We start from the raw sequence: 57671 nt of genomic DNA, 5'->3' as shown, positions 1-57671 counted from the left end.
AGGTTGTTTTTGTCGATCAGCTTTTGTGCCACCGGGCTACCGATGATACCGCCAACGATCAAACCAAAGGTTGCCGAAGCCATCGCGATTTCTAACGTGTTGGCAATGCCATAAGTATCAGCAAAGGTTTGCGACCAAGCTGCACCTGTACCGTGACCACCAGACAGCGTAATAGAACCTGCAATCAAGCCCATTAGCGGCTCAAGACCAAGCGCGGTAGCTAACGTCACACCCACACCATTTTGGATGATGATGTATACCGAAGCGACGCCCAAGAACAAGAATACCTTCGCACCGCCTTTCATTAACTGTGTGTAATTAGCAGCAAGACCTACAGTCGCAAAGAACATCAACATAAAGGTGTTCTGCAAGGGCAAAGAAAACTCTAGATCAAGGCCGTTAAAGTGCAGGGCTGTAATAGCAAAAGCGACAATCAAGCCGCCGACAATGGGCTCTGGAATGTTGTACTTTTTGAGAACAGGAAGCTTTGCATTGACGAAATGACCTAGAAACAAAACACTAATCGCGATTAGGAAGGATTCTAGTGGTCCAATTGAAATTAATTGATTCATATAACCTCTATTTTTTTACGTTCTCATCTTCCTTAATGAGTCTAGTTTTATCTGTAATTATCTGTGCTGCTCTACCTATATTTATGCAAACTGGAGAGAAATTGTAGATTCGAGAAGCGAACACATTACTGCGAACACTTAGTGCCATGTTAGTAGCTCGTTAACTTTTATAGGAGATAAAAGGATTTGTGACAACAATCACCTCCAAAAAGTTAAAAGCGGCGTGAGTAATTTTGCCGCTGACTCTGCTTTTTTAAGACCTAAAAAAGCAAAAAGGAGCTATTACTAGCTCCTCTTTCATTACCATCGCTGGTAATTAGAATTTTTTCGGTGCGTAACCAGTCATAACCTCAATGCGAAGTTCTTTACCGATCTTCGTCATTGGGTGAACAATTACGAGTCCTTTAACAGACTTTTTAAGTTTACCCATATCCGCTTGCTCAGCTTTTGTAATCTCACGGCTAAATGGCATATCAACCAAAGACTTACGCTCTTGGTTCACATCGTAGCTTTCTTTGTGTTTAAGCTGGGCAATTTTCTTAGTTAGCTTCTTAATCTCTTCCTCGAATTGACGAACAACAGGACGATCATTACGAGTTTTAGCAGCATCTAACTTGTGGCGACACTTGTCTAGACGGTTGTTAATTTGTTGAAGTTCGTTTTTAACACTCATAATAATTTCCTAAGATTTAACAAGCCAATTCGGATTGGGGCGCGGAGTATAGCACAAGGGTTCACTTGAACCGAAATTTATCTGTTAATTACCAACAGAAACGAATCACATCGATACCGTTCATTCAGGCTACCTATTCTTTGTGGCGAGCCTCTGAGCGGATTATTCATTGATAGGATAGCGTCTACCTCAAAAATTGCAGTCCTCGATACATCAAAATTCCGTCTAAACTTATACTCTAACGCAGTAACTAACTCAGGGTACACAGCTTGGGGTATCCACCCCTGCAACGACTCTGATTCGCAACGTAATCACAAGGATAACCGATGACATTATTGAAAAGAACATTGACCTACAGCCTAGCCCTGATTTCAATGTTTGCCGCAACTTATGCATCTAGTGAACAAACACCCCAAAATAACCTAATCGTCGAGTACTCTGCGCCGAAAAATGCCGAAGAAGAGCAACTCAAACGCGAGATTCAAATCAGTGGCGTTAATGACACAGTGGTCGACCTATCAAACCAACTCTTCATGTTTGAGAAGCCATTAACCATTCAATATGGCGGAGAAGACGGGCCGCTCTACGACCCACAAACCCATCAAGTGCTGATCCCTTACCGCTTTTACGCTGAATCACTTAACTACTTTGAGAAGAACCAATACGAAAAAGAGTATGGGAAATCTGCGCAAACTGGCGCTATCGATACCTTACTGCACACTCTGCTGCACGAAGCAGGGCATGCTTATATTGAAGACCAAAAGATTGCCATCTTGGGCAAAGAGGAAGATGCGGTCGACAACCTAGCGACCATCCTATTACTTAACTATGTGGAACATGGCGCCGATGCCGCGATCAGCGCAGCAGACATGTTCGCTTTCGAATCAGAAGACCGCCCAGAATATTACGACTTAAGGGAATACATCGACGAGCACAGTTTCGAGCTGCAGCGTTACTTCTCTACTTTATGCTTGGTGTATGGCAGCGACCCTGATGCCTATAAGAACTTGCTCGATGAAGTGGAAAATGACTATTTGAAAGATCGGAAAGAGTTCTGTGTGGAGCATTTTGATGTGATCAATGAAAATTGGCATCAGTATTTAAAAGAGAGTGACGATACTTAAAGGTGTGTCAAGAACGAGATAAAACGGCTTTGGCATCAAACTCCAAAGCCGCCACTCGATAGGTTGGCTTAAGTCTTATGTGTTAAGAGTTAAGAGTTTAAGCCCTAGACCTTCACTTTATATTTAAGATCTTGAGCTTCATCGCCTGTCATACCTCGAAATCCCCAGCAGTGCGATGGCTGTTCTTTGATGGTGATTTCAATATCAATCGGAGAGATAGCCAACTGCTTTTCTATTTCAGAAAATATCTTCTTGATTAGGCGTTTCTTGGTGTTCACCGCTCGACCTTCCATCATATTGATTTCAATGACGGTATAGGCTTCTGTTCTTCCTTCCGGGTAAAAGAAGTCATCCCGTTCCAATGGCACAAACCGATGTGCGCGCTTGTCATCAGGTAAACCCATTTCACTGTTTAAACACTGCTGCAACACGTTTGATAGTTGCAACTTAATTGGATTTAAGCACTCTTTGATACCATAAATAACAATCATGACCATTCCTTTGATGTGATGTTAGGTATAGAGGAACGTTAGATAGAAGCATCGTCTAGCGACCACCCATTCGCTTACTATTTGTACATATACTACCTAATGACACGTGTGAGAAAAGGTAAAAACAATGAATTTATGAACAGGTGCAACAAAATACTTATCCCTTTGCAAACATAAGTCGAAGCGAATTGATCGAACACCGCTATCCCGGCGTATATCTTCTGAAATCACATTTGAATTAAGGAGTACTATGTGCCGAATTCACCTAGTAAGGCCACACGGACAGACGCCGAACCAGAAACACCCGCAGAGTCTTCGCTAGAAGTCGCTGTGTTTCCGCTCCCCATCTTCCTGTTACCAAGAGGTCGTCAAAGGCTACGCATTTTCGAGCCCAAATACCTTGCGATGGTCGCACACGCAGCGCAGGGCGATGGCTTTATCATTGCTACTCAAGACAACGTAAACGCTGATCGCCTTAGCTCTTGGGGAACAAAAGTATCCATCGTAGACTTTAATATGGCTGATGATCAGATATTGGAAATCGATGTGGAAGGCCAGCAGCTAGTGCAGCTTCACTCCTCTCACAGAGACACTGCTGGCTTGATCAAAAGCAAATTCAGACCACTGCCCCATTGGCCGGTTCACGATTACGACGTGCCTAACGTGTTTACAGCGTTTTTGGTTCAGCTGTTTCGCGACCACGATTCGATAAGAACCCTTTACCCCACTCCTGATTTCGAAAGCCCGCAATGGATTTGCGCGCGACTACTCGAAATGATGCCTATCCCTTTGGAAAAGAAAACAGAGTTCACCGAGCCCGCTAGCTTTCCTTCTTTAGTTCCTTTTTTGAATCAAATCATTACGGGGCAATAAGCACTTTTCTTCACTATAATTTTGTATAGTGGAAAATAATTTAAATTAAAGTGATCCCGGCCTTCAACTTTCACGTAGTGCCACTCAAATTCGCATGATGGTTATTTACTATGCAAGTCGAAAGTAGAAGTTCAGGGAAAGGCAAGGAGCATGTCATTATCCCAGACAAAAAAACAACGACCGAATCCAAGGTTCCAACAGAGCTTTCAAGCTGGTTGATCTTAGTTGGTACAGTCCGAGACAAGCAGGCATTTACCTGTTTGTTCAAGTTCTTTGCTCCCAAGATAAAGCGTTTCGGAATCAGCAAGTTAGGCGGTGAAGCTGCTGCGAACGAGCTGGTTCAAGACACCATGACTAACGTTTGGAAGAAAGCCCACCTTTACAATGAAGATAAGGGCGCTGCGACGACTTGGGTCTACACCGTCATGCGAAATGCTGCGTTTGATATGTTACGCAAAGTAAAAGCCAAAGCGGAACAGACAATCGCAGACGACATCTGGCCTATTGACGCGATGGTTGCGGAATCTCAAAGTGATGAATTACCGTTTGGCGATCATTTGATGAGTCGACACGTAATGACACAAATAGAGAAGCTGCCTCTGGCTCAGAAAACCATTGTGAAAGGTGTTTACTTTCAAGAGCTCTCTCAAGAACAGCTTGCACAGCAACTTGGCGTCCCACTTGGAACCGTGAAATCACGTCTAAGACTCGCTTTAGCCAAACTTAAGGTTCACATGGGGGAACAAAGCCATGATTAAACATCACCCAAATGCTGAAATTTTGAAAGATTTTGTCGATGGCACGCTTGCAGACTCTGTTTCATTGATTGTTTCTAGTCACGTAGAACTGTGTGAACATTGCCAACAGCAGGTTAAGCAGCTTACCGCTGAGGCGGCGAACAATGCCTTTGATAAAGAACCTGCGTTCACGAACGAAGAGTCAGGCGGCTTTTCAATGGACGACATGGATTTCGACTTTGATGCAATTGAGCAGATTACTGCTGATTTATCTCAGTCAGTGGAAGTTGAGCCAAAGGTAGAGCAAGTTACCGTTGCAGATACCACATTCACTATTCCTCGCGCTCTGAACTCGGTGGCGAGAAAAGATTGGATGAACCTAGGCAAAATTTCACGCGCAAGACTCGATTTCGATGACGAAGCACATCACACAAGTTTGCTGCATATCGATAAAAACGGACAAGTGCCTTGCCACACCCACAAAGGTTTCGAAATTACACTTCTTTTAGAAGGCAGTTTCGAAGACGAAATGGGCGTCTACAACAAAGGCGACTTCATCTGGCTAGATGGCAGTCACACTCATCAACCTGCGACCAAAGAGGGTTGTGTGTGCTTGACCGTTTCAAGTGATGCCTTGTACTTCACTAAAGGTGTCAGCCAACTGTTCAACCCACTAGGTAAATACATTTACTAGTTAAGAAGGATTTACCGGGTAGATCACAAGATGCACAGCGTTGGCTAGGTGGAAAGGTAACAACCGGACTAAAGTAAACTGGAATAAGCAACAAGCCACATAATATAAAAACAATAATGAGCAATGAGCGTAAGGAATTGACCAATGGATAAGAAAATAAAAATAGGCATTAGTGCATGTGTCGCCGGTCATAAAGTTCGGTTCGATACTGGCCATAAACGTTCTCGCTTCTGCACAGACGACCTAGCAGACTACGTTGAGCTGGAACCCGTTTGTCCAGAGATGGGCGTTGGTCTGCCAACGCCTCGCCCAACTATTCGCCAGACTCGGATGTTAGACGATATCATTCACGTCTCCCGTCCAGACGGTTCTGGTGATGTGACCAATGAGTTAATCGAGTTCGGTCAAAACTACTCGAAGAACAATCAGCACATTGCTGGATTCATTGTTTGCCAAAAGAGCCCAACTTGCGGTATGGAGCGAGTGAAAGTGTACCACCACCACGGTCGTGGTTCTGAGTCGACTGGTATTGGCATGTTTACTAAGCAGATCATGGACGCTAACCCGTTACTTCCTGTTGAAGAAAACGGGCGACTTAACGACCCTATTTTGCGCGAGAACTTCATGACTCGAGTATTCACTTACCAAAAATGGCTCGACCTTGTGGATGAAGGTGTGACCAAACACAAGCTGATTCAGTTCCACAGCGCCCACAAGTATTTAGTCATGTGTCACCACGTTGAGGGATACAAAAGTTTAGGCAAACTGTTAGCGGGTAATGAGTTAGACATCGACGAATTGGCGGCTCAATATATCGAGGGCTTGATGAAGGCGTTATCTCATCACGCGAATCGAGGCAGCCACGCCAATACGCTGCATCATTTGCAGGGTTACTTTAAAAAACAACTGAGTAGCGCTCACAAACAAGAGCTGACCAACCAGATCGCATCATTCAGAGAGGGCGTAATTCCGTTACTAGTGCCGTTGACACTGATCAACCACTACCTAATGGAGTACCCAAACGAGTACTTAGAGTCACAGGTTTACCTAAACCCTCACCCACAAGAACTCAAACTGAGATACGGATATTGAGCAACATTCTATGGATACGACGAGACCTGCGGATTCACGATAACCCAGCGCTCGTCGCGGCAGTTGAAAACGGCGTGTCTATCGCCGTTTTTATTTCAACACCACAGCAATGGCAGCAACACCACCTTGCCCCCATCAAAGCCGATTTCATTTATCGTCACCTAAAACAGCTCGAATCCCAACTCGCTGAGTTTGGGATTTCATTGCTGCATCTCAAAGCCAGCGATTTTGATGACCAAGCCCGACAGCTCATCGAATTATACGAACAACTTGATGCTAAGTGCGTATACGCAAATTCAGAACCTGAGGTAGATGAACAAACCCGTGACCAGCAACTGATATCAAATGGGGTAAACCTTCAGATCAGCTCTTGTGACGTTATGCTGCCATTAGGTAGCGTTCTTAACAAACAAGGCGAGATGTTCAAAGTCTTTACGCCATTTAAGAACGCTTGGTTAAAAGAAGTTCAGGTGAAAGGTATCATCTGTAGCCCGGCTCCTATCGTGCCCGCTAAGCTTCAACAAACACAGCGTCCACAATCACAACTTCCTGACGACTTAAAAGCTTCAAGAATCTCCGCTGACTATGATTTTGACTTTCCGCGTGTTGATTCAAGCCGCTGGCCATTAAGCCAAGATGTATTGGGCAGCGTGATCCCCAATTTCTTAGGCAATAAAGTCAACGACTACGCGCGCCTGAGAGACATTCCCTCAGTTAAAGGAACATCAGGGCTATCGCCTTATTTAGCAATAGGCGCCGTGAGCCCACGTTGGTTAGCGATTCAATTGATTCAGCAACAACCCGATTTGTTGTTTGATACTCAGCTGCCGGCCTTTTCTTGGCTTAATGAATTGATTTGGCGTGATTTTTATAAGCATTTGATGTTCCACCATCCTAAACTGATTAAAGGAGCGAACTTTCAGCAAAAATACAATGGATTAGACTGGTATCAAGATCACCCTAGCTTCAAAGCATGGTGCGAAGGAAAAACCGGATATCCATTGGTTGATGCAGCCATGCGTCAACTGGTTGAAACGGGCTGGATGCACAACAGGCTAAGAATGGTGGTGGCAAGCTTCCTAACCAAGCACCTGCTTATTGACTGGCGCTGGGGCGAGCGTTTCTTTATGTCGCACCTTATCGACGGTGACTTTAGCGCCAACAACGGTGGCTGGCAGTGGGCTTCAAGTACTGGCTGCGATGCTCAACCTTACTTTCGAATTTTCAATCCAATCACCCAGAGTGAAAAGTTTGATCCAAAAGGAATTTTTATTCGTAAGTACATACCAGAGCTGCAAAACATCCCTGATAAGCATGTACATTTTCCACATGACTTTATCGCTAAAAACGGGATAGACAGCGAATACTGGCAACCCATCGTTGAGCACAAACAAGCACGATTGAGAGCCTTAGCCTTCTTCAAATAATTAGAGTGAATATTATGGATAACTCTCTATGGCTTGATAACTTTCTCAACATGTATCGAGAACTCGGAACAGACAATTTCGACGTGCTGAAGACGGTTTATCACCCTGATATTGAATTCCAAGATCCGCTGCACCATGTCAGCGGTATTTCTGCGCTTACTCACTACTTCGAGAACCTCTACACCCAAGTGACGAGCTGTTACTTCCACATTGAACACACTTTCGAAGTGAACGATGAAGCTTCGGTTTACTGGACGATGCAATTTGCTCACAAGCAACTAAATGGGCAAAAGCCGATCGAAGTACAAGGACACAGCCACCTCAAGATGTTCGACGGTCAGGTGATTTACCACAGAGACTACCTCGACGTCGGTTCTATGTTGTATGAACACATTCCAGTACTGGGTTGCGCGATTAAATCCATCAAAAAGAGAGCGAGCCGATAATGCGTATTATGATTACAGGCGCGACCTCAGGTATCGGCCAATCCCTCGCTAAAGATTACGCTCAGCAAGGGCATCAGGTGATTGCTTGTGGCCGCAACCCAGACAAACTGCAGGCCTTAGTTGATTCTCACGATACAGACATCGCACATTCATCCATTTCACCGCTCTGTTTCGATCTGACCGATTACCACAACTTCCCAGAACTCGACCAAGACAAGCCGCTCGATCTGCTGATTCTAAATGCGGGTGATTGTGAATACATCGACGACCCATTGAATTTTGATGCCGAACTTTTCGAGCGCGTCATCAACATAAACCTAATTTCAATTGGCTACGCCCTTAAAGCCTGGTTAAAAAACATCAAGCCCGGCGGCCGTTTGGTTATAGTCAGCTCCAGCGCCAGCTTTTTACCTTTACCTAGAGCCGAGGCTTATGGCGCTTCAAAGGCAGCCCTCACCTACTTAGGCAGAACACTTTCGGTTGATCTGGCAACGCACAACATTCATGTCTCAATTGTGCACCCTGGCTTTGTTGAAACGCCATTAACCGAGCGAAATACGTTCGCTATGCCTATGATTATTAGTAGTGAGGCCGCAACTCAAAGAATCGTAAATGGTATCGCTCAAGGAAAGAGTGAAATCGATTTCCCAAGACGATTCATCATGTTGATGAAGCTACTAAGAATGCTTCCAACTCCAGTTTGGCAAAAACTCGCTTCAAGGATGGTATAACAATGAAGAAAATCGCCATTATTGGTTCAGGCATCTCTGGACTCACTTGCGCGCACATATTAGATAAGCACCACGACGTAACGGTATTCGAAAAGAACGATTATGTTGGGGGTCACACCGCGACCGTTGATATTGAACATCAAGGCTCGGCGTTTTCGATAGATACAGGTTTCATCGTATTCAACGATCGAACCTACCCGAATTTCAATCAGCTCCTGGAACAACTCGGTGTCGAAAGGCAACCTACAGAGATGAGCTTCAGCGTCCACAACACCACTACTAAGTTTGAGTACAACGGCCATAGCATTAACTCGTTATTCGCACAAAGGAGTAACATCTTCAAACCTCAGTTCTGGTCTTTAGTGTCTGACATTCTCAAGTTCAACAAACTGTGTAAGGCTCAGTTTGAAAGTAATGAATTCACACCAGACGTTACCCTTGGCAGTTTCCTACGCGATAATCAATTTTCAGATTTTTTCAGTCAGCACTACATTCTGCCGATGGGCGCGGCTATTTGGTCGACAAGCTTAGAGGAAATGGAAGAGTTTGAGCTGAAATTCTTTATTCAGTTTTTCTACAACCACGGATTGCTCGATATCGCGAACCGCCCTCAGTGGTATGTGATTCCAAAAGGTTCACGCTCTTACGTTGAAATTATCCTTTCACGCTTGAGTAAGCCTGTTGCACTGAATACATCGATTAAACAAGTCACTCGCCAAGAACCGGGCGTCACTGTTGAATTTGAAGATGGCAGCACGCAAAACTTCGACGAAGTAATCTTTGCCTGTCACTCAGACCAAGCCTTACGTCTGCTTGGTGATGCGACAGAACAAGAGCAACAGGTACTGGGCGAGATCCCTTACAGCCGCAATGAAGTGGTTCTGCACACCGATACACGCTTATTACCAGACAGAAAGCTGGCTTGGGCAAGTTGGAACTACATGTTAGATGGCGACAGTAAACGACCAGCCTGTGTGACTTACAACATGAACATCCTGCAAGGCATCGAAAGCCAAGACACCTTCTGTGTCACCTTGAATCAAAGCGAAAGCATCAACCCAGAGAAAATCATTCGCAGCTTTGTTTATCATCACCCGGTACTTAATTCGAACACGGTCGAAGCTCAGCACAAACGAGAGCAGATTTGTGGCAAAAACCAGACTCACTTTGCTGGTGCTTATTGGTATAACGGGTTCCATGAAGACGGTGTCCACAGTGCACTCGATGTGACCAAACGCTTCGGTTTGGATTTGAGTACGAGTTCAGCGCAATGAGCAGCCAAACCTTGACACCCGAGATGGGGATCGCATCCGAAAAAAGTGAAGAACTTAGCGGTATCTATTGGGGTAACGTCAGACATCGTCGCTTTGGCAACATCACACATGAGTTCAGCTATCAGCTGTATATGATGGGGCTCGATCTTGACGAACTGCCCCAAACCACATCGCGCAGTGCGCTGTTCGGCACTCGATGGTATAACCCGATTCGCTTTGTAGAATCGGATTATCTCGCTGAAAAAAAAGAAAATGTCACTACGTATGAACCAAAATCACTTAAGCAACGTATAGCTTCCAAAGTGCAACAACTTGGTGGGGTTTGGTCTGATTCAAACCGTGTGACGATGCTGGCTCAGTGCCGTTGTTTAGGCATCTATTTCAGCCCAATCAACTGTTTCTTCTGCTATGACGAAACTGGAGATTGTAAATACATGTTGGCAGAAGTGAGTAACACGCCTTGGCGAGAAAGACACTACTATCTGATCGACATGCACCAAGAGTTGAAGGTAAAAAAAGAGTTTCACGTTTCGCCGTTCATGGATTTGAACATGACTTATTTTTGGAAGATTAAGCCACCAGCGAAACGCACGTTAGTTCACATCGAAAGCCGCCGAGACAACAAGCTTTTCGATGCGACACTGGCCCTGACCAAACAGTCAGTAACCAAGACAAACATTAGACGAACGGTATTCAAGATTCCGGCTATGACCATAAAAGTCGTGATGGGAATTTATTATCAGGCTCTCAAATTATTCCTGAAAAAAGTACCGTTTGTGGCGCATCCAGACTCAACATCTTAAGCGCTTAAAACAGAAATCAATTCTAGCTTAGGTTCGCTCCAATCAAGGAGCAAAACTCAGCTTAGTTGGCACAAAATATTAGAATGAGTTATCAGCGAGGTTTACATGGAACAGCTTGCCAAACAAAACAACAATATTGAACAACAAGCTAAAGCCGTTGCTGTTTCAAGCAACTGTAAATATCGAGCTTTAATTTTCAAGGTTTTAGAAAGCCTACAATTCGCGACGCTTGAGATCATTGAGCGCGACCAGCATTCAGTATTTGGTGATCGAGAAGCCGAACTGAAAGGTCGAATCGTGATTCATGATGCGACCTTTTTTAGAGATGTCGTTATCAACGGCAGCATTGGGGCATCTGAAGCCTATATCGATGGCAAATGGACCAGTCCAAATCTGACGCGTGTGATTCAAATCATGGCTCGTAACCAAGCCCAATTGGATGAACTTGATGACAAGACACAGTGGATTTCTCGCATCAAAAACCTCTTGCTGCGTCGTAAGAATGCCAACACCGAACAAGGCTCCAAGCGCAACATTCTCGCCCACTACGATATTGGCAACGAGCTGTATGAGCGCTTCTTAGATAGCTCGATGCAGTACTCTGCCGCTATCTACAGCGAAGATGCACAAACCCTATCCAAAGCTCAACAGAACAAAATGAAAACCATTTGTGAGCGATTAGAGTTGTCTGAGAAGGATAGCGTGGTTGAGATAGGCACTGGCTGGGGTGGCTTAGCCATCTTCATGGCGCAACACTACGGTTGTCATGTCACTACCACCACAATCTCAGATGCCCAACACGCACTTGCAGAACAGAGAGTCAAAGCACTTGGTTTAACCGACAAAATCACCCTGCTTAAAGAGGATTATCGCAACCTTACAGGAGAGTATGACAAGTTGGTCTCTATCGAGATGATAGAAGCGGTCGGCCATGAATATCTACAAACCTTCTTTGAAAAATGTTCGTCGCTACTTAAGCCCTCAGGCAAGATGCTGATTCAAGCAATTACGATTGCTGACAGCCGTTACGATAAATACCGTAAGGGCGTTGACTTTATTCAGAAGTACATATTCCCCGGCGGCTGTTTACCTTCGGTTTCAGTGATGACCCAACACCTTGCGACTAGTACAGATCTTGTGGTTCAAGAAATCGACGACATTGGTCTGCACTATGCTCGAACGCTTAACGACTGGAACATCGCCTTTGAAAATAGTTGGGAAGAACTAGAGTCTCTCGGCTATTCAGAAGAGTTTAAGCGCTTATGGATCTTCTACTTCTGTTACTGTGAAGGTGCATTCAAAGAGCGAGTGATCAGTACTCACCATTTAGTCGCAAGAAAACCTCGTTACTTTGGAGCAAAAGATGAAACGGTTTTGGATTATTAATCTCGTACTGTTTCAAGCGACCTGGGTTTGCAGTGCCTTCTTTACCGCGCAAGCCCCGTTCGTCACACCACTGATTGTAGTGGTTCATTTCCTCCTATCACCGACTCGCAGTAGCGATCTTAAGATACTCATCTTATTACCATTAGGGCTATTACTTGATAGCCTCTTCTTTCACTTCGGCGTGTTTGCCGTCGACTCTGCAATTGCTAATCAATCGTGGTTTCCAGTGTGGCTTGTTTGCCTATGGATCATGTTCTTAATCAGTTTTAACCACAGCCTAAATTGGCTTTTAAAATGCTCAAAAGTGATCTTGTTTGTCATAGGGTTCGTAGCAGGTACTAGTAGTTATTGGGGAGGCATCAAAGCAGGCGCCCTCCTGACTACTTGGCCAGATGCATCGGTAGTTGCTGCCCTTGCAATAAGTTGGGGGATTTTGTTGCCCTTACTGGTGGCCGCCTACTCCAACTTAGTACAACCTAAAATGGCAATATCGAGGTGACTTATGGCTTATCCACGCAAACCGACACAAACGTTCAAACCTGAGAGCGATATTGTTCGCGCTCATCAGCAAGCAAAAAACACACTTCTAAGCTTTATCACTCTCTCGTTAATTTTTGCTGCGCTGTTATTTTCCGGAAACACTAAAGCCTCTGCGGTCGATGACTTAAATAAACGTGGCCAAGGCGAAATGAGTTACCTATTTTGGACACTCTACTCTGCTGAATTTTATGCCACACCAACCAACTCAGAACGCGCACTGAAACTCGAGTATTACCGCGCTATCGACAGCAAAGACTTAGTCGATGCAACCGAAGATCAATGGAACAAGCTTGGTTACTCAAATAACAGTATTCAGCGTTGGTTGAAGCCGTTATACGCGATGTGGCCGAACGTAGAAGCAGGAAGCACTCTCACCATACGTGTCGCTGAAGATAATGTCAGCCGCTTCTACTTTGATGAGCAACCTATCGGAGTAATCCAAGACAAACAATTTGGCGAAGCATTTCTGGCGATTTGGTTATCTGAGAACACATCCGAACCCGGCCTACGTAAACAACTTTTAGGTTTAAACAAATGAATCCAAAAACAACAATAATAAAATTCGCTCTGGCACTTTTTTCACTCACTTGGCTGGCAGGTTGTGGTTCTGCAAGTTTAGAGGACCATGTCGACACTACGCCAGAGCTAAAGCTTGAAACCTTTTTTAATGGCAAGCTAATGGCCTACGGCATGGTGCTCGACCGCTCTGGTAACCTACTGCGACGCTTCGATGCCAAACTGGTCGCGACTTGGGACGGTGACAACGGAGAGATAAAAGAGTGGTTCTCTTTTGCTGATGGCGAGCGATCAACCCGCGTTTGGAACCTGATGAAAACTGGCGAAAACACCTACTCTGGGACTGCCAACGATGTCGTTGGAACCGCTTATGGGGAGACTCAAGGTTCTGCTCTATATTGGAAATACGACTTAGAGATTGAAGTAGACGGCAGCACCTATGAAGTGGTGCTAGATGACTGGATGTTCTTGATGGACGACAAACGCTTGTTCAACAAAACTGAGATGTCCAAGTTCGGCTTTAAAGTCGGAGAGGTCATCTTATACATAGAGAAGATTTGATATAATTGTCATTTCGGATTCTGGCCTTCGCCACTTCTGCACGCAGCCCACAATGAAAATTGTGGGCTGTTTTGTTTGTTCCCGCGAATTGCATACCTGCAAGCTCAAGCCTCTGTGCTAAGATGCGCCACCAGCACGCAAATGGGCTAGACTCACACTAAGCAGTCCCCATTTGTTTCGCTAAGCGTAGATTCCCTACCATGAATAATTGAAAAGGCTTTAAAGCATGAGCAAGTTGACCTCAGCGGAGCGTAAAGCTCGCGACAATGAACGTTTCTCACAACGCGTAAACGACCGCAGAGAAAAAGGTGAAGACGTAGTTGCTTACGCACTGACCAACAAAAAAGCTGTAAAATTCCTGACTAAGTCCGAGAAAAAACGTTTCAACGAAACGAGAGCGACTCTTCAAGAAGAGAAGCGAGTAAAAGAACAAGAAGAGCTTAACCGAATCGAAGACGCGTTCACGATCAAACAGTTCGACGACGAATAATCACGTTTGATTACTCAAAAGCGCTGGCTCTGCGTAGTAAAACCAAGCAAGCGTGATCTTAAATTATTATGTCAGGGTGAGCACAAAAATGTGCGACAATGCCCAGCGTAAATTCATATTCAAGGTTTATTATGAAACTTCTAGTTCGTAACCTATCGCGCTCTACTTCTGAGCAAGACATCCGTGTGCTATTTTCTGAGTTCGGTTCAGTAAAAGAGTGCAGCCTAGTTTTAGACCAAGAAACTGGCGACTCAAAAGGCTTTGCTTTTGTTGAAATGCCAGAGCACGAAGAAGCGAAAGCGGCACTAAACAAGCTGAACATGACTAAGCTTGGCAAAAACACGATTCGTGTAAAAGTGGCTAACTCTTAATCGAGTCACGCTTTATAAGCCGCATAGCTTAGCAGCACAGATGATAAAGCCCGTAACGATATTACGTTTTCCAGCGCAATATCGTTACGGGCTTTTTGCTGCTTGCAATTCTCTTTTCACACTATTCGAATACGCCTAGAGTCCTTCGTGTTCATCAATGGCACGTCTTGCTTCTGCCATTGAACATCCAGACTCCATCACCAGCTGAGCGACCGTCATCGAGGGTGTTGCCGCTAGCAGCGAAGCCAAACACACCACAGGTTTAGGCAATACTTTGTCTATCGCAATGACGATCCAACCATCTTTTTCGTGGGTTAACATCGTTTTAAATTCAACGAGTTGATCTTCTTGAGCGACCAGCAACCAATTACGTGAACGGCGAACTCGTTTCAACTGACATCCACATTCAGCTGCATTAGCCATGACTTGGCCTTTATCACTCACACGATGAACAAAACTATTTAAAGGGACGCTAAACATAACCTATATAAGAAACTCGACACTTGGGCTCAGTATTATACCAACCGCAGCAAATAATTGTTCACCCTAGCTTATACAACAAAGCGTAACGAAAGATTACCCTATGATTTCTGGCACGATCTCAGTTCTTATCACAATTTCTGTCTTGACCGAGTTCGCGATAAAACAGTTTTTGTGCGCAAAATGATGCAGTTTGTCGAGTTGTTTGGCGGTTGGCACCTTAGTGCCTGAGAACACAATGTCAGGTCGCAGAGTCACCTTAGTTACCGATGAGCGGCCTGATTCATCTTCCTCAAGTACACCTATCGCATCATCAACGTAAGACTCAATTACGTACTTTTGTTTAGCAGCAATGCCCAAAAAAGTCAGCATATGGCAGCTAGAAAGTGCTGCAATAAACGCTTCTTCTGGATCAACATTCTCTTCAACAGAGAGTGGCAATGGCACAACATGAGGCGATGACGACGCAGGTACAATAACGCCACCATCAAACTCCCATGTATGGCCCCGGCTATATTGATTGTCGCTAAAGGCTTCATCTTCTGATTTTTGCCAGCGAATGATCGCTCCATATTCAGACATAATCCTTTCCCTTTTTAATGCTCAATAAATTAACGATCAGCAGGATGATTGACACCATCATTGGTCACCACATCTCCAATATCAAAAGGGTTCACCCCTTCTAAACAACCAATATTGAACCCATATTCATTTGGGCTAGAGCGACGTTGATGATGGGTATAGATACCGCAGTTTGAGCAGAAGTAATGCTTCGCGGTGTTGGTATTGAATTGATAAAGCTTGAGATGCTCTGCACCTTTGAGGATCTTGATGCCATCAAGCGCAACAGAGCCAACAATCGCGCCTCTACGACGACAGATAGAACAATCACATCGACGCGGCTTTTCTATTCCGTTGGGTAGGCTGAGTTCTAGTTCAACTGCACCACAGTGGCAGGTGGCTTTGTGAAAAGGTTGGATAACCGTGTTACCGACGACTTTCATTTCTCTCTCCAATCACGTCCTTATGTTGCAGATATCATAACCAGATCGATGATCTCTGTCCGTAAGCGGGCGCTGAGTTCGAGAGATCCGTCATACGTAGGTAAGCGTCTACTTTTTGTCTGATCTCTCGACCAAACCACTAAAGTTCTCAAGAAGATAATCTAAGAAGAGTCGGATACGTTTCGGCTGATATTTCTTGCTGATGTACACCACATTCAAGTCTGCGCTTGATACAGAGGTCGAGGTGTTAAAGTTCTTCATGTAGCCATTAAGCAGGGTAACAAGGCGTTGGTTATTGATGTCATCTTGCACATCGAGTACCGACTTCAACGCAATCCCTTCTCCTTGCAATGCCCAGTATCGAATCACTTCACCATCGTCTGAAAATCGCTTCGGTACAACCGTCACAGCCTTCTTCATATCATGATCTTGAAAGTGCCATGTTTTAAGTTCTTCATTGCTGCGCAGCATAGCCAAACAGTCATGTTCAACCAAATCTTGTGGCTTGATCGGCGTGCCGTGTTTGGCGAGATATTCTGGGGACGCACATAGCACTCGTCGGCTTGGTGATAAGCGTCTAGAGATCAAACTACTATCAACCAATTCACCGTAGCGGATCACGATGTCCATGCCTGATTCGGCGATATTCGATAGGTTATCGTTCAAATACAGGTAGGGAATAACGTCTGGATACTGCTGACAAAATTCCGACAAAATAGGAAGGATGTACTGCTTTCCGATGTCTTTAGGTGCCGCAATCTTTAGTGGGCCTTTAACTTCTTTGACGCCATTTTGAATCAGGTTTTCAGCCTCGCTGACATTATCCAATATCTCCAGACACGCCTTGTGATACAGCTCCCCAGAGTCAGTTAAAGACACATGTCTTGTGCTTCGGTTCAGCAGTTTCACACCATATCGCTCTTCCAACGCCTGAAGCCTTGCTGTCATGGTCGCAGGAGAAAGCCCTAACTCTCGCCCCGCCGCAGCTAACCCGCGATGCTTAACAATGCTCACGAACATCGCCATATCTGAAAACTTGTCCATTCACCTCTCCTGCTATTCAGTTAATCCGAATAATGATTTCATATTTTAACCAATTATCAAATTTAGTCGAATAAATATAATGACAACCATCAGCAGAACACGCAGGAATTCAGAACATGAACAACGAACTTACAAACCAAGAAAAGCACACATTCGTCATCATTGGTGGAACATCAGGTATCGGCAAAGCATTAGCAATGCAATTGAGAAACGAAGACAACACAGTACACATTGCCAGCCGACACACCGGCGTTGATATCAGCAATGAGAAATCGGTTTGTGAATACTTCGAATCGATTGGTGCCTTTGATCACTTGGTGATAACCGCGGGGTCATACGCTCCCGCAGGAAAAGTGACAGACGTTGCTATCGCAGACGCAAAAGCAGCATTTGATACCAAGTTTTGGGGAAGCTTAAACGTAGCCAAGCACGCCGCACGTTACATGACTCCAAACGGCTCAATCACACTAACCACGGGCATGCTGTCACGCAAAGTGGTTGCTGGTACTTACGTAAAAACCGCGATTAATGCCGCGCTAGAGAGCGTAACTAAGGTGCTTGCCAAAGAACTATCACCGATTCGAGTCAACGCAGTCAGCCCCGGCCTTACCATGACCGAGGCTTACAAAAACATGGACGATTCAGCTCGCTCAACCATGTACGACAACGCGAAAAACAACCTACCTGCAGGCAAAGTCGGAGAGGCTAAAGATATCGCAATGGGCTATCTATTCGCGATCAACAACCCATACGTAACGGGGTCAGTCATCGACATCGATGGCGGTGCTCTACTCGGCTAACACTTCGCAAAGAAGCAAAGAAGCAAAGAACAATCGTTAGGGCGTGTATGTAAACGTCCTAACAAACAAGAATTAACACAGGTACTTCACTATGAAATCAGAAGCGATCCATAAAGAAAAGATCCCATTCCAAGTTTGGATACTGACACTCGCAGCTTTTGCCATCGGCACCGCTGAGTTTGTTATTGCAGGCATCCTTCCACAAATTGCCACATCCCTTTCGATCACCGAAGGTCAAGCCGGATACCTAATCAGTGCTTACGCATTGGCTATCGTTATTGGTGGCCCGATCTTAACCATCTACCTCGCACGTTTTAACAAGAAGATGGTACTGATTGGCTTAATGGCTTTGTTCATCATCGGCAATATCTTGTCAGCCTTAGCTCCTAGCTACCCACTTCTACTTGCAAGCCGCGTTATTGCAGGCTTAGTGCAAGGTCCTTTCTATGGCATAGGTGCAGTTGTCGCGACCAATTTAGTGTCTGAGAAAATGGCTGGTCGTGCTGTTGGTCAGATGTTCGCTGGCTTAACGCTCGCTAACGTTCTTGGGGTTCCCGCAGGTACTTGGGTAAGCTTGCAATTCGGTTGGCACACCACTTTCTTTACCGTGGCTGCACTTGGCACCATCGCCATGATTTCAATCTTAACGTCAATAAAATCTTCAGGTCACAGCGAAGCGAAAGACATCAAAACTCAGCTGTTGGCATTCAAAAATCCAATGCTTCTCATCAGCTTGGCGATCACCGCTTTTGCTTGGTCTGGCTTCATGACGCTTTACGGCTACCTTGCGCCTATCGCCATGCACATCACAGGTTACGGTCAAGAATCAGTCACTTGGATCTTAGTGATTGTTGGTGTCGGCTTAATCATCGGTAACACCTTGGGCGGACGCTCTTCTGACAAAGATTTAGGCAAAGCATCGATGTTTTGGGCTATCGCGATGATCGTTTCATTAGTAGTGGTTGGCCTTGTTGTCGACAACAAAATCCTATTCGTTGCAGCTTCATTTGTCTTTGGTATTGCATCATTTGCCAACGTTCCTGCTATGCAGCTTCGAGTAATGAACCACGGTGGCGAAGGGCAAGAGCTAGCAGCAACCGCGAATATCTCAGCCTTTAACTTGGCTAATGCCTTCGGTGGCTTCCTAGGCGGCATGGTACTCGACAGCCAACTAGGCGCAGGAATGATTCCATTCGCAGCCGTTGTTGTCCCTGTGATTGGTTTGTTGCTTATTGCAAAAGCCAACCGAGCTGAAAAGCCACAAAACGACTCTATCTTCAGCCCTGCGGAATCGAAATAGTGACCACCGCACGCTAAATCAATCAACACATGACCGACACAAGGTAAATACCATGAACAAGTTATTCGAAACATCAGAACTGAAAGGCCTAGAGCTGCAAAACCGTGTGGTTATGGCGCCCATGACACGCGCTCGCACTAGCCAACCTGGAAACGTGCCAAACGACATGATGGCGACTTATTACCAACAACGAGCAAGTGCAGGGCTTATCATCACTGAAGCCACACAAATTTCAGATGACTCTCAAGGTTACTCATTCACACCCGGCGTCTATACCGATGCGCAAATCGAAGGTTGGAAATCAGTAACAACAGCAGCAAAAGAGCAAGGTGCCGCGATATTCTGCCAACTATGGCACGTAGGCCGAGTATCACACCCTACCTTTCAAAAAGGCGAGTTGCCGATTGCACCTTCAGCACTGGCACCTATAGAAACGCAGGTTTGGATCTCTGATGAGAATGGTAACGGCAACATGGTGGATTGCATCCAACCAAGAGAGATGACCCAAGCCGATATTGATCGTGTGGTTCAAGATTTTGCGGAATCAGCAAAAAAAGCGGTCGAGGCAGGGTTCAACGGAGTGGAAATCCACGGTGGCAATGGTTACCTGATTGACCAGTTCCTAAGAACCAACTCAAACAAGCGCACCGACAACTATGGCGGCAGCCGCGAGAACCGACTTCGCTTTTTGATTGAAGTCGTGGATGCAGTCATTGAAGCGATTGGCGCGGACAAAGTGGGCGTACGTTTGGCTCCGTTCATCACCTTCAAAGACATGAACTGCCCAGACATCGTGCCAACGATTCTAGAAGCGTCAAAGGAACTGCAAGCTCGTAATATCGCTTATCTACACCTATCAGAAGCCGATTGGGATGACGCGCCTGTGATACCGGAAAGCTTCCGAATAGAGCTAAGAGAGTTATTTTCTAACACCATCATCGTCGCTGGCAGCTACACACCACAACGCGCTGAGGAAGTATTAAGCAAAGGCTACGCCGACCTCGTCGCATTTGGTCGCCCATTCGTAGCAAACCCAGACCTAGTTTCACGCCTACAAAACGGCAGCGAACTATCACAACTCGATGGCGCCACTCTGTTCGGCGGCAACGAAAAAGGCTATATCGATTATCCAGCTTTATAGTGAATCTTGAAGTGATAGTGATGCCTTGAGTTTTCCAACAGGCAAAAGAAAGGCTCGCATGACTAGTGCGAGCCTTATGCAGTTTAGGGGGTAAACCACAATCTGATATTAATTAGGGGTAATTATTTAACTTATGAGCCATTATGCACTTGTGCGCATTGATATTCTATTTTTAAATGATTCACTGCAATTAATCAATCGATAAAAGTTAGCGTTTGGTCAATTTAAACCACATAGATAACAGTGATTTAGTGAGTGACGTCTAGAAAATCATCATAAAACCCATAAAAATCAGATCTATAAGCTTCTCATTTGCCAATAGCCTTCACCATTAGTCGCGAGTTGGCTGTGTAAATAATCGAGCGTATCTGCGACCGTTCCCGCGATGCCTTGTGGCGGATTGAACAGCAACAAACCACTGCCGATCAGGCGATCATCACCCTTGGGATCTCGAAGACGAAGCTCCGACTTAATCGGACTTGGTAGCAAGCCATCTTTCACCGCTGTCACGCAGTGGTTCAGAATCAGTGAACTCTTATCATCCGTGTAAAGCGGATACCAAATCAGGGCCGATACCTTATCAGACTGCTGATACGCCTTAACTAAGGCATCAATTACTTCAAGGTATTCAGAATCGGTTTCATAGGGCGGGTCGATAACAATCAGGTGATGATTATCGTGTTTAGCTACATCATCAGGCAGCGCTTTGAGCCCATCGCCAGCGGTAATGGTGAGCTTACTTGAGACATCGAGATCGCGTTGCAACTTCTCAATGTTAGTTTGTAATAGGTCAGCTTCGTCTTGCTGAATGTCTGAAAAATAGAAGCTATCTTGGCTGCGGCCTTGTTGATAGGTGATGGCTGCAGAACCCGGATAAAGAGAGATATGTTGATTCGGATTGTAGTATTCCAGAACCGACATAAATGAAGCAAATGCCGGAGGAAGATAAGCCTTGTTTCGCCACAAGTACCCGACCCCTTCAGCAAACTCACCGGCATGATTACTGGGTGCGGTGGTGAGGTCATAACACCCTGTACCAGAGTGGGTGTCGATAACATTGAGGCGTGAATGCTGCTGCATTAATGACTGAACCAGTGCACTCAAGACTGGATGCTTCAGTGCATCACCATGGTCGCCTACATGACATTGATGTCGATATTCCATTCCCTTGCCTCATTTCTACGAACGTCATCTAAACATACTTCATATCATGAGGGCTTGCCTGCTCAATCCATCGTTTTTTGAAATAGGCTCTCTTTTCTGTAACTGTTTGACTCTTATAAAAAATAAAGCCCCTCGTTTTGTTATAAACGAAGGGCTTATTGACGTTACTGACTAAGTCGTACTGTTAACCAATAGATAACCTAAGGGTACTCGCCCTCAACTTCTACTGGCGCTTTCACTTGGTAGTGACAAGGCTGTAGGCCAAGTAGCTTAGGCAGTGTGATACCGACAGACACTGAAGACCACGTACCGCTGACAATACCTACGACTAAGGCAATCGCAAAACCTTGCAGCGCCGCACCACCAAGTAGCCAAAGCGCTGATACGGTGATTAGCGTTGTACCTGAAGTCACCATGGTGCGTGAGAAGGTCGCTTTAACCGATTCGTTAAGTAGGTTATCAGTGTCACCGTTTGGATTACCACGCAGCATTTCACGAACACGGTCGGCAATGATGATCGAGTCATTCAATGAGTAACCCAAAATCGCCAACACGGCAGCCAATACAGTCAGGTTGAACTCAAACTGAGTAAAAGCGAACAGGCCCAAGATAAGCGTCACGTCATAGATGATCGCGGCAAGCGCACCCAGTGCCAAGCGCCATTCAAAACGTACACTTAGGTACAGCATGATCATTAGGAAGCACACCAATACCGCCAAGCCGCCTTGGTCAACCATGTCTTGACCGACTTGAGGCCCAACCACGCTGCTGTTAAGCACTTGTACTTGGTCGCTCACCGATGACAAAGCATCCACTAAGTTAGGCTGTTGTGCATCCGTCAATTGGCTGTAACGCAGGGTCCAGCGATCTTGTTCTGCCATGCCAACAACTTGCACGTCTTGTTGGAAAGCCGCATCAAGTTTTGTTTTTAAACCATCTTTGGTTACTTGGTCAGAAAGCTGAACTTCGGCAACCACACCGCCAGTAAAGTCTAAGCCCCAGTTAAAACCTTTTACTGCCACCAGCATCACAGAGCTCATGAACAGCACGATAGAAATCACAGACATCACCTTACGAAGGCGAGTCATATTGCTGTCTGAAATATAGCGTTCTGAATTAGTCACTTTTGTTGAAGTTCTCATGCTTAAATCCTTACATCGTGGCGTTGGTCACGCCCCCAAGCCAAATTGATGATCGCGCGTGACGCAAAAATACCTGTAAACATACTGGTTAGAAGACCCAAACCTAGGGTCAATGCGAACCCTTGAATCGGTCCATTACCAATGGTGTACAGAGCCACGGCAACAATCATGGTAGTGACGTTGGCATCGAAAATTGAAGAGAACGCGCTATCAAAGCCACGGTCGATGGCACTCGCAAAGCTGCGCCCTTCTTTCATTTTGTCTCGAATACGCTCGAAGATAAGCACGTTAGTGTCTACCGCCATACCGACGGTCAGTACCAAGCCCGCAATACCCGGCAGAGTTAATACCGCACCCGGGAGCATCGCAATCAAACCGAATAGTGTGGTCATGTTGACGACCAATGCAGCGTTCGCAACCCAACCAAGGCGACGATACCATAGCGCCATAAACGTTAGAGTAAGACCAAGGCCAAGCGCCAAAGCAGCAAAGCCGTTAGTTACGTTTTCTGCACCCAGAGACGGGCCAATAGTACGCTCTTCAATGATGGTAACAGGCGCTGTTAATGAACCTGCGCGTAGCAGTAGAGCAAGCTCTTGTGCTTCTGCCATGCTGCCTGCACCTGTGATTCTGAAGCGGCTACCCAGTTGAGATTGGATGTTCGCCACACTGATCACTTCACTGGTTTTTTCGCTGTTACCCGCTCTGTCACGGCTGTATTCGCTGTAAACGGTCGCCATTGGCTTACCGATGTTATGGCGAGAAAACTCAGACATTTTCTTACCACCAGAAGAATCCAACGTGATGTTTACTTCTGCACTGCCCATCTCACCAATGCCACTGCGCGCATCGATAATATGTTCGCCGCTTAATACCGCTTTGCGAGCAACCACTACACGATTACCATCTGAATCTTTCAGAGTTTGAGTATTGCGCGTTGCGTTGTCGTACACAGAGTAGAACGCAAGCGAAGCCGTAGCACCAATCACGTCTTTCGCGGCTGCAGGGTCTTGGACACCCGGAAGTTCGATACGGATACGGCTTTCACCTTGGCGTTGAATCGATGCCTCAGTGATGCCGAGCTCTTCAATACGGCTGCGCATGATTTGCAGGTTTTGCTGAACCGTTAGGTTACGTAGCGTTCTTTGCTCTTCTTCAGACTGAGTTAACGTTAGCGATTTATCTGAACGGTCACGCTGCCATTGTGGGAACTCTTCACGAATCAGTTTTTGTGCTTTCTCGAAATCTGCATCAGTACGGAAGTTAAATTCAACTTGGTTGTTCACCACTTTACCGCGTGCATAACGTACTTGGCTGGTGATCTCATCGACCACAGATTGCGCTTGTGCGTGGTATACCGGTTCCATGTCCACTTCTAGCAGGAACTGCACACCACCACGTAAATCAAGGCCTAGCTGAATCGGCGCGAAGCCCATGTCAGTCAACCATTTTGGTGCTGCTGGCTCCATCGCTAGCGCAACAGTCGCGTTATCCAATAGGCGCTCATTCAGCACCTCTTTGGCTTTCGCCTGTTGTTCTGCATCTTCCAAGATCACGACCAAACGGTTGTCTTTTTGAAATGCAGATTTGGCTTGGATGCCTTCGCTTGCAAGGTATTGGGTAATTTGACTCGCGTCGATACTCTGTTCAGAACGATTGTTAATTTGTACCGATGCATTCTCGCCATACCAAGAAGGTAAAGCACTCAGAACCATGATGATGATAGTGGCGATAAGTACCACGTATTTCCACTTTGAGTAGTGGTTAATTTGTTTTCTTGGAATGCGTTTTTTCACAGTCAAGATCTCTTATTTCTACCAATCACCGTAAATACGTGCTCAAAAATAGCACCAGAAAAAAGCAGTGATCGTGCATTTTAACCAGCTAGGATGGCCAGTTATTTACTACGATTGGTATGGCTAATATTTTGCGAACACGAGCGATGGCTAATCACAACCAGAACAAGCTGATTGAAAGGTAGTGATGCTAAAACTGATGTCGCTATGTTTGTTTTGGTTAACTGGCGAGCTCAACGGGCACAAGTGACCATCGATACAACCAATTTAGGGTCAAACGATTAGCTAAGAAGTTCTCGGAAATGCGAGTATTGAATGTTGCCCTCTTTCCACCCAGCAAGCCGGGAGGACGGAGAACTCACAATGCTGGTCCAGTGCTGCTTGGAATCCAACAACGGTGTGTTGAAAAGCAGAGAAGCCAGTAATGAAGGGGGAGAGAAGTCGATCAGTAGATGATAAGCAGGTTCAAGATCGGCCACGCTTTCTTGCTCGTTACTGAGCATACGTCTGAAGTTTGCTGCTTGAAGGCTTGATTCAGTGTCGTGATAGTTAGAACTGTCACCAGAAGGCACAGTGCCAAACTGAGCCTTATCGCACTCTAAGTAGCTTGACGGATTATCCGTAGCGGCTTGTTTACAAAGATCGTTTTGTGAAGATTGCTCTTGAGCCGAGTATATTTGAAATGGCTTAGAAGGAAACGAATAGCCGTTAGAATTCACTAAGCCAAAGCTCAGTAAAAACAACATTAAGACTAATCGGGTACCCAGTTTAAGCAATCTAATATCCAAACAACATTCTCGTAGATCGTCAATCTACAATACAAATGAAACGCTGTCTTGATTTAAAATCATTTTTTTAGAAAATGATTCGATGCAACCGATTAAGCGTTCTCGAAATTTAGATTTACATAGATCTAAAACGGCTTAACAACAGGTGATGCATAGACGTTATGAATGGTGGAAAAACAAGAAAGCCAAGCGATACTCGCTTGGCTTTAAGTTGTCTCTTTCTGCTGGTTTCAAGCTTTAGGCTTTAGGCTTTAGGACGCATGATGTTCTTAACCTTACGGCTATTCTCGCCAAATAGGTGATGGAGCAGAGCATTCATGTCTTCAACCGATATTGATTTAACGACTCGGTCAACATCAGCCAAGGCTTCCAATCCATACCCATACAATAAATAACGAGACACAAACCACGCCTGATCGATAGAGCTTGCCTCTAGTGGCACGAAGTCAGCTTCAAACTGTTTCACTATCGAATGCAGTTCGTCTTCAGAAATACCTTGTAGGAGGTCTGAGATCACTCTATCAATCGCCATTTCAACAGTATCTACGTTCTCCGGCGCGATCATTGCGCCGATTACCCACTCATGAGTCGGTTCACCATCATTCGAAGCCGCATAAGCATAAGGTGAATAATCTAAACTCAACTCTTCACGAACATAAGAGTCTAAACGAGATGCGACTAAACGTTGCAATAAGTCTTCCATGAAGACATCTTTTGCAGTCCAGCCTCCACTTTCTATCGTCGTCGGCTCTGGAATCACTCGTAAGATATATTCCGCACTATTTACGTTGTTGATCGCGACATCAATACGTGGTTTCGCTGGTTGCTTGTACTCCACTTTGAAGTCTGGCACCGTCCCCGCTTGCAATGGAATTGAAGCTAAGTACTTACGAACTAGAGGTTTCAACTCACTTGGGTCGATATCACCAACGACCACCAACTGGTTGTGTCTTAGTTGACCAAATAATTGTTGATGAACAGCACGGACATCTTCAACAGAAACCGCTTTAACACGCTCTTTATTTACGAATAGATGGCGGCTTCCCGAGCGATAAATATTTTGATTGATCGCTTGTTCAAATTGACCAATAGGCGTACTTAGGAAGGACTCTTTATCTTGCACTAGCTCTTGCTTCACAGCTTCAAGCTGATCAGAATTCACTTTAGGAGACACCATGAAGGTATATAGCGCAGCAAACGCGTCACTCATCCCATCTTTTTCGATATTAAACTCAATGCCATGTCGCGTCGAAGAAATAAAAGAATCGACTAAAATCCCTTCACGATCAAAGTAGGCTTTCAGCTCAGATCCCGTAAAGTCACCAGCACCACTTCGAGCAATAACAGGTAATGTCACATTTGCAGCTGCGTATAAATCCGGATCCAACGCCGCTTTACCGCCAAGACTCACGTACATTATCCCAACATCGTCTTTCGCGTATGAATCACGTAGGTACCACATGTCGATACCATTGCTTAAAGTCCACTTTTGAATATTTGGATCGGCGTACATTTGCTCTACCAATACAACCTCGCCGGGTACGGCAGGCGAAGCAAATGCACTGGCTGTTGCCGTTACGAATGTCTGTGTACCCTGCGGACTATAAGAAGCTTTTAATCCATCTAGAGAAGCCAGAACCGCTGTGCGATCCTCATTGTCATCCATGCCGACAATCAAAAAGTAATCACTCGAAAGGACTTCTTTGATATTTTTATTAATCGCTTCAAGGCTTAAATTAGCAAGAAAGGCTTCCATGCTGGCCTGATAGTCTTTTTGAGATTGGACAATATCGCCAGACAGTGATGCGTTCACTTTATCGTTCACGTGATCCACACTGTCCCTTTTATCCCAGTCGTGCTCAATATCATCCAGTGAGTCTTGATAATAATGGAGCTCACTCGCAATTTCTCCTTCAGAAACACCGTAATCACGTAACGACGTTAAAGTAGAAACCAACGCTTTCTGAACCGCATCACGGCTGCCTGCTGGGAAGCCAACACTTGTCGATGAATAAAGCAGAGCATCCAACCTGATGTTATCTGACGTTATCCATTGCGTCGGTAGCGCTGCATCATTAAAGTCTGCCTCTAAACGCTGCTGAATAAGAATCTGAGTGGTTTCATCCAACCAACGCTGATGTTGTTGAGCGTGGGTTTCAACAGTGTTTAAACCTCGGTTAAACGTCAAAGAAATACTCGGAGCTTCTCTGCCAGCATATTCAATGTAGTCACCTTCATTGAACGAAGTCGTATTCTGCTTTTGTGGCTTTGACGTTTTACCGCGCTCCCAGCTCGAAAATTTCTCTTCAATCATTGGGATCACTGTTTTAAGGTCCACATCACCAGAAACCACTAGCTCAACGATTTGAGGTTGATACCAAGTTTGGTAAAAGTCGGTAAGCCCTTCCGACGTGGCAGCCATAACCGAAGCTTTAGTTCCTAGCGCATCTTGCGATTCATAAGGGCTGCCTTCGAATAGGTAATCAACATATTTCTCGGGGAACGACTTATCATCGAGGCGAGCCATACGAAACTCGCCAAGAACCACGCCTTTCTCTTTTTCAACTTCTGAACTTGATAGATCCAAACCGTCACCAATGTCACGCATCCACGTCAGGGCAGACTGCAATTGGACGTTATCTGGCAAATCTAACTGGTATACCGTCTCTTCATAAGAGGTGTAAGCATTAATATCAGCGCCAAAGCTAGCGCCTGCATCTTCAAATAAGCGAATCACATCATTTTCAGAGAAATTTTTACTGCCATTGAATGCCATGTGTTCCAAGAAGTGCGCATAGCCTTCTTGTTGAGAAGTCTCTTGAATTGAGCCCGCGTGCACGACTAAACGAACAGATACGGATTCTTCATGATCTGGATAAACATGGTAGGTAAGGCCATTTTCCAGCTGGCCTGATGTCCATGCCGGATCCGGCAGGATTAAGGTTTCGGTGATATTTGATGTTGAACTACAGCCAACTAAGGTGAGGCATACTGCCGCCGCTAAATAATATGTTTTCATAACAACCTCTTAATGTCATTCATCGACAATATACAGATTGAGTTAATGATTATTATTTAATATTAAACCAAATGAGTACAGTTGTGATCTGGATCGTCATTTTATAAATTACAACTGCGCATGTAAAATCAGCCATATTCAACCAGAAGTTCAGGAGTAAGGGTAAGAAAAACAGACTACATGCCTTCAAGCAACGTCTCTACATGCCTTTAAACAAAGCTTGTGAGGCACGGCTGATTGGCAGCTTCTCACCAGATACATACGCCGACATCTGACCGGATAGTCCTTTTTTGACCTTATCAATGGCCGACACTTTCACCACCACTGAACGATGGATCTGCCAAAACTCATCCGGATTAAGTTGAGCGAGTAACTCTTTTAGCGATACACGAAGAATAAACTCCTCTAAAAGCCCGCCCTGCCCTTTCTTAAATATCGATACGTACTTATCTTCTGCTTTGAAATACGCCACATCATCAACAGCGATCAAGTGAATGTCTTCGCCAACACTGGCTTTGAGCCACGTGAGATACTTTTTCTGCGACAGATAAGTAGGCTGCGTTTGCTGTGATGCCGATTGTGACAGTTGCTGCAGTTGACTCATGAGTGCAGCGATGTCGGGTTGTTCTGGCATGTGACCGGACTGTGTTTGATTACTTGATAAGCGCGCTTGAATCTTCTGACAGGTAGCAAGCAGGCGCTCTTCATTGATTGGCTTGAGTAGGTAATCTATCGCATTGTGCTCAAAAGCTTTAACCGCATACTCATCGTAAGCCGTAATAAAGACCACCAGCGGCGGTGATGCAAGCTTGTTCAATTGCTTGGCTAACGAAATGCCATCAAGCTCTGGCATGCGAATATCAAGAAAGGCGACATCAGGTTGTAGCTGCTGAATGCTCTGCAAAGCCTCTGTCCCATTTTTGGCCTTGCTGACAATCTCTAGCTCAGGCCAAACCTCAGCAAGACTCTTATCCAAATGATGCCTTAACAGTGCTTCATCGTCTGCGATAATTGCCGTCACACTGGGCTTTAGTCCTGAGTTGATCATTATTATTCCTTAAAATTCACACTGTAAATCGTCTGTTTTCGTAACAGTACTTAGAGTTTCAGAACTGCATTCTCGGAGCTAGTTTCGCCGATGAGCGGCAACAAGATAGTCGACACCACGCCGCCAGTCGCTTGCTCTGTGATCGTCAGGCTCGCCTTATCTCCGTATAGGGTATCAATACGCTGACGAATATTACTCAAACCAACACCATGGCCAGCCGCAATAGACGGTGCTGTCAGTCCCACGCCACTGTCTGATACTTCAATTTTCATCTGGTCGTCTTGCTGAACAATTCGGATATTGACTTCACCACCAGTAGCCTTAGGTTCAATTCCGTGTGTTAACGCGTTCTCAACTAAAGGTTGAATCAAGAAAGGTGGAATCACTTGCTGCTCGCTAATGTCGTTGGTTTCGATCGAGAACGTCAAACGCTCATCTAATCGTATCTTCTGGATGTTAAGATACGCGTCGAGCAAATCGACCTCTTGAGCAATAGTCGATTGCTCAGTACGACTGTTCTTGAGGGTCACACGTAACAAGTCAGTCAGTTTTTCAAGCATCAACTTAGCTTTGGCGCTGTCACTCTCAATCAATACATTGATGGTCGCAAGAGTGTTGAACAAAAAGTGCGGCTCAATTTGGCTTTGCAGCTGTTTTAACTGGCTAAGTACGACCACCTTTTCTTGATCAGCTTGGCGACGCTTAGCCACCTCTAATTCATTATCGGCACGCAGCTGCTGCTCTCTTGTGTAGAAATAGTAATAACAAACGGAACAAAAGATCACACCAAGCAGCATCACAGACTTAAGAGCGGAAAGGTTAGAGCCGAAAAAGCCGTTCAACCAATAGTGTGCATTCAAGGTACCAATGGTCATTGCAATCACCATTGATACCCCTACATCAAATGCCTTTGATTTCCTTTTGAATAGTTCAACCAACACAAACGAAGAGCCAACTGCGCTGTAGCCAAAGCCGAAGCTGATGGCCAAGTTGAGCGTAAACCCGCCTCCCCAAATCGTATTGGTTGTAATTGCAATAAGAACGCAAAATAGCGTAGTGAACGCGAAGCTTTTAATCCATGAAAAGCGACTGTTTGAAGAAGTGTCCATTAAAATCGTCCTTTGATATTTAAAAGAATCATATGACTATCCGGTAAGTTGGCGTAAGCAGAATCACTTTTACCGCCTAGAAAGCGTGCAGCAAGTTCCAATTCCAACGATGAATCGCCATTATCGAAAGCCTGATAATTGAGCCACTGCGTCGCAATAAAGCCACCGTCCTGTGGAGACAGCATGACATCAAATGTAGGCGTAATATCTTCAAGCCAGCCATGTGCCGAGTCCAAAGACCAGTGAAACATGAGATTGTGTTGAACCAAATTAGCGTGTTGATAACCTTGAGCGTAAGAGCCCGCCAACGATGTTGTCATGGGATTAAGAGACAAATATTCCGCATTCACTAAAGCACTTTGCCACTCAGAGTCACTCCAAGCGCGGCTATCAAACCAGTATTCCAGTACCACATTGTGGCCCGTCTCGTTGGCCCATGTCAGTCCGGCTAAGGCTTGGTAAGCCTCGCCCTGCTCTTCTAGATAAACCGGTTCAAGCAGTGAGTTGGGTTGGCTGTAACCAAGGCTTTGTCGCTGATAAACCATCGAACCGTGAAACTCCCATGCGAGGTTCAATACCGACACCAAGCTAGCTCCAAGCAAACCGTGGCGTACATCGTCGTAATAAGCGACCCATTGATATTCGTGATCGCCTACTAAGTTATAACGACGTAAGCCAACCCCTTGTTGCTGATTCTGCTTTTCAAACTGATTCACGTCTTGGGAAGTCCATGATGAGTCGCTGTAAAGCAGTGTCCATTCGCCCGTCATATCGAACAGGGACGCTGAAGCCACACCGGCGCCCTCTTCTGCGACAATGCCCACTGGGTTTTGTCGGTAAGGCTTGATGATGTCTAAAGGTCGGTAGCCATAACCAACGCCCCAATCTAAGCGAACCTTACCGAGTGTCACATCAAGGTAGTGATCACCGAACGCTGAATTAGACAGTTCAACACCACCTTGCCAAAACAGCTCGCGCACAATGAATTCCGATTCAAAGCTTGCCTCATTCCCCTGTGGGTCATTGCTCAAAATGTCGTTGGCTTTCATTGCAAACAGGCCAAGCCAATTGCCATATCCAACCTCAAGATCCAACAAACCATTGAGTGACTGGCGATTGTCAGATACGAAAGGGTTAAATGGCGACTCTCTCGATTCAACGGCCTCAGCACTCAGTTGCCAGTCCCAGGCTAGGTTCAGATCGTCCGCTTGAATCGTGTGACTCACGCAAGACAAAGCAAGCAACGTAGCAGGTGAATACTTAATGTGAGACTTACGATTCAAAGCGTTCATGACAACCACCTACAGCCCAGACACGCTGTTACGCGATAAATAAGCAGGGTTGTAGTATTTGTCTTCCAAGCTTTGTTCAATCACTTCGCGGTACTCAATCACAGTTTTCTTACTCGGCTGAATCTTATCGAGCAAGGTCATCGACACTACTGTTGGTAATCCATCTCGCACGCCTTCAGTAAACCACGCTTGTTTCGCCAGTTTTCCTGAACGCAGATACAGATCCGCTTTAACTGGAAACGCTCGGTCTGCTGTTAACCACAGATCAATCGACTGATAACTCGCACCCTTGGTTTTCGCCGCGAGCTTTAAGTGATGGGTATCGAGTGTCTCGCCAGTCGGCATTTCAACCTGTTGCTCAGCAACCCACTCACCTTGGTAATCTTCGCTCCAAGTGAGCGTCGATATATCTCCGACCGAAGCTTCACCAAGCAGTTTTTGCATCGGTGTGATACGAATTGGGCGACGAGATTTCGGCATCAACAACCAATAGTTATCTTCAATCATCAGCATCTTCTGCCCAGCCTCGACCGCCGACTTGAACACGACCAACAACTCTCGATTTGGTCTTGTATAGACGTTGTATTCACGGGTTTTGTCCAGTTGCTCGTCTTGATATAACGCCACCAAAGACACTACCTTAGACGCTTGTGTGCTGTTCAAACGATAGCTGTCTGCCTTAGCAATCATCTCAGTGACTTGTTGTGAATCAACCGCCCAGCTTGGCGCCGATGCTAGAACCAAAACCAATACAGAACCTAAAACAGTGAGTGAACGAGTAAATTTACACATAAACCAGCGCCTCCGTGATTGGCTTATTCACGCCTTTGCGAGCAGAGAAATAAGCAGCCAACAAACATATCGTCAGCACACCTAAAGTGGCATAACCAACCAATTCCAATGAGAAGTAAATGTTGAGTGGGTAACCCTCGGTTCGACCCGGAGGTGGTGGCATTTGGATATCAACCACTAGCAATAACACCGACATTAAGCCACTCACTAGCGCACCTATCGCACTGCCAATCACAGCCAGCAATCCCGCCTCTTTTAAGAAGCCTGCCACGATTTCAGAAGGGTAACTGCCGAGTGCCGATAACGTGCCGATTTCACGAGTGCGTTCCGTCACCGACATGGTCATGGTGTTGAACAACGATACGAACACCACCAATGCCATCACTGCACCCATGATGCCGAAGATCCGGTCGTAAAGATCTTTAACCTTGGTGTAGAAAAACGCGCGATCTTGCCATGGGGTAATCTCAATGGCTGAGCCTTGTTGACTAGCTTGCCTGTCTAAAGCCAATTGGATGCGTTGTTGTACGGTCGAGGTCTTACTGGTTTCAAAAAGGAATACCGACAAAGTGCTGACTTTGTCTGACGCTAAAAGCTCTTGAGCAGTAGTGATATGTACGTACAACTGACGTTTATCCAACTCAGGAACACCAGTCGAGTAGATACCTTGCACCTTAAAATCAAAGGCATTCAAAGCACCATCACTGGTAGTCGCGAGCAGTGTTACCCAATCTCCAACGGCAACTTTGAGGTTACGAGCAAGGTCAGTTCCCAGCATCACTTGTGGCTCTTGGCTGTCGTATCTTAGCGATTTCACATCCGAGAGAGTTTGACCGCTGCGCACATCAAGGAAAGGTCCTTTCATGTCGAACTCACGCTCATTGACGCCCGTACCCATAAAGATGGTCGACTTACTTCCGTTAGAAACCAAACCGCTGAAGTAGACTCGTGGCTGCACACCACGCACGTCGCTGTCGCCAATAATGCTCTTGGTTAGCGCTTGAACGTTATCCAGACCATTGCTCAGCGGCATGTCTTCATCTTGTTCAAAATAACCCGGCGTGCTCAAGGTGAGATGACCAGTATCGCGCGCGGTCGATTCTCTCAAAGATTCGTAGGTGTAAAGCCCATAGCCACCCGCACTGGTCAATGCAAATACCGCAATCGCGATGATCAACACCGAAAGCAGGCTGCGGCGACCATTTCTTAATAGATTAAGCCACGCCAAACGTACCGAGGTTGGTAGTAAAAAGGAGCTAAGCCCTTGTGTTAACTTGCCCATGAGATAGCCTCCGTGGTTGCAACTTGTGGCGCCAGTTGTCCATCGATAAGTTCAATCACTCGATCACAACGCTGCGCCATTCTTGGGTCGTGCGTTGCGACAATAAAAGTCGTGCCCATTTCGTGGCCGAGCTCTTTCATAATGTCGATCACAAGGTTGGCAGTGTGACTGTCTAGGCTCGCGGTCGGCTCATCGGCTATCACTAAGCTTGGGTTGTGAATCAACGCTCTGGCTATCGCGACGCGTTGTTGCTGGCCGCCTGAAAGATTGTCTGGGCGATGATGTACATATTCACCTAGCCCAACACGCTCTAACATGTCTTGCGCTCTGCTTTGCTGTTCTTGTTTCGTGCATTGGTTCAACATCAATGGGTAAGCGACGTTCTCAAGCGCGGTCATCACAGGAACCAGATTGAAGCGTTGAAACACAAAACCCAACGACTGACGACGAAAGCGCGCAGCAGCGATTTGCTCTGTCGGATACGGTTGACCATCAATATTGATCTGCCCTCGATAGTCCATATCCAACAAACCAAGAATATTCAACAGTGTGCTTTTCCCTGACCCAGAAGGGCCACACAAGGCCACCATTTCACCGCGTTTGATTTGGCCATCGACTCCCTTAAGTGCGTTTACGCTTTGACCACCCGTAACATACGCTTTGCCGACATCTTTAAATTCAATCATTTCGTTGTCCTCTGATTACCCATCATTCTTAATCGTTCGCAGCTGTTATTTGGCTTTCGCTATTAAGGCTTTAGCCGTCATTGTCTCGATGTTTCCGGCATCGGTGTTTTCCATTTTTTCAAGCCACACCTGTGCTTGATCGAAGTCTTCAGCACGAATCGATGCGGTAATGGCGTAACGGTAAATCCACGATGTCGCAGCGAAATGCTGTTGTTGGAAATCATCTTCCGCGAGTAACGAGAGGAACAAGTCATAACCACGATCGAAATGGTTAAACATGTCTGGCAGAGAGGTGTAAGTCACCGCAGCCATTGCGCGAGTTAGGTAAGAATCTGGTAATCCTTGAACACGAGGTTGCTCATGAATGGGTTGGTCTTCGTCTTTAAGCAGAACAAGAGATTTATCAATGGTCGATAAACCCTTTTCTACATACTTCATCTTGTTCCAAGGTAAGAACGCATCACGCCCCATCAGGGTTTCTGTGCTTCCGAGGTAAACCAAGGTCAGTGGCGTGGCGCCGTCTTGTTGCAGCGTGGCGTTAAGGCGTTCATATGCCACCTCGACCAGATCTTCATTGCCTTGCGCGGCTTGGTTGTAAATATCAAGCACGTCTGAACTTGGATTAGCCTGCGCCAAAGTGGGAGCAAGTGAAACAAGAGCAATCAGCAATGAACGCTTAAGCACAGAAGTGGTAGAGCCTGAATTAAATGAGTGTGAAGTAGTCATGATTTCTAATCCCTTTCAAATGTTGACGTTGAAAGGTTAACGAGAATTTGTCATGCCGTTTTATCAATGCGACGAATGGTAATAGTAAGGAGTGAATGGTTTAGAAAGGGTGTGAGTGGAATATAACGTGTAGAAACGGAACTAATACTTGTTTCTATAATGGAATAAATCTGGATTAAGATCGCTAACGATACTCACGACTCGAGTATACATAGCCACCGATAGGCTTGTCTGGGTTTATACAAGCCATACAAAAATAGCCGCTAATGAGCGGCTATTTTTATCTATCCAAATGACTGTCTAATTAGGCACTCGTTAGCCTTAATAAAGTAGAGACAGTGCTTTTTCGAGCGCAGCATCTCGGCCTTGATGACGATCTTCTAACACAAAGTTTCCAACCACGTGATCTGGCTGCACCCCTGTGACTTCATGGTTTTCCAGGTCGCGATTCTTATAATATAAATTACTTAATGAATACTCCCAGCCATTGGGCAGCATTCTTCCAAACGCATCTGAGGTGGCGCCTGATGTTGATTCACCTACGATAGTCACGTGAGGGAGCGTTTTCATCGCCGATGCGAATGTTTCTGCTGCACTGACCGTACCGAAAGAGGTCAAAAGTACAATCGGTTTTGTATATGAAATACCATTGCTTGGAGTCATCATGACATCAACATCATGGCTGAATTCATCTTTGAAGTAAGAACTAACATGCCAAGCTAACTGCTGCTCTTCAATCAAGTGCTGCAATAACCACAAGCCCTGCATATCAAGCCCACCCTCATTTTCACGAATATCGATAATCAACGACTGGGTATCATTTAGCTGCGTTAAAATTTTTGTCACTAATTCTTCAAACTGACGATGAGCTTTATCTGTATTTCGTTTAGGCGTTCCTGTGATTAAACCTTCATCGATATAGCTCATGAAATCGCCAATTCTTAAGTATCCAGTCGGTATGCCTTTATTATCAATGATGCCCCAGTTAAGACGATGTTCCTTGCTTTCACGAGAAGCACGGTTTTTAAAACCTTCTTGTTCATTTTCAAACAAGTACTTCATGATATTGAGTGTTATTTTATTCTTCTGACTGGCTATGTAGCTTTCTTGCTCTGATTCAGGAATATCTAACTGGTCAGCTTCCAACTCCAATTGTTGTTCCAAGATGGTTTTATTGCTATACCATATCTGCTGCTCTTTTGAAGGAATATAAATAGAACTATGATCATCCTTCAATTGACTAAGTATTTCATCAAACACGTGAATTAATTGTTCATAGTCAGCACCATATAAATCATCATAATATTTATCATAAACCTCGTCCCAGTCAATATTGCGTTCATCAAAAAAGGCATAGTGGTTCTTCATATCTTGCCAATATATATCGAACATCGATTGGGCATCAGAATCAAAATGACCATCACGAGTCATGGAGGGGCTAAGGCCTTGAGGACATACATCATTGATATTACTTACTAAAGTGTAAGTGAAAGGTCTAGGTCGAAGAATATTTAGGATCAATTGATTACCTTGACGAGTGGCGTGCTGTTTTATCGCTTCATAACTCAACTCAGTACCATAACTCAGAGAGTTAGACACTTCATAACAAGTGTTATTAACCACTTGTATCGTTCTTGTAGTCTCATTTTCGATAACTTTAATTTCGCCGTCTCGTTGGCTAAACCAAACCCCATTAATATCATGGGTCTGGTCTTTTTTAACTTGTTCGCTATGACATGCAAAGGAGCCTTGAATTAAAGCAAGTGTCATCGCATATTTAAGAGCTTTCATTTTATTACTCCACTATACTGAAGTTAAAAATGATAAATTAAGTTAATGATAAACAGTGTAGATATATGTATGTTTTATGTAATTGTTTTTATTACATTATTCATTAGAATAAAATAAGTTAACATCATCAAATTTAACCAAACCTAATTTAAATATATCTAATTTAGACAATTGAAAATAAAAAAGAGCCTATATGTGAATATAGGCTCAAAGCAGTGGCAATGCATAAATTAAAAAAGGGTTTCTATATTTTTAGCTAATTAAATAAAATCGTTTAATTAAGCAACAATCGCTGACACTTTAACGGCATCACTGATTGTTCGGTAGTTCGGAGAAAATTGTTGAACTCCGGCAATAACTTCATCGTAATCAGCTTGAGTACCATCACCTTCAACTTCAAACTGAAATTGGATCTCTTCGAAACCAACCGGAGCTTCTTCAGCTACATTCAAGAACCCACGAAGATCCAAAGCCCCTTTGATGGTCAACTTTACGGACTCTAAACGAATACCGCGGCCGCTAGCTCCTGCAACAAATCCAACCATCATACAGCCAGCCATGCCGCCCAACAGGTAATCTTGTGGCGTAGGGTATGCGTTATTGCCAAGAAGCTCTTCTGGTTCACCCACATCGAAAGTAAAATCTTTAACGATTTCTGTTCCACCGACCTTTTGGTTCAGCGTACGAATTTCGCTATGAACACCGCCTTTCCATTCAGCAACAATGCCGTATTCAGATACCGCTTGTGTTGCATCATCAGTAATTACTTTTGTGTACGCTGATAGGTCTTCTAAGTTAAGGCCATTTAATGGTGCGTTACTCATGTTGAATCCTTATATTATTTCTTATTTCTTATTTTTAATGATTAATGTTCATGTTGTGCCTCCCACATAACGTGAGAGGCTACAAATAATTTAGTTTCGACCCGCCATAACGCCGCCATCGACATTTAGAATCGTACCCGTTACCCAAGATGACTTATTCGATAGTAGATATTCAATCGCATCAGCAACATCGTCTGTAGAACCAATGCGACCAATTGGGTGGAAATCGTTAAAGCCTTGTAGTGCAGATTCAATCTCGTCTTCAGCAATGAATGACTTATAAATTGTCGACATCACGACTGCAGGAGCCACAGCGTTTACACGCACACCGTGGTCGCCTAGTTCAATGGCCAAATTTTTTGTCAGCGAATGCAGTGCCGCTTTCTGCATAGAGTAAGCTGAAGAAGGCGTTGCTTTGATTGCTTGATGTGCCCACATAGAACCGATATTTACAATTGCGCCACCGCCGTGTTGTTTCATATTTTTCGCAACGGCTTGTGTAATGAAGAAGAAAGCACGGTTCATATCTAACTGAAGGTCGTAATCTTGCTCAGAATGCTCAAGGAAATCGACAGGTTTGAAGAAACCAGCTGCATTCACCAAGTAGCCAATGTGACGTTTTTCTGCATTTAACTGTTCAATAAAGCTTTGAACAGCAGAAGGGTCGTATAAATCAACCTGAGCAGTTTCAACATGACCATTCGTGGTTGATTCCAGATCCAATTTTGCTTCAGCAAGATTCTGTTTGTCATGAGAAAGAATCATTACAGGCACACCAGACTTAAGCAGTCGCTCTGCAGTTGCTTTACCCATACCAGAAGAACCGCCAACAATTAGTGCAATAGAAGATGTGTTAAACATAATGAAATCCTTAATTTAAAAACTACCTATCAGTAGATAGGTAGTTTATTCAAAAAAATGGAGGAGTAGTAGAGACCATCTCCTCGTCAGTGGGTGTACTTTAAGATCGGATCGGTTTCACGTCAACAACTTTATCTACCTACCAGTAGGTAGATAAAGTTGTTTATTATAAAAAACCATATTTATCAGTAACATAATAAGTTAAACTATTTTTATAAAAATATGTATTCGTCTCATGGAAAGTGTCTACAACGCCACTTAGTGAGTCAAATCCATTACGAATTTTGTCCAATGGTGAGTTTTCAGACATAAAAAAAGCGAGGGCTCAGCCTCGCTTTCAAAACAACAATCTCTTTTGGGTTGCGCTACGTCCTACCTATCTATCGCGCAACGACAATGCCTCTTGTAAAACCCATTGATATTGCCGCAATCTAATCGATAAACTATGACGCCTTCAGAATGTTTAAACAGCTGGCTTTCACCGAACGGATATAATCTGTGTCCTTGAATTGAGACAGTAAAATCCCCCCCTCCAAAGCGACAAAAATTAGCCTCGCAGCTTGAGTAGCTTCTAATCCAGAACGAAAGTGTCCGCTCGCAATCCCCTGCTCTATGCTTTTACGGATAAAATCTTCATTGATTTGAACAAATTTAGACAATAGGCTTTCCAAACCATCCGCTAAAAAATAGAAATCAGAAGCATACATACCACATAGGCACAGTTTGTTGTTCTCGCGTACATCAACAAAAATGTCGGCTAATGCTTCAATTTTACCTTCTGCAAAGATATCTTGACTCTCGATACGCTTTAACGCAACTTCGTAATTCGCAAGGTAACGTTCAAATACCACTTGAGCCAGGTCTTGTTTAGTTTTGAAATGATAATGGATACTCGCAGTCTTTATCCCAAGCTCATTTTGAATATCGCGAAAACTGAAACCATTAAAGCCTCTGCTTTGCATATAACTTTCAGCTAAATCGACGATCTTTTCTGCCGTTGGATTAAGTTCTTTCATATTAATTCCACCTATATTTTAGGGGAATATAGCATAGTTCACAGATCTCGCCTATCTATCAGTAGGTATGGGTATCAAGGGATTGTAAAGGTCGAATGTGCTGACAAAAAATAGCCGCTAGTCAGCCTTGCTGGCCTTTTCAGTCAGTGGAAGTAAATGCCTTAACGCTCTGTTTTAGCCAACAAAAGCCTAAGTGATTAATGAGAGTTCTGCGTTAAAGATAAGTGTCATCCCTAAATACAAAAAGCGCCCCAAATAAGTTGGAGCGCTTTTTGTAACTCTTAAAGAAGAGATTACTTAATCACGCCACAGACAATGCGTGCACCACCGCCGCCAAGTTTAGCTGGATGGTCTGAATGGTTGTCACCGCCAGCGTGGATCATCAACGCTCTACCTTTCACGTCATCTAACGTCACTCTTGGCGCCATTACTGGCTGGTCAGCTACACCATGAGCATTGACGTAAAGCGGTGGTAAATCGCCAAGGTGATTATCATCCGTCCAAGGGAAACCATGCTTGCCCGTTTTCTCTGGGTCATAATGTCCGCCAGCGGCTCCACCGAGTATGATTTTGCCATCTTTTGTGATGCTATCGCACGAACCATTGGCGTGTACATGGAAGCCATGCGTACCAACGGGTAAGTCTTTCAATGCCGGCGTAAAAACAGCTCCGTATTCACTTGAGCTTATCATTACAGTTCCGGTTGACTGACCCGAGCCAAGATCGATCATTTCAACATTCACTACTTCAGCAAAAACAGGAGAAGAGATAAGGGCGAGTGCAGCAAGCCATGTTGTTTTGTTCATATTATTACGTCCTTTTTATTGTTATTAGCACACTTCATTTAGTGCGAAAGGGATTTCAGCACATTGAATTGACCATAGATTTCGGCAAATTCTTTCAAATTAAGTCCTGCTTTATTACGCAATTCTGGGGAACACTCCGCTTGGTACAAGTCTTTCGCAATACTAATTTCGCGTTTAATCAATGCCCCCATCAAAGCGGTGTTTCCACGCTTGTCTTGCAGGCATGCATTGGCACCAGAATCGAGTAAAAGCCCCACGGTTTCTCTGTTTCCTTGATAAGCAGCGACCATGAGTGCGGTGTAACTTTGGTTATTGCGTTGATCAACGGGGAAGCCTTGAGAAACAAATGCATCGATCACGTCATTGTTACCAATACGAGCGGCATCAAAGAACAACCCAACCAGAGATTGGTATTCCTCTTCCAGTTTGTCGTCAGCAGCCAATAAGCTGAGCGAGAAGATCAAAGAGAAAAAAACGGAGCTGAATAAAAATACGATTTTCATTTATTCCCCCTAACTAACATGATTAGAGAATGGCCTACAGGAGCCCTGATTTTCGGGCAGAAAAGAGCAGATAAATCTCCCGCAGGCCAAAACTTTACGTCTTACGTTGTTGCTTAATTGTTCGCTTGCGAGAGTTTTTCCACTCGTGACATACTGGTACCAGTGGCTTTAGCCAAACGCGTTCCATACTGTTTGTCTGCACGATAGAAGTAGCTCACCATCGTCGTTTTGATGCCTTTGTCCGTCACCTTATTCAAGTCACCAGCGAGGTTAGCAATCAAATCACTTTTGTCTTGTTCATTCATGCTGCGGTACTGCACACCCGCTTGATAGAAATTTCGTGGATTGCTGATCGCTTTTTGTTGCACCGTACCAACAAGCTTGGTTTCTACGGCTTTGAATTGAACATCTTCTGCCAACTCTAGTTTTCGGCTTGGCTCATAGTTAATATCACCGTTTGTTAACGATGCATTATTACTAAAGCCATTTTGGTTATGATTGCTCACTGGCGTTAACGGACGATTTACTGGCAGTTGAAACAGGTTAGCGCCCAAACGGTAAAGCTGCGTATCTGAATAAGCAAACAAACGACCTTGCAACAAACGGTCTTCCGACGGCTCGATACCAGGAATCAGATTCGAAGGCGAAAATGCCGACTGTTCGGTGTCTAAAAAGAAGTTTTCAGGTAGACGATTCAGCGTCATAGTGCCGACTTTTTGATCTGGCACATTCAGCCATACTTTGGTTGCATCGAGTCCGTTGTAGTCAAGTTTTCTCAATGCCTCAGGAGACAATACCTTCACGTAAAGGTCCCATTTAGGGTAATTCCCTAAGCCAATTTCAGCATAAAGGTCATTGGTAAGATGGTTGAACTCTTTACCTTGTATCTCAGTGACTTGATCTGGGCGAAGGCTTTTAACGCCTTGCTGAGTCTTCCATTGGAACTTCACATAGTTCACGTCGCCTTGCTTATTGATCCACTTATAAGCATGAACCCCAAAGCCATCCATGGTGCGATAGCTCGCAGGCGTACCTAAATTGCTGTACACCCAAGTCAACATGTTGGTCGCACCCGGCTCACTGCTAAAGAAGTCGAAGAATCGGTTTGGATCCTGAACGTTGGTGACTGGAGACGGTTTTAGAGAGTGCACCATATCCGGAAACTTAATCGAATCACGAATAAAGAACACAGGCAGATTATTCCCTACCAGATCCCAGTTACCCTGTTCAGTATAAAATTTGGTGGCGAAACCACGCGGGTCGCGAAGTGTTTCTGGTGATCCTTTAGAGTGAATAACGGTCGAAAAACGAACGAAAACAGGAGTCACCTTACCTTTATTAGTAAAAGGGTCGGAAACCGTTAAATCACTAAAATTACCAGAAGCGACGAATTCACCATGTGCGCCCGTACCACGAGCATGAACAACACGCTCAGGAATACGTTCTCTGGCAAAACGCTGCAATTTTTGGATCAGATGGACGTCTTGCAGTAATACACTGCCATTCTCACCTGCTGTTATGGAGTTTTGGTTATCACCTACTGGTGCACCGTTGTCTCTTGTCAGGGTTTGAGCCTGTAGAGATGTGCTGGCTAAGCCAACTGTAATTAATAAAAAGCTTTTTGACATCTGCATGGTTGCTCTCCAATGCGTGCTAACCATTAAACCAGTCGAGTGGTAAATGGATATTCAAAAGCTCTTTTCTGCCCACCAAGAATATAACTTCAATGTTTACATTTGTGTAATGGGAAATAACGATAGATTCAATAGGTGAAAACGATGGAGTGATTAAGTTGGTTCGAATAGAGAAAAATAACAGCCCAAATACTCGCGATTTCTAATCCCTTTCAAAGGTTGACGTTGAAAGGTTAGCCACAAACTGTCACGCCGTTTTATCAATGAGACGAATGATAATAATAAGGAGTGAATGGTTTAGAGAGGGTATGAGTGGGAATATACGTGAAAGTAAAAAAGCCTCCACATACTGGAGGCTCTATCTATATTAACAACAACTAATCGCTATACTTGCTTTGGTTGAAGTTCTTTACCTTCGACCTCTTTTATATCAAATCGTTGCTTTAACTCTTTCTCGATGCTTTCTAAACTGCGGTTTGCTGTCTCTGGAAGGATTTTGATGGCAAACCAAACTTGGCCAAGCAGGATAATCGCGAACATGATGAACAGTGCCGATGTTCCAAATGATTCTCTAAAAGCTGGTGTAAATGAGTTCAAGATAACACCTTGAATCCAGATTGCTGCCGTTGTTATTGAGACCGCGCGGCCACGGACTGAAGTTGGTAAAATCTCAGCTGAAATCGTGAACTTCAGAGGGCCTAAACCGAGTGCTGTGAAGGCAACAAAGAACGCCATTAAGCCAACTATCAACATAGGTGGAGTATCAGGTCTGTCGAAGAATATTGCCAAACCAATCAGGCAAGTGAAACAACCAAGTGCAGAGGTTATTAGCATTTTTCTGCGACCCACTTTATCGATGAATACCATTGATAAAGAGGTAAATATAACGCTTACTAAGCAGATCCAACCAAAACCTCCCAGTGCAGAACCTTGGTTGCCCATTATCTCTTCTAGCATTACAGGGCCGTAGTACATCACAACAGTTACGCCAGACCACTCTGACCATATTGCTAGTAATACACCCGTCATCAAGCCGAAACGCATCACCGGATTTTTGACTAATTGTTTATATGATCCTGCTTTCTCTGAGCGAATTACCTGACGACATTCAATAATCGCTTCTTCTGCTTCACCCTTGGTTAAGAACTTTCTCAGAATGTTAGCCGCTTCTTTTTCTCTAGCTTTAGATATCAACCAACGAGGTGATTCCGGAAAAAATGCTACCAAACCAAGGAAAATAACTGCAGGCAAAAATTCAACAGAGAACATGCCACGCCAGTTTTCAGTAATAAAGAAATGGTCAAGGTAATGACCCGTAACAACGGCAGCCTGGCTGTAGTTAACAATCAATGTGTTGGTGATCACTGAGCAAGTTAAACCGATCACAATTGCCACTTGAAATAGATTACTGAGTTTTCCTCTATGCCTTGCTGGAGCTACTTCTGCAATGTACATCGGGCAAACCACGGTCGCGATACCGATGCCAAAGCCACCAATGATACGTGCCCAGATCAGTAAGTTGAATGAGTCTGCGTACATGCAGCCAAGAACCGATACGATAGCTAGTAAAGCACCTAGCATCAGAGGTTTTTTACGCCCAGCATAGTCAGCAATAGGACCTGCGATTATGCTACCAAATAAGCACCCCACAAGCGCTGATGATACATACCAGCCTTGTTGTAAGGTCGATAATTCGAACTGTTGTGTGATTTGCGTGATCGTGCCGCCAATAACAATGGTGTCCATTCCAAATAGGAACCCACCAATCGTTGCCGCAGCGCAAATGAATGTTAAAAAGAACATCTTCTTATTGTTTTCGCTAAGAATCATTTGATCTCTCCATGAGAATTGTAGGGTACATGGGACGCTGTTCTAGTGCGTCTGGATTACGTAGTCTGCGTTTGATTCGTATTGTTTTATTTTTAACGCATTGACTAGATCCACGCGCTCGGTTTTATCGAGCGCCTCTTTTTTCGACTTTCCACCAGCTAGGTGTCTTGATATTAATCGCTCTCTGAGTACTTCTTCACTCGCTGTGAGAAAGATCTTCAAGTCAATTAAATCGCTGACTGGTCGCCAGTCTTCGTCGATTGAGTAGATGTAATTGCCCTCGAGTAAAATAATTTGAGTGTCTGGCTCAATTAAAAAACCTTCTGCAATGGGATCGTGTAACTCACGACAGTATTTCGGCCAAAAGAATGCGTCAGTGTTTGGCGTCACCGCTTTGGAAAGCAAATGTGCTAATGAGGTTACATCAAATGTTTCGATGCTACCTTTGACTGACGTCAGTCCTTTCTCTTTCAGTACCGAATTGGGGTAGTGAAAGCCGTCCATTGGACAAAGTTGGGCTTTAAATCCTAACTGTGACAGTCCAGACAGCAGGGATTCAGACAATGTTGATTTACCCGTCGCTGGAGCACCAGAGATACCGATGACAAGAATTTGTTTCCCAGACTCTTGGTAGGTGTTGGCGACCAGTTGAGGAACGCTTGCAATGTCATCAACCGTTAACGAATGTGTTTTAGCCATGATCTGGTTCCTAATTCGGTACATGATAATGCCGCTATGTGACTAGCTTTCTTCAGAGAGTCACGGAAATCTTGACTCTCTGAGTAGTAATGGCAAAAAGCCCCATGGAAAATATCTCCAGCACCTAGTGTATCGATAGCATCCACTTTAGGTGCAGGGATTAACCCGCTACCGGACTCATCACTATAAAAAACACCTTTGTCGCCCAGCGTCATTGCCCACTTTTTGATCCCGTGTTGGTCGCAAAGTGCCTGCATTTTGTCTTTGTCACCATTGGTGAATTCCTCTGAAACAATAGGAATAGTACAGAGAGATAAAAACTGGTCGCTGTGCGATTTCCAAGTACCAGCGTCTAACACAATATCCCCAGTAAACTCAGCCAAAGCTTGTACGTTTGCGCTAACAAACGGATGCTCATATTGATCAAGTAATACGAGCTTTGCATTATCTAGCCACTTCGGGTCTAAACTCATCACCTTTTCGCAATCGGGCTGACTGGCGTTGACGATGAGCCTAGATGCCGTTTGCTTTGCAGAGATAATGTTCGATAGTGGTAGCTGGTATTCATCGTCTAAACTTAAATCCACAACCGAAATTTCGTGTTCATTAAGCTCTGCTGTCACTATCGATTTATAGAGGTGCTCTTTACCTAAACATGTCCAAAGGTGTACATCAGAGCCTAATGCGTTGCATGCAATGGCAGCATTGAGTGCAGACCCACCACCACCAATAAAATCAGCAATTGCATTCACCTTTTTATCAGGATCAGGCATCACTTCAACAAAGCTCATCAAATCAATCGTGCTTCTGCCTATAAATACACAATTTCCCATACGTAGAACTCCTTTGAATTACAGCTCACCGCTAGCGTAGCGTGCAGCCATATCATCCATAGAAATTGGTGTAATCTTGTCACCGTGACCAGCACAACCAAATCGTTCAAATCGGTTTAAACAAAGTGCCGTTAGCTCATCCATTCCTGCTAATAGGAACTTACGAGGGTCAAACTCTTGTGGGTTTTTCATCGCTAGTTCTCGGAAGCGACCAGACATCGCCATACGACAATCAGTATCGATATTTACCTTACGAACACCATGTTTGATACCACGCTCAATTTCTTCGATTGGCACACCATATGTTTGAGGCATTTCACCGCCATTCTCATTGATCATATCTTGAAGGTATTGAGGAACCGATGAGGCACCATGCATAACTAGGTGAGTCGTTGGGAGCTTCGAGTGAATTTCTTCGATAACGTTCATCGCTAAGATATCGCCATCCGGTTTGCGAGTGAACTTGTAAGCACCATGGCTTGTACCACAAGCGATAGCTAGTGCGTCAACCTTTGTTCTTTTCACAAAATCAACGGCTTGATCTGGGTCTGTTAGCAGTTGGCTCTTTTCAAGGATACCAGCAGCACCAACGCCATCTTCAGCTTCAGCTTCACCAGTTTCTAAAGAGCCAATACAACCCAACTCACCTTCAACTGAAGCACCTACCCAGTGCGCAGATTGAGCGATACGAGAAGTAATATCTACATTGTAATCGTAGCTGCTTGGTGTTGAAGCATCACGCTCCAATGAGCCATCCATCATTACCGATGTAAAACCGTGGCGAATTGCTGACAAGCATGTTTCTTCGCTGTTGCCATGATCTTGGTGAAGAACGATTGGTGTTTTCGGGAACATTTCAGCGAGAGCACAAACCATCTTATAAAGCATCACGTCACCAGCGTAGCTTTTACGAGCATTGATGCTCGCCTGCAGAATGACACCTGAATTACATTTTGCTGCAGCGCGAACAATAGCAAGTCCTTGCTCCATGTTGCTGATGTTGAATGCTGGAACTGCGTAACCATTTTCTGCTGCGTGATCCAGTAATTGTCTTAGTGTAACGATAGCCATTTTCTTCTCCAAAGTGATTTAATTGCTTCTTGCAATTAAACTTACTTAATTTAATTGCAAGAAACAATTAAATAGAATTTAGAATGTGAAAAGGATCGTGTTTTTGTTTTGAGGATCGTTATTTGAGTGGGATAAAAAGGACTTTTTTTAAGGGAATATTTTTTGAGGGACAAAAAAGCCCAGCAATAAGCTGGGCTAAAAAGAAGAAGGAGAAAGCTGAATCAGTTACTCAGCAACACTTTTCATACCAAATGTTTTTAGTGTCTCAATTCTTGCATTACCGTTCTTAGCGTATACATAGAGACCTGCACTATCTTCATCAGAGAAGATGTTATTGGTCATCACAGTACGGCCGCCATCGGTAAAGATTTCAACAGAAATACTGTCCATAAAGATACGGATGTTTGCTCGATCTTTACTCGCACACTCTAGTGGACATGTTCTACGTAAGGCTGAACGACTGCCCGATTGAGTACGATCAAAAGCCAGTTCGCCTTTCTTTAGATCCAACTCAATCAGTGTTTTCTGCTCACCTTTACTGCGAATTTCAAATACAACGCTGTCACAATCGCTAGCAGCTAGGTCAATGTCCGCAATGATTTCACAGTGAACATTATCACCAGCTTCAAATGCGAATTTTTCACCATCGTTTAACTGGAGCTCTGTATGTCTTTTTGGAGAATGGCGCAATTTTTCAACTTCTTGCACAGGCGTGAACTTCAGTTTCCCATCGTGACATAAAGAGACTTCTCGGGCCAAAGTGATACTACCGTACCAACCCAGTTCACTGGTATCGTAAGTGCCATCACACCATGGCATGAATGGCCATGAACCGATCCAAGCTTGAATGAGAGTGCGCCCATTCTCATCATCGAATACTTGTGGTGCGTAGTAGTCGAACCCCCAATCTAGAGAGCCCATCGTAGACCAATGGAACTTACCGGTTCGGTAATCAAGGTCACCAACAAGGTAAACTACTTGACGCTGTTGCATACCCATAGGTGAATACATAAGGACGTGTTTGTCACCCAATTTGAAGATATTTGGGCACTCAAGCATTGTCCCGAGTTCGCCCATACTCTCTACACAATAACCTACGAATTCCCAATCGGTTAAATTGTCTGATTTGTGAAGGCAGACTTTCCCGAATCCATTGGTCTCGTAGTTTGATGGGGTAATTAGATCGCTCACGCCATCTGTTACACCAGTCACCATGTACCATGAGCCTTCATGCTTCCAAACCTTTGGATCGCGGAAGTCATGTAGGTTAATTCCCTCTGGTGGATCAGATAAGATTGGGTTCCCGTCATATTTGTCAAAGTTAACGCCATCAGTCGACGTTGCCATACATTGAACTTGGCGAGCTTGTGCACATCCCGTATAGAAAAGAGTCATCACACCATCGTTATTCACAGCACTACCCGTGAAGATACCTCCGCCATCCCAGCCGTCATATTCTTCGCTTGGTGCTAAAGCTTCTGGCAGTGTTTCCCAGTGAATGAGATCTTCGCTGACTGCATGTCCCCAGTGCATGGTTCCCCACTTGCCAGTAAAAGGATGATGTTGATAGAAAAGGTGGTATTTACCCTGATATTGAATCAGTCCATGCGGGTCATTAATCCAGCCTACCGGTGCTTGGTAATGGTAATGTTCACGCCAATGGTGCTGCTTAACCGTATCTTTATGCTCAGCGATGTATTCTTCAACTTGATCAATAATTGCCTGATGCTTCTTCTTATCGAATACCACAAGGACCTCCAATGTTATCGAAATATATTTAATTGCAACCTGCAATCAAATATATTTCATTTAATTGCAGCTAACAAATATAGTATGATGAACTTGAGATTGCGCTCACATAAGTAAAGTAGACTCAATTTCTAACTATATGATTTTATTGAAACTTAACTTTTTCTATATATTGTGTAGATCCATTGGAACGTTATTGCAGATCAAATTGGTCAGGAGAACTATGAATAAGCCTATGAGAAGCGGACTGGGCGTTTCGTTAGATGATGTACAAAATCATAATAAGCGCGTCATTCTTAATGCACTTCACAATAGTGGTAGTTGCTCCAGAAAAGAGATCAGCCAATTGGTTGGACTTGACCAAGCGACGGTAACTAGAGCGATAAAACCTCTAATAGAACAAGGGCTTATTGTTGAAACTGGTGTGCGAAAAGCGGCACGTGGTCGAAGCTCTATTTATTTGGGGTTCAATACCCAACATCTACGAATTGTGTCCGTTCGAATACAGCGTACTAACTTCTCAATTGATACCTACGATCTCAATGGTGTTTCGCTAACCAGCCTAGTCAAACCAATTAATACTGATAATAGCCCAGAAGAGCTGATCGAGTATTTGACCAAGCAAGTGAGCGATGTTCTGAATGAGCAGGAAGGTGATATTTTAGGGATCTCGGTTGCGATGCCCGGCCCATTCTTAGAGCAAGATAATAAAATTATACTGATGACCGACGCAAAAAATTGGCAAGATGTTGATTTTATTTCCCACATGCGAGAGCAATTTCCAGACTATCCAATCTATGCAGGCCATGATGCAAAATTGGCTGCACTCGCGGTTTGGCGCCAGCTACAAAGCACTTATGAAGCAAGCGTTTTACTGTATGTATCTCTTGGGCAGGGTGTAGGTTCAGGCCTCGTGATTGAAGGGCAGGTTTATCACGGTAGTTTAGGGACGGCTGGAGAGATTGGTCACACATCAATCAATTTTCAAGGGCCGCAATGTAAGTGTGGCAATCTAGGTTGCCTTGAGCTGTATAGCTCAACAACGGCCTTGGTTGAACGTTACAAGGAAGAGGCCTCATTAGCATCCGCGGACTTTGAAATGGTAGTAAATGCATTTCATGACAGAGAATCTGCTGCGATAAACGCGGTTGATTACTTAGCTAAGTGCTTAGCACATGGATTAGTAAACAATATTAACCAATTAAACCCTGATTTAGTGGTAATTGGTGATGAACTGACGCAATTAGGGGCTGATTTCTTAAATCGTGTAAAGGAATACACATTTCGTTTATTACTTCCGGATCTGGCAAGCAATATCGAACTGGTTCTTGATGAAAGTGATGAAGATTTGGTTCATAAAGGAAATTATCACAACGTGATGTCAAATGAGCTACTTTTGCCTTTAGCACATCTAGGGATTAAAGCCACCAACACACCTGAAAGTTCTAAATAAAGTTAGCTAACACAAACCAAAAAAATAGCCGCTAATCAGCGGCTATTTTTAGTTATCTAAACGAAGCTTCTATTACTTCTTTGTTTCTTCAACCACGGCTTTCATCAATACTGATGTATCCATGCGGCCTTGTCCTTCAGCAGACAATGCCTTGTAAGCGTTGTTAGTCTTTTCAGTCAACGGAAGTTGGATGCCTTGACGTTCTGCTTCATCTAGGCAGAAACCTAAATCTTTGATCATCCAATCAATTGCGAAGCCGAAATCGAACTTGTCTTGCGCCATTGTGGTAGCACGGTTTTCCATCTGCCATGAACCTGCTGCGCCGTTTTTAAGGCAATCAACCAGAGTTGGGATATCCAAACCTGATTTTTCAGCAAGTACCAAGCCTTCAGATAAGCCGTTCAATACACCCGCGATGCAGATCTGGTTAACCATTTTTGCGCGTTGGCCTTGGCCGACTTTACCCATCAGAACTGACGATTTACCGTAAGCTTCGAATACAGGTTGAAGGTCGTTGAATAGCTCTTGCTCACCACCACACATGATAGTTAGCACGCCGTTTTCTGCGCCTGCTTGGCCACCAGATACTGGTGCATCCATAAAGCGAACACGTGATTGCTTCGCAGCCACTTCAAGCTCTTCAGACAGGATTGCAGACGTTGTTGTGTGGTCGACAAGAATCGCGTTTGGCTTCATTGCAGCCAGTGCGCCTGTTTCGCTGGTTGTCATGCTGCGCACGTCGTCATCGTTACCCACACAAACCAATACCACGTCGGCTTCTGCGACACACTCAGCCACAGATTCTGCCGCTTTACCTTGGTGTTTATCAGCCCAGTCTAGCGCTTTGCTGTGAGTGCGGTTAAATACCGTTACTTCGAAACCAGCTTTGACTAGGTGACCTGCCATTGGGAAGCCCATAACGCCTAGCCCGATAAAACTTACTTTCATTTCTTTCTCCTTTTATTTGACCAAGTCATCGCTATGAAAAGATCGAACACTCTCAATCAATGCATCAATAAGCAAGGTCAAAGCCTTTGGCTGATATTTTCTTTCTTTGTACACTAAATACGCTTGGCGATCACCCCGATGATATTCGGGAAGCACTTGAATCAAATTCATCTCTCGGGATACATGACGAAAAGGCAATGATGCAAGCCCTAAGCCTTTTTGCGCCGCTGCTGCCACCGCATGAATGTCGTTAACGATGAACTTAGGTTTAATCGTGATCATCTGCTCTAAGCGGTCGGATTTGTAGAGCGGCATATCAAACACATCATCAACGTTAATCCAATCTTGAAGCTCTAAGTCGTCAGGCTTTTCTATTGTTGCTCGCGAATCTAAGTATTCTGGGCTTGCATAAAATCCGTGTTTGGCTTTGAAAAGTGGTCGAGCAATCATGCCTTCCATATCCGAGATCTTAAACGTGATCAGTAAGTCACGATCGGTCTGTGGAATAAGCTGCTGCTGGCTCAGGGTTAGGTCGAGTTGAACCTTTGAATATTGAGTGAGAAATTGCTCTACCGTCGAGCGTAGAAAGCCACTGTAGAAGTTATGAGGCACTGCGAGCTTAATCTTGCCTTGGATAGCATCACGCTCTTCCAACAAGCTATTAAAGCCTTGATGGATAGACTCCATGCCACTGCTCAGTGCAGCAAAGGCCGCCTCGCCGTCTTTAGTGGCCACCAGCTCACGACCTTTCTTTTCCAAAAGTCGGATATTAAGGCGATCTTCCAATGCGGTTAACCGACGTGACATAGTCGACACAGGCAGTTGCAGCCGTTTCGAGGCTGATAGCAAAGAGCCCTCTTCAACCACTGCACAGAATAAGAACAGATCATCAATGTTTCCAAATATGGAATTCATACTTCTATATGTGCCTATTTTTCTCATTAATGGATAGGAGTAACCTTATCTCATCAACAACAGAAAATCACGGGAGAAACATAATATGAACAACAAACAATTTTGGGTAACCGCGATTTTATCCTCCCTGACCATGGCGACCATCATGTCTGGGTTAATTTCTGGCTACAAAATGGGGTTCAGCCACGAATGGCCGCCAATCTGGATGCAAAGCTTTTTCATTGCTTGGCCGTGTGCCATCGTGCTCAACCTCACCGTGCTCCCTTTGATCAGAAAACTCTCTGCATGGATTTGTCGCCCGAGAACGCTTTGCGAACCTGAGATCACGGAACGATGATCAAGGGTTAATGTTCAGGAGCTATGTTCTAGACAATATCATTAAGAGGCTGCGACCAAAGAGATGCGTTCAAAAAACGCTGTTCATGGATAAACGCCTGAATTACGCCCATAAAAAAACCGAGCACTAGGCTCGGTTTTTTAATAACTGTTGTTACTGTAAAGATTACAGCTCAGCGTTGTGGTAAACCTGCTGAACATCATCACAGTCGTCAAGCATGTCTAAGAACTTCTGGAACTTCTCAGAATCTTCTTCAGCTACTGGCGTAGTCGTTTGAGGAACAAAAGTGATTTCCTCAACGTCTAGAGTTAGCTCTGGGAACGCAGTGTTTAGTGCTGTCTTCGTTTTGAAGAACTCAGTCGTTGGAGCGAATACAGTGATAACACCGTCTTCTAGCTCAACGTCAGTCACGTCTACGTCTTCCATCATTAGCGTTTCTAGGATGATCTCGTCATCTTCGCCTTTGAACTGGAATACAGCTTGGTGAGCGAACATGTGAGAAACAGTACCTTCAACACCGATTTTCGCGCCAGTCTTAACGAAACATTGGCGAACGTCTTGGAAAGTACGGTTGCCGTTGTCAGTTAGACAGTCAACGATCACGCTTGTGCCACCTGGGCCAAAACCTTCGTAACGAGCTGGTTGGAAGTCTTCACCGCCGCCGCCGTTCGCTTTATCGATCGCTTTGTCGATAACGTGAGCTGGTACTTGGTCTTTCTTCGCTTTAGCAATCAGGTGCTTAAGAGGTAGGTTCATGTCTGGGTCAGAGCTGCCGTTCTTAGCCAGTACGTAAATCTCTTTACCGTATTTAGAATAAACTTTAATTTTTGCGCCTGCAGTTTTCGCCATTGAGGCCTTGCGCACTTCAAAACTTCTTCCCATCGGGATCTTCTCTCTGATTCAATTAACGGTGCAAATTCTAGCAAATTACTGTGTCATTTCAATTCTACAGCACTGCTGGGCAAGGTTTGTCTGCGTTTATGCGACACCCATTACCCGTTTGTATTTTTCTACAGACTGTTCAAACCACACCTTTTCATCTGGGTCACCTAGCTTCATTGCTTCTTCAACAATGGCTTCAGGGCCACATTTCGCTTGCTTCAGTTTCCATACAAGAAACGATGCTTGCTTATCCAGTTCGATTCTATTTTTCTCGCTGGGTGGAAGGAGTGAAAGGTTGATAGACATTGCTAGCCTTCGTCTGTAATACACTTGGCCGAGAAATATATCATAGAGCAGCCTCATAAAACCAATACTATGAGTAACAGAAAGGGTTTATGAGACCCGAAACCAAGCAAGTCGCTGATGCAGGTCAAGCTAGTTTGAGAGAAGTGACGCCCCATGATGCGAAAGTATTGCTTATTCGACTCACCTAATGAGCCGAATAATGAGTTAATCACATCACAAAGGCGAAAGAGTGATTTCTAATCTATGAAACTACTCACTCACCGCGAATACATCGCAGCGTGAGGCGCAGATGAAATCATTTTTATGTAGGCCTTTAATTGAGTGGCTCCACCAAGTGACGGTGACTTTGCCCCACTCCAATAAGATCGAAGGATGGTGGAACTCTTCTTCTGCCAACTCTGACACTTTGTTGCTGAATGCCCATGCTTGCTTGTAATTCTTAAACTTAAACACCTTCTCAAGCTGTGGGATGCCGTCTCTTTCCATGATCTGCCAATCTGACAACTCCAATAGTAAAGATTGTTGCTCATCTTTACTTAAGGCAATCGCGTCGATACTGCAGGCTTCGCATTTTTGTTCATTCAACATGTGTGGGTTCCTTGGGTTCAAAAAGTGGTGGTAGTAACCCCGCATCAATCGCGAGATCAGCTTGCTGTAATAGGTTTTCCTGACTGATTTTGAAGAGCTCAGATAGCTCGTCGATCACGTAATATTTCGGCTGCATGATGTCGATGCGATAAGGCGTTCTTAAAACCGTTTGCAGATCGAACCGCTCGCGAACGGCCAAATCCCCTCCCAACGCATACATGGTTTCCGCCGGAGACGAAAGAATGCCACCGCCATAGATTTTCAATTGTTGGCCTTCTTTTACTAAACCGAACTCGACCGTAAACCAATACAAACGGGCAAGGTAAGCGCGCTGTTTGGATGTCGCGGCTTGGCCTAGTTTTCCATAATGCTCAGTGAATGCTGCGAAATCAGCATTAGTGAGCATGGCACAGTGACCAAAAATTTCATGAAAGAAATCAGGTTCTTGTAAGTAATCGAACTCGTCTCGCGTTCTCAAAAATGTCGCGACGGGGAATTTCTTATTCGCGAGCAAATCAAAGAAACGGTCGAAATCGATTAACGCAGGCACAGGCTGAACCTGCCAACCTGTTGTTTCCTTTAGCACTTTGTTTATCTCTGGAAGCTGGGGAACTCTGTCTAATGGCAGATCCAGCAGGGTCAAACCGTGCAAATAGGCATCACAAGCGCGGTCACTAATGACGTCCAGTTGCCTTTTCACCAAGTCGTGCCAAATGGCATCTTCTTCGAGGCTCCACTCAACCCATCCCTCTTGGCTCACGGGCTTAGAATGATATTGAGTCATTACACACCTCCTTTCGAATGTCTCACTTTAAGCCTATCTCCACTCCTTATATCCGCCAATTTACACGACTTTTCGAAACAGGCGATCGTGTAACATTTTATTTACACAATTCCGCCCCCCCCTTATTTTGCTGATCTTTTGACTTTGTAAAACCTAAATACCAGACTGAAATCGTTAACTTTTTGTTAAAGGTAAAGGAATGCACGAAAGCAATAAGCCAATTTGGCAGCCAAGCGAGCAGCGTATCGCCGATGCCAACTTAACCCGATTTATCAACAACCTTAATCTGTCTGACTTAAACCGAGATAGAGACATACAAAGCTACGCAGATCTCCATCAATGGTCGGTGGATCAGCCGGAGTCGTTTTGGCAAAACGTGTGGCAGTTTTGTGGCGTGGTTGGCTCGCAAGGGGATGACATCAAAACGCAAGGTGAGATCCGCTGGCAGCAGCCTAAATCGAATCGTGATGCAATTTGGTTTCCGAATGCACAAGTAAACTACGCTGAGAACTTGCTGCGTTTGGCACACACCATGCCTCATGAGCTTGCGATTTGGTTTGAGAATGAACGTGGCGAACAACAGAGTTATACATGGAAAACCCTGTGTGAAGCGGTCTCTAGCGTTCAGCAATGGCTTGTCGATAGCGGAGTGAAGCAAGGTGATGTGGTTGCCGCGTATACGCCCTATCTGCCACAAACCGTAATAGCGATGCTGGCAACCACCAGCTTGGGCGCGATTTGGACATCGACCTCGCCTGATTTTGGTGTCGAGAGTGTGATTGAACGATTTGGCCAAGTGAAACCCAAGGTGCTGTTCACCTGTGATGGCTATACCTTCAATGGCAAAACGTTCGATATGACGGACAAGAACCGTGAAATCATCGAGCACTTAACCGAGCTAAAACAGGTGTGTCAGATCGGTTACTTGGGAAGGAATGACTTTGAAAATGATGTGTCGATTCGAAGCTGGCACAACATGATCAATCATTATCAGCCACAACTTGTACGATTTGTGCGTGTCAGCTTCAATGAACCATTGTTTGTACTCTACTCTTCCGGCACAACAGGCAAGCCAAAGTGTATTGTTCACTCGGTTGGTGGCACCACCATCAACCACCTAAAAGAGCATCAGCTTCATTGCGATGTTAAGCCAAACGACCGCGTGTTCTACTACACCACTTGTGGTTGGATGATGTGGAACTGGCACGTCTCTGCGCTTGCCAGCGGCGCTTGTTTAGTGATCTTTGATGGTAGTCCGGTTTACCCGCAACCCAACGTTCTATGGGATTTAGCGCAGCGAGCTGACGTATCGACATTTGGCACCTCAGCTAAGTATCTAGAAGCGATCGAGAAGGCAGAGCTCTCGCCATTAGAAAACCACTCTCTGCCTCATTTAAGAACACTGTGCTCAACAGGTTCTGTGCTTTACCCAGAGCAATTTGATTACGTTTACAAACACATCAAACAAGACCTGCATTTAGCATCCATTTCTGGCGGCACGGATATTTGTGGCTGTTTTGTGTTGGGTAACCCTATCTCGCCAGTGTATCGCGGTGAGTGCCAACAGGCAGGGCTTGGCGTCGACATCAAGGTATTCAATTCAACGGGCCATAAAGTCGAGCACGAACGTGGTGAACTGGTGTGTACCAATTCCCTCCCCAATTTCCCAGTTGGCTTCTGGAATGACACCGGAGAGCGCTATCACAGCACTTATTGGGACAGGTTCGATAATGTGTGGCATCACGGTGACGAGGTCGCGCAGAGTCTGCATGGCGGCTATCTGTTCTATGGGCGAGGCGACACCACACTCAACCCTGGTGGTGTGCGTATTGGTACTGCTGAGATCTACCAACAAGTGAACACCATTGAGGGCATCATAGATTCCATCGCCGTCGGTAAAGATGTCGACCGCAATGAGCAAATTTGGTTGTTCGTTCAACTGCAGCAAGGTGTAGCTCTAAATGAAACGCTATTGGCCGCCATTAAGCACAAGCTCAAATCATCTTGCTCGCCAAGGCATGTGCCGAGCCAGGTTTTTGCGATCAGTGACGTGCCAAAAACACGCTCAGGAAAACTGGTAGAACTGGCGGTGAAGCAGGTCGTGAATGGCAAGGATGTAGAAAACCTCGGGGCTATCGCTAACGCCGAGGTTTTGGAAGAGATAAAGCGTGTAGTTTCGCTTTAGTGTTAAGACCTAGAAGAGCGTGAGTGAGAAGCTGTAGTGGTCAACTGATATTGGCCACGTTCCTAGAGTTTAACCAGAACAATCGTTCTGATTCATTGGGAGTCAAACCACCGTTGTATTGGTGCGGGCGGAGTTGGCAATAATACCCAATAATGTATCGAGTAATTTCTTGTTGTGCCTCTGCAAAGCTCCGATAACCTACTGTAGGTATCCATTCCGTCTTCAAGCTTCTAAAGAAGCGT

60 protein-coding genes (1 of these 60 running past the window's edge) are annotated in these 57671 nt (G+C 44.8%); 22 read left to right on the top strand and 38 right to left on the bottom strand.

Features of this window, described 5'->3' with window-relative positions:
* Together gltS and CWO08_RS06620 are read right to left on the bottom strand one after the other, a co-directional pair.
* Nucleotides 1-572, bottom strand: the start of a protein-coding gene (gene gltS, locus CWO08_RS06625; protein ID WP_102480387.1) for a sodium/glutamate symporter. 655 nt of this gene lie to the left of the window's left edge; only the first 572 of its 1227 coding nucleotides appear in the window; it begins with the start codon at nt 570-572; its stop codon lies off the left edge, out of view.
* Between the two features lie 316 nt (nt 573-888).
* A complete protein-coding gene (locus CWO08_RS06620) occupies nt 889-1245 on the bottom strand; it encodes a YibL family ribosome-associated protein (RefSeq protein ID WP_017060971.1) in 357 nt (118 codons plus the stop codon).
* 326 nt (nt 1246-1571) lie between these two features.
* On the opposite strand from CWO08_RS06620, the gene CWO08_RS06615 reads away from it, so the two are divergent.
* On the top strand, nt 1572-2369 hold the full coding sequence (locus tag CWO08_RS06615) for a DUF4344 domain-containing metallopeptidase (protein ID WP_108020137.1): 798 nt from the start codon (nt 1572-1574) through the stop codon (nt 2367-2369).
* Between the two features lie 104 nt (nt 2370-2473).
* Here the strand turns inward: CWO08_RS06615 and CWO08_RS06610 are convergent, their stop codons facing one another.
* The gene (locus CWO08_RS06610) at nt 2474-2860 is read right to left on the bottom strand and encodes a tautomerase family protein (RefSeq protein WP_017070218.1); all 387 of its coding nucleotides are present in this window, start codon (nt 2858-2860) and stop codon (nt 2474-2476) included.
* A 252-nt stretch (nt 2861-3112) separates the two neighbouring features.
* Here CWO08_RS06610 and CWO08_RS06605 point away from each other — a divergent pair, with 252 nt between their 5' ends.
* The 15 genes from CWO08_RS06605 to CWO08_RS06535 all read left to right on the top strand — a co-directional run bounded on the left by CWO08_RS06605 (nt 3113) and on the right by CWO08_RS06535 (nt 14801).
* The gene (locus tag CWO08_RS06605) at nt 3113-3733 is read left to right on the top strand and encodes an LON peptidase substrate-binding domain-containing protein (RefSeq protein ID WP_102432123.1); all 621 of its coding nucleotides are present in this window, start codon (nt 3113-3115) and stop codon (nt 3731-3733) included.
* A 110-nt stretch (nt 3734-3843) separates the two neighbouring features.
* Complete coding sequence (locus tag CWO08_RS06600) at nt 3844-4491, top strand: sigma-70 family RNA polymerase sigma factor (protein WP_102480359.1); 648 nt, start codon at nt 3844-3846, stop codon at nt 4489-4491.
* A complete protein-coding gene (locus tag CWO08_RS06595; RefSeq protein WP_048663946.1) occupies nt 4484-5164 on the top strand; it encodes a ChrR family anti-sigma-E factor in 681 nt (226 codons plus the stop codon). The genes CWO08_RS06600 and CWO08_RS06595 overlap by 8 nt, the downstream gene beginning before the upstream one ends.
* A 144-nt stretch (nt 5165-5308) precedes the next feature.
* On the top strand, nt 5309-6256 hold the full coding sequence (locus tag CWO08_RS06590; protein WP_102432125.1) for a DUF523 and DUF1722 domain-containing protein: 948 nt from the start codon (nt 5309-5311) through the stop codon (nt 6254-6256).
* Nucleotides 6253-7683, top strand: coding sequence for a deoxyribodipyrimidine photo-lyase (phrB, locus tag CWO08_RS06585; RefSeq protein WP_108020136.1), 1431 nt, complete (start codon nt 6253-6255; stop codon nt 7681-7683). Before CWO08_RS06590 ends, phrB begins: the two co-directional genes overlap by 4 nt.
* A gap of 14 nt (nt 7684-7697) precedes the next feature.
* Nucleotides 7698-8129, top strand: coding sequence for a nuclear transport factor 2 family protein (locus CWO08_RS06580; protein ID WP_048660595.1), 432 nt, complete (start codon nt 7698-7700; stop codon nt 8127-8129).
* Nucleotides 8129-8860, top strand: a complete 732-nt coding sequence (locus CWO08_RS06575) for an SDR family NAD(P)-dependent oxidoreductase (RefSeq protein WP_048660594.1) — start codon at nt 8129-8131, stop codon at nt 8858-8860. The genes CWO08_RS06580 and CWO08_RS06575 overlap by 1 nt, the downstream gene beginning before the upstream one ends.
* A 2-nt stretch (nt 8861-8862) precedes the next feature.
* Nucleotides 8863-10134, top strand: a complete 1272-nt coding sequence (locus CWO08_RS06570) for an NAD(P)/FAD-dependent oxidoreductase (RefSeq protein ID WP_102480348.1) — start codon at nt 8863-8865, stop codon at nt 10132-10134.
* Nucleotides 10131-10937 (top strand): DUF1365 domain-containing protein, encoded by an 807-nt coding sequence (locus CWO08_RS06565; RefSeq protein WP_102432128.1) that lies wholly within the window; start codon nt 10131-10133, stop codon nt 10935-10937. Before CWO08_RS06570 ends, CWO08_RS06565 begins: the two co-directional genes overlap by 4 nt.
* A 105-nt stretch (nt 10938-11042) precedes the next feature.
* Nucleotides 11043-12323 carry a cyclopropane-fatty-acyl-phospholipid synthase family protein gene (locus CWO08_RS06560; RefSeq protein ID WP_061015859.1) on the top strand — a complete coding sequence of 427 codons (1281 nt, stop codon included), beginning with the start codon at nt 11043-11045 and terminating at the stop codon, nt 12321-12323.
* Nucleotides 12301-12822 carry a DUF2878 domain-containing protein gene (locus tag CWO08_RS06555; protein ID WP_048663953.1) on the top strand — a complete coding sequence of 174 codons (522 nt, stop codon included), beginning with the start codon at nt 12301-12303 and terminating at the stop codon, nt 12820-12822. The genes CWO08_RS06560 and CWO08_RS06555 overlap by 23 nt, the downstream gene beginning before the upstream one ends.
* 3 nt (nt 12823-12825) lie before the next feature.
* Complete coding sequence (locus CWO08_RS06550) at nt 12826-13401, top strand: chalcone isomerase family protein (protein WP_102432129.1); 576 nt, start codon at nt 12826-12828, stop codon at nt 13399-13401.
* Nucleotides 13398-13940, top strand: coding sequence for a DUF3833 domain-containing protein (locus CWO08_RS06545; protein WP_102432130.1), 543 nt, complete (start codon nt 13398-13400; stop codon nt 13938-13940). Before CWO08_RS06550 ends, CWO08_RS06545 begins: the two co-directional genes overlap by 4 nt.
* A gap of 226 nt (nt 13941-14166) precedes the next feature.
* Nucleotides 14167-14430: a hypothetical protein gene (locus CWO08_RS06540; RefSeq protein ID WP_017061275.1), complete on the top strand. Its 264-nt coding sequence runs from the start codon at nt 14167-14169 to the stop codon at nt 14428-14430.
* Nucleotides 14431-14561: 131 nt separating this feature from the next.
* Nucleotides 14562-14801 carry an RNA-binding protein gene (locus tag CWO08_RS06535; RefSeq protein WP_017057644.1) on the top strand — a complete coding sequence of 80 codons (240 nt, stop codon included), beginning with the start codon at nt 14562-14564 and terminating at the stop codon, nt 14799-14801.
* A gap of 135 nt (nt 14802-14936) precedes the next feature.
* On the opposite strand, the gene CWO08_RS06530 is transcribed toward CWO08_RS06535, so the two are convergent.
* The 4 genes from CWO08_RS06530 to CWO08_RS06515 form a co-directional block, all read right to left on the bottom strand.
* Nucleotides 14937-15281 carry a ribosome recycling factor family protein gene (locus tag CWO08_RS06530; RefSeq protein ID WP_061015868.1) on the bottom strand — a complete coding sequence of 115 codons (345 nt, stop codon included), beginning with the start codon at nt 15279-15281 and terminating at the stop codon, nt 14937-14939.
* A 96-nt stretch (nt 15282-15377) separates the two neighbouring features.
* Nucleotides 15378-15863 carry an OsmC family protein gene (locus tag CWO08_RS06525; RefSeq protein ID WP_061015870.1) on the bottom strand — a complete coding sequence of 162 codons (486 nt, stop codon included), beginning with the start codon at nt 15861-15863 and terminating at the stop codon, nt 15378-15380.
* Nucleotides 15864-15892: 29 nt separating this feature from the next.
* Nucleotides 15893-16285: a GFA family protein gene (locus CWO08_RS06520; protein WP_017070209.1), complete on the bottom strand. Its 393-nt coding sequence runs from the start codon at nt 16283-16285 to the stop codon at nt 15893-15895.
* 108 nt (nt 16286-16393) lie between these two features.
* On the bottom strand, nt 16394-17329 hold the full coding sequence (locus CWO08_RS06515; protein ID WP_108020135.1) for a LysR family transcriptional regulator: 936 nt from the start codon (nt 17327-17329) through the stop codon (nt 16394-16396).
* A gap of 116 nt (nt 17330-17445) precedes the next feature.
* On the opposite strand from CWO08_RS06515, the gene CWO08_RS06510 reads away from it, so the two are divergent.
* From CWO08_RS06510 to CWO08_RS06500, 3 genes are all read left to right on the top strand, one after another.
* The gene (locus CWO08_RS06510; RefSeq protein WP_108020134.1) at nt 17446-18129 is read left to right on the top strand and encodes an SDR family oxidoreductase; all 684 of its coding nucleotides are present in this window, start codon (nt 17446-17448) and stop codon (nt 18127-18129) included.
* A 91-nt stretch (nt 18130-18220) separates the two neighbouring features.
* Complete coding sequence (locus tag CWO08_RS06505; protein WP_102432133.1) at nt 18221-19429, top strand: MFS transporter; 1209 nt, start codon at nt 18221-18223, stop codon at nt 19427-19429.
* 52 nt (nt 19430-19481) lie between these two features.
* Nucleotides 19482-20570 (top strand): alkene reductase, encoded by a 1089-nt coding sequence (locus CWO08_RS06500; RefSeq protein ID WP_108020133.1) that lies wholly within the window; start codon nt 19482-19484, stop codon nt 20568-20570.
* Nucleotides 20571-20867: 297 nt separating this feature from the next.
* Here the strand turns inward: CWO08_RS06500 and rlmJ are convergent, their stop codons facing one another.
* From rlmJ to CWO08_RS06380, 24 genes are all read right to left on the bottom strand, one after another.
* Nucleotides 20868-21734 carry a 23S rRNA (adenine(2030)-N(6))-methyltransferase RlmJ gene (rlmJ, locus tag CWO08_RS06495; RefSeq protein WP_048660574.1) on the bottom strand — a complete coding sequence of 289 codons (867 nt, stop codon included), beginning with the start codon at nt 21732-21734 and terminating at the stop codon, nt 20868-20870.
* A 200-nt stretch (nt 21735-21934) separates the two neighbouring features.
* Nucleotides 21935-22876 (bottom strand): protein translocase subunit SecF, encoded by a 942-nt coding sequence (gene secF, locus CWO08_RS06490; RefSeq protein WP_108020132.1) that lies wholly within the window; start codon nt 22874-22876, stop codon nt 21935-21937.
* Between the two features lie 2 nt (nt 22877-22878).
* Nucleotides 22879-24678 carry a protein translocase subunit SecD gene (gene secD / locus CWO08_RS06485; RefSeq protein ID WP_102432136.1) on the bottom strand — a complete coding sequence of 600 codons (1800 nt, stop codon included), beginning with the start codon at nt 24676-24678 and terminating at the stop codon, nt 22879-22881.
* A gap of 275 nt (nt 24679-24953) precedes the next feature.
* Entirely contained in the window at nt 24954-25418 is a 465-nt protein-coding gene (locus tag CWO08_RS06480; RefSeq protein WP_048610107.1) for a hypothetical protein, read from the bottom strand.
* Nucleotides 25419-25704: 286 nt separating this feature from the next.
* A complete protein-coding gene (locus CWO08_RS06475; protein WP_108020131.1) occupies nt 25705-28479 on the bottom strand; it encodes a M16 family metallopeptidase in 2775 nt (924 codons plus the stop codon).
* Nucleotides 28480-28678: 199 nt separating this feature from the next.
* A complete protein-coding gene (locus CWO08_RS06470; RefSeq protein ID WP_108020130.1) occupies nt 28679-29527 on the bottom strand; it encodes a LytTR family DNA-binding domain-containing protein in 849 nt (282 codons plus the stop codon).
* 50 nt (nt 29528-29577) lie between these two features.
* Complete coding sequence (locus CWO08_RS06465; protein WP_108020129.1) at nt 29578-30636, bottom strand: sensor histidine kinase; 1059 nt, start codon at nt 30634-30636, stop codon at nt 29578-29580.
* A complete protein-coding gene (locus CWO08_RS06460; protein WP_108020128.1) occupies nt 30636-31928 on the bottom strand; it encodes a hypothetical protein in 1293 nt (430 codons plus the stop codon). The genes CWO08_RS06465 and CWO08_RS06460 overlap by 1 nt, the downstream gene beginning before the upstream one ends.
* A gap of 9 nt (nt 31929-31937) precedes the next feature.
* The gene (locus CWO08_RS06455) at nt 31938-32720 is read right to left on the bottom strand and encodes an outer membrane lipoprotein-sorting protein (RefSeq protein WP_108020127.1); all 783 of its coding nucleotides are present in this window, start codon (nt 32718-32720) and stop codon (nt 31938-31940) included.
* Nucleotides 32713-34002, bottom strand: coding sequence for an ABC transporter permease (locus CWO08_RS06450; protein ID WP_102432142.1), 1290 nt, complete (start codon nt 34000-34002; stop codon nt 32713-32715). The genes CWO08_RS06455 and CWO08_RS06450 overlap by 8 nt, the downstream gene beginning before the upstream one ends.
* A complete protein-coding gene (locus CWO08_RS06445) occupies nt 33990-34688 on the bottom strand; it encodes an ABC transporter ATP-binding protein (protein WP_102432143.1) in 699 nt (232 codons plus the stop codon). The genes CWO08_RS06450 and CWO08_RS06445 overlap by 13 nt, the downstream gene beginning before the upstream one ends.
* A gap of 45 nt (nt 34689-34733) precedes the next feature.
* A complete protein-coding gene (locus CWO08_RS06440; RefSeq protein WP_102432144.1) occupies nt 34734-35414 on the bottom strand; it encodes a hypothetical protein in 681 nt (226 codons plus the stop codon).
* A gap of 321 nt (nt 35415-35735) precedes the next feature.
* Nucleotides 35736-37205: a S41 family peptidase gene (locus CWO08_RS06435; protein ID WP_102432145.1), complete on the bottom strand. Its 1470-nt coding sequence runs from the start codon at nt 37203-37205 to the stop codon at nt 35736-35738.
* Between the two features lie 278 nt (nt 37206-37483).
* Nucleotides 37484-38029 (bottom strand): OsmC family protein, encoded by a 546-nt coding sequence (locus CWO08_RS06430; protein ID WP_017106464.1) that lies wholly within the window; start codon nt 38027-38029, stop codon nt 37484-37486.
* A gap of 90 nt (nt 38030-38119) precedes the next feature.
* A complete protein-coding gene (locus CWO08_RS06425) occupies nt 38120-38890 on the bottom strand; it encodes an SDR family NAD(P)-dependent oxidoreductase (protein ID WP_102285520.1) in 771 nt (256 codons plus the stop codon).
* Nucleotides 38891-39333: 443 nt separating this feature from the next.
* The gene (locus tag CWO08_RS06420; protein ID WP_102432306.1) at nt 39334-39906 is read right to left on the bottom strand and encodes a TetR/AcrR family transcriptional regulator; all 573 of its coding nucleotides are present in this window, start codon (nt 39904-39906) and stop codon (nt 39334-39336) included.
* Between the two features lie 293 nt (nt 39907-40199).
* The gene (sodC, locus tag CWO08_RS06415; RefSeq protein WP_102432307.1) at nt 40200-40712 is read right to left on the bottom strand and encodes a superoxide dismutase family protein; all 513 of its coding nucleotides are present in this window, start codon (nt 40710-40712) and stop codon (nt 40200-40202) included.
* 38 nt (nt 40713-40750) lie between these two features.
* Nucleotides 40751-41215 (bottom strand): ankyrin repeat domain-containing protein, encoded by a 465-nt coding sequence (locus CWO08_RS06410; protein ID WP_102432308.1) that lies wholly within the window; start codon nt 41213-41215, stop codon nt 40751-40753.
* Nucleotides 41216-41328: 113 nt separating this feature from the next.
* Complete coding sequence (locus CWO08_RS06405) at nt 41329-42849, bottom strand: catalase (RefSeq protein ID WP_181360036.1); 1521 nt, start codon at nt 42847-42849, stop codon at nt 41329-41331.
* A 384-nt stretch (nt 42850-43233) separates the two neighbouring features.
* Nucleotides 43234-44679 (bottom strand): sugar porter family MFS transporter, encoded by a 1446-nt coding sequence (locus CWO08_RS06400; RefSeq protein WP_048660558.1) that lies wholly within the window; start codon nt 44677-44679, stop codon nt 43234-43236.
* Between the two features lie 42 nt (nt 44680-44721).
* On the bottom strand, nt 44722-45378 hold the full coding sequence (locus CWO08_RS06395) for a hypothetical protein (protein WP_102432310.1): 657 nt from the start codon (nt 45376-45378) through the stop codon (nt 44722-44724).
* Entirely contained in the window at nt 45357-46211 is an 855-nt protein-coding gene (locus CWO08_RS06390; RefSeq protein WP_108020126.1) for a PfkB family carbohydrate kinase, read from the bottom strand. Before CWO08_RS06390 ends, CWO08_RS06395 begins: the two co-directional genes overlap by 22 nt.
* A gap of 18 nt (nt 46212-46229) precedes the next feature.
* Nucleotides 46230-47282, bottom strand: coding sequence for a class II fructose-bisphosphate aldolase (fba, locus tag CWO08_RS06385; protein WP_108020125.1), 1053 nt, complete (start codon nt 47280-47282; stop codon nt 46230-46232).
* A 225-nt stretch (nt 47283-47507) separates the two neighbouring features.
* Entirely contained in the window at nt 47508-49031 is a 1524-nt protein-coding gene (locus CWO08_RS06380; protein ID WP_108020124.1) for a glycoside hydrolase family 32 protein, read from the bottom strand.
* A 223-nt stretch (nt 49032-49254) separates the two neighbouring features.
* Between CWO08_RS06380 and CWO08_RS06375 the strand changes: the two genes are divergently transcribed.
* Complete coding sequence (locus CWO08_RS06375; RefSeq protein ID WP_108020123.1) at nt 49255-50484, top strand: ROK family transcriptional regulator; 1230 nt, start codon at nt 49255-49257, stop codon at nt 50482-50484.
* A 72-nt stretch (nt 50485-50556) separates the two neighbouring features.
* Here the strand turns inward: CWO08_RS06375 and CWO08_RS06370 are convergent, their stop codons facing one another.
* On the bottom strand, nt 50557-51432 hold the full coding sequence (locus tag CWO08_RS06370; RefSeq protein WP_102478959.1) for an NAD(P)-dependent oxidoreductase: 876 nt from the start codon (nt 51430-51432) through the stop codon (nt 50557-50559).
* Between the two features lie 12 nt (nt 51433-51444).
* On the bottom strand, nt 51445-52347 hold the full coding sequence (locus CWO08_RS06365; RefSeq protein WP_102478960.1) for a LysR family transcriptional regulator: 903 nt from the start codon (nt 52345-52347) through the stop codon (nt 51445-51447).
* A gap of 85 nt (nt 52348-52432) precedes the next feature.
* On the opposite strand from CWO08_RS06365, the gene CWO08_RS06360 reads away from it, so the two are divergent.
* A complete protein-coding gene (locus CWO08_RS06360; protein WP_057622702.1) occupies nt 52433-52684 on the top strand; it encodes a DUF2798 domain-containing protein in 252 nt (83 codons plus the stop codon).
* 165 nt (nt 52685-52849) lie between these two features.
* On the opposite strand, the gene CWO08_RS06355 is transcribed toward CWO08_RS06360, so the two are convergent.
* The 4 genes from CWO08_RS06355 to phhA all read right to left on the bottom strand — a co-directional run bounded on the left by CWO08_RS06355 (nt 52850) and on the right by phhA (nt 55244).
* Nucleotides 52850-53566: a YebC/PmpR family DNA-binding transcriptional regulator gene (locus CWO08_RS06355; protein ID WP_017057670.1), complete on the bottom strand. Its 717-nt coding sequence runs from the start codon at nt 53564-53566 to the stop codon at nt 52850-52852.
* A gap of 96 nt (nt 53567-53662) precedes the next feature.
* Nucleotides 53663-53872 carry a DUF3283 family protein gene (locus CWO08_RS06350; protein WP_102431580.1) on the bottom strand — a complete coding sequence of 70 codons (210 nt, stop codon included), beginning with the start codon at nt 53870-53872 and terminating at the stop codon, nt 53663-53665.
* A gap of 249 nt (nt 53873-54121) precedes the next feature.
* Nucleotides 54122-54460, bottom strand: coding sequence for a 4a-hydroxytetrahydrobiopterin dehydratase (locus CWO08_RS06345; protein ID WP_017102223.1), 339 nt, complete (start codon nt 54458-54460; stop codon nt 54122-54124).
* Nucleotides 54450-55244, bottom strand: a complete 795-nt coding sequence (phhA, locus tag CWO08_RS06340; RefSeq protein WP_017630281.1) for a phenylalanine 4-monooxygenase — start codon at nt 55242-55244, stop codon at nt 54450-54452. Before phhA ends, CWO08_RS06345 begins: the two co-directional genes overlap by 11 nt.
* A gap of 199 nt (nt 55245-55443) precedes the next feature.
* Between phhA and CWO08_RS06335 the strand changes: the two genes are divergently transcribed.
* On the top strand, nt 55444-57429 hold the full coding sequence (locus CWO08_RS06335) for an acetoacetate--CoA ligase (RefSeq protein WP_102478961.1): 1986 nt from the start codon (nt 55444-55446) through the stop codon (nt 57427-57429).
* A gap of 40 nt (nt 57430-57469) precedes the next feature.
* Here the strand turns inward: CWO08_RS06335 and CWO08_RS06330 are convergent.
* Nucleotides 57470-57671 (bottom strand): integrase core domain-containing protein (locus CWO08_RS06330; protein WP_146161752.1); only part of this gene is annotated, 202 nt, incomplete at its 5' end.

The sequence above is a fragment of the Vibrio sp. 10N.286.48.B8 genome, assembly GCF_003050085.1.
GTDB lineage: Bacteria > Pseudomonadota > Gammaproteobacteria > Enterobacterales > Vibrionaceae > Vibrio > Vibrio crassostreae.
This window is presented reverse-complemented; position numbering and strand designations above follow the sequence as displayed.

Coding starts and splice junctions, on each gene's coding strand:
- CWO08_RS06620 (WP_017060971.1), bottom strand. CDS start 1,245: ATGAGTGTTAAAAACGAACTTCAACAAATTAACAACCGTCTAGACAAG.
- CWO08_RS06615 (WP_108020137.1), top strand. CDS start 1,572: ATGACATTATTGAAAAGAACATTGACCTACAGCCTAGCCCTGATTTCA.
- CWO08_RS06610 (WP_017070218.1), bottom strand. CDS start 2,860: ATGATTGTTATTTATGGTATCAAAGAGTGCTTAAATCCAATTAAGTTG.
- CWO08_RS06600 (WP_102480359.1), top strand. CDS start 3,844: ATGCAAGTCGAAAGTAGAAGTTCAGGGAAAGGCAAGGAGCATGTCATT.
- CWO08_RS06595 (WP_048663946.1), top strand. CDS start 4,484: ATGATTAAACATCACCCAAATGCTGAAATTTTGAAAGATTTTGTCGAT.
- CWO08_RS06590 (WP_102432125.1), top strand. CDS start 5,309: ATGGATAAGAAAATAAAAATAGGCATTAGTGCATGTGTCGCCGGTCAT.
- CWO08_RS06580 (WP_048660595.1), top strand. CDS start 7,698: ATGGATAACTCTCTATGGCTTGATAACTTTCTCAACATGTATCGAGAA.
- CWO08_RS06575 (WP_048660594.1), top strand. CDS start 8,129: ATGCGTATTATGATTACAGGCGCGACCTCAGGTATCGGCCAATCCCTC.
- CWO08_RS06570 (WP_102480348.1), top strand. CDS start 8,863: ATGAAGAAAATCGCCATTATTGGTTCAGGCATCTCTGGACTCACTTGC.
- CWO08_RS06565 (WP_102432128.1), top strand. CDS start 10,131: ATGAGCAGCCAAACCTTGACACCCGAGATGGGGATCGCATCCGAAAAA.
- CWO08_RS06560 (WP_061015859.1), top strand. CDS start 11,043: ATGGAACAGCTTGCCAAACAAAACAACAATATTGAACAACAAGCTAAA.
- CWO08_RS06555 (WP_048663953.1), top strand. CDS start 12,301: ATGAAACGGTTTTGGATTATTAATCTCGTACTGTTTCAAGCGACCTGG.
- CWO08_RS06550 (WP_102432129.1), top strand. CDS start 12,826: ATGGCTTATCCACGCAAACCGACACAAACGTTCAAACCTGAGAGCGAT.
- CWO08_RS06545 (WP_102432130.1), top strand. CDS start 13,398: ATGAATCCAAAAACAACAATAATAAAATTCGCTCTGGCACTTTTTTCA.
- CWO08_RS06540 (WP_017061275.1), top strand. CDS start 14,167: ATGAGCAAGTTGACCTCAGCGGAGCGTAAAGCTCGCGACAATGAACGT.
- CWO08_RS06535 (WP_017057644.1), top strand. CDS start 14,562: ATGAAACTTCTAGTTCGTAACCTATCGCGCTCTACTTCTGAGCAAGAC.
- CWO08_RS06530 (WP_061015868.1), bottom strand. CDS start 15,281: ATGTTTAGCGTCCCTTTAAATAGTTTTGTTCATCGTGTGAGTGATAAA.
- CWO08_RS06525 (WP_061015870.1), bottom strand. CDS start 15,863: ATGTCTGAATATGGAGCGATCATTCGCTGGCAAAAATCAGAAGATGAA.
- CWO08_RS06520 (WP_017070209.1), bottom strand. CDS start 16,285: ATGAAAGTCGTCGGTAACACGGTTATCCAACCTTTTCACAAAGCCACC.
- CWO08_RS06515 (WP_108020135.1), bottom strand. CDS start 17,329: ATGGACAAGTTTTCAGATATGGCGATGTTCGTGAGCATTGTTAAGCAT.
- CWO08_RS06510 (WP_108020134.1), top strand. CDS start 17,446: ATGAACAACGAACTTACAAACCAAGAAAAGCACACATTCGTCATCATT.
- CWO08_RS06505 (WP_102432133.1), top strand. CDS start 18,221: ATGAAATCAGAAGCGATCCATAAAGAAAAGATCCCATTCCAAGTTTGG.
- CWO08_RS06500 (WP_108020133.1), top strand. CDS start 19,482: ATGAACAAGTTATTCGAAACATCAGAACTGAAAGGCCTAGAGCTGCAA.
- rlmJ (WP_048660574.1), bottom strand. CDS start 21,734: ATGGAATATCGACATCAATGTCATGTAGGCGACCATGGTGATGCACTG.
- secF (WP_108020132.1), bottom strand. CDS start 22,876: ATGAGAACTTCAACAAAAGTGACTAATTCAGAACGCTATATTTCAGAC.
- CWO08_RS06480 (WP_048610107.1), bottom strand. CDS start 25,418: ATGTTGTTTTTACTGAGCTTTGGCTTAGTGAATTCTAACGGCTATTCG.
- CWO08_RS06475 (WP_108020131.1), bottom strand. CDS start 28,479: ATGAAAACATATTATTTAGCGGCGGCAGTATGCCTCACCTTAGTTGGC.
- CWO08_RS06470 (WP_108020130.1), bottom strand. CDS start 29,527: ATGATCAACTCAGGACTAAAGCCCAGTGTGACGGCAATTATCGCAGAC.
- CWO08_RS06465 (WP_108020129.1), bottom strand. CDS start 30,636: ATGGACACTTCTTCAAACAGTCGCTTTTCATGGATTAAAAGCTTCGCG.
- CWO08_RS06460 (WP_108020128.1), bottom strand. CDS start 31,928: ATGAACGCTTTGAATCGTAAGTCTCACATTAAGTATTCACCTGCTACG.
- CWO08_RS06455 (WP_108020127.1), bottom strand. CDS start 32,720: ATGTGTAAATTTACTCGTTCACTCACTGTTTTAGGTTCTGTATTGGTT.
- CWO08_RS06450 (WP_102432142.1), bottom strand. CDS start 34,002: ATGGGCAAGTTAACACAAGGGCTTAGCTCCTTTTTACTACCAACCTCG.
- CWO08_RS06445 (WP_102432143.1), bottom strand. CDS start 34,688: ATGATTGAATTTAAAGATGTCGGCAAAGCGTATGTTACGGGTGGTCAA.
- CWO08_RS06440 (WP_102432144.1), bottom strand. CDS start 35,414: ATGACTACTTCACACTCATTTAATTCAGGCTCTACCACTTCTGTGCTT.
- CWO08_RS06435 (WP_102432145.1), bottom strand. CDS start 37,205: ATGAAAGCTCTTAAATATGCGATGACACTTGCTTTAATTCAAGGCTCC.
- CWO08_RS06430 (WP_017106464.1), bottom strand. CDS start 38,029: ATGAGTAACGCACCATTAAATGGCCTTAACTTAGAAGACCTATCAGCG.
- CWO08_RS06425 (WP_102285520.1), bottom strand. CDS start 38,890: ATGTTTAACACATCTTCTATTGCACTAATTGTTGGCGGTTCTTCTGGT.
- CWO08_RS06420 (WP_102432306.1), bottom strand. CDS start 39,906: ATGAAAGAACTTAATCCAACGGCAGAAAAGATCGTCGATTTAGCTGAA.
- sodC (WP_102432307.1), bottom strand. CDS start 40,712: ATGAACAAAACAACATGGCTTGCTGCACTCGCCCTTATCTCTTCTCCT.
- CWO08_RS06410 (WP_102432308.1), bottom strand. CDS start 41,215: ATGAAAATCGTATTTTTATTCAGCTCCGTTTTTTTCTCTTTGATCTTC.
- CWO08_RS06405 (WP_181360036.1), bottom strand. CDS start 42,849: ATGCAGATGTCAAAAAGCTTTTTATTAATTACAGTTGGCTTAGCCAGC.
- CWO08_RS06400 (WP_048660558.1), bottom strand. CDS start 44,679: ATGATTCTTAGCGAAAACAATAAGAAGATGTTCTTTTTAACATTCATT.
- CWO08_RS06395 (WP_102432310.1), bottom strand. CDS start 45,378: ATGGCTAAAACACATTCGTTAACGGTTGATGACATTGCAAGCGTTCCT.
- CWO08_RS06390 (WP_108020126.1), bottom strand. CDS start 46,211: ATGGGAAATTGTGTATTTATAGGCAGAAGCACGATTGATTTGATGAGC.
- fba (WP_108020125.1), bottom strand. CDS start 47,282: ATGGCTATCGTTACACTAAGACAATTACTGGATCACGCAGCAGAAAAT.
- CWO08_RS06375 (WP_108020123.1), top strand. CDS start 49,255: ATGAATAAGCCTATGAGAAGCGGACTGGGCGTTTCGTTAGATGATGTA.
- CWO08_RS06370 (WP_102478959.1), bottom strand. CDS start 51,432: ATGAAAGTAAGTTTTATCGGGCTAGGCGTTATGGGCTTCCCAATGGCA.
- CWO08_RS06365 (WP_102478960.1), bottom strand. CDS start 52,347: ATGAATTCCATATTTGGAAACATTGATGATCTGTTCTTATTCTGTGCA.
- CWO08_RS06360 (WP_057622702.1), top strand. CDS start 52,433: ATGAACAACAAACAATTTTGGGTAACCGCGATTTTATCCTCCCTGACC.
- CWO08_RS06355 (WP_017057670.1), bottom strand. CDS start 53,566: ATGGGAAGAAGTTTTGAAGTGCGCAAGGCCTCAATGGCGAAAACTGCA.
- CWO08_RS06350 (WP_102431580.1), bottom strand. CDS start 53,872: ATGTCTATCAACCTTTCACTCCTTCCACCCAGCGAGAAAAATAGAATC.
- CWO08_RS06345 (WP_017102223.1), bottom strand. CDS start 54,460: ATGTTGAATGAACAAAAATGCGAAGCCTGCAGTATCGACGCGATTGCC.
- phhA (WP_017630281.1), bottom strand. CDS start 55,244: ATGACTCAATATCATTCTAAGCCCGTGAGCCAAGAGGGATGGGTTGAG.
- CWO08_RS06335 (WP_102478961.1), top strand. CDS start 55,444: ATGCACGAAAGCAATAAGCCAATTTGGCAGCCAAGCGAGCAGCGTATC.